We start from the raw sequence: 41,812 nt of genomic DNA, 5'->3' as shown, positions 1-41,812 counted from the left end.
GGCCTTCAACACAGCCAGCATCGCCACCACCACATCAACCGACCGCTCCAACAGCAGCCCCACCCTGGACTCCGACGACACACCCCCCTCGACCAACACCCGCGCCAACCGATCCGAAGCCGCATCCAACTCCGCATACGTCAGCACGACATCACCACACCGCACCGCCACCGCACCCGGACCGGAGACCACCCGCTCACCGAACGCGCCCACGACCGACGTCATCGACTGCTCGTGCTCGAACATCGTTGTTTTCCCCTGGTGTCTGATGGGCGTGCAGTGGTGGTGGGAGTCCCGGGAACGGCCGGGCGTGGAGGTGACGCCGCTGTCAGAGCCGCTGGAGCGCGCGCCCGCCGTACTGGAGAAGGACGATCGGGCCGCCGGACCGCTCGCGGACGAAGCGGCCGACGATCGGCAGGCCGTCGTGCTCGTTGTCCTGGGCCACGAAGCGGTCGTCGGTGTGGATCGTGAGGCGGTAGTCGGCGTAGTCGGCGCGCGTGAGGTAGAGGCCGCCGTCCGGCCCGGGCATGACGACGAGGTGCAGGTCTCCGTTGGCGTACGTGCCGAGGTAGGCGTCCGGCTCCGTGACCTGCGGGGCGTCCGGCTCGGGGAGCCGGTAGTGGCCGAGGTCCAGGCCCGCGGCGCGGAGTTCGGTGACGAGGGCTTCCCACAGGCGGGGTCCCGCGGTGGAGTTGGCGGTGAGCGCGAGCGCGGTGTTGTCGGCGGGGTGGAGGCGCACGTTGCAGCTGGCGCCGCCGACCGCGCCGTCGTGGCCGAACCAGACACCCCCTGCGCTGCGGTGGCTCATGAGGCCGAGGCCCCAGGCATCGGCGAGGCCGAACGGCTCGGCGGCGGGGACCGGTTCGTGCATGATTCGGACCGCGTCCTCGGGGAGCAGGTGTTCGTGCGCGAAGCGGGCACGGTCGTCGAGGTGGAGGCGGGCGGCGGTGACGAGGTCGACCGCGCTGCCGACGAGGCCGCCGGCCGCGGCGAGCGACAGATCGGTCATGTGGTCGACGATTTCCGCGTTGTCGCTGTCGGCGCGGACGGCGTGGCCGTCGGCGATGCTGCGGGCGGCGGGCGCGCTGCCGGGGCGGGGATCGTGCAGGAAGGCGGGTTCGATGCCGAGGGGCCGCAGGAGGCAACTGTCCATTGCCGTCCACCAGTCCATGCCGGCCGCTGCCTCGACGACCGCGCCCAGCAGGCAGTAGCCGGTGTTGGAGTAGGAGAAGGCGAGGCCGGGCGCGTGGAGCGCGGGTGCCTGGGCGCAGGCGGTGGCGAAGCGCCGGTAGGAGGGGCCGCGCATGTCGGCGTACTCGATGCTGTCCGGGAGTCCGGCGGTGTGGCTGAGGAGTTGGCGCACGGTGGCGGCGCCCAGGCCGGTTCCCGAGCCGCCGGGTGTCCTCAGTTCGGGAAGGAGGCCGGCGAGGGGCTCGTCGAGGTCGATGTCGCCGTCGGACACGAACTGCATGACGAGGGCCGCGGTGAAGAACTTGGTGACCGAGCCGAAGGGGAAGGCGGTCTCCTGGGTCACGGGGCGTCCGGTGCGGACGGATTCCGTTCCGTAGGAGTGCGCGTGGAGGGTGCCGTCGTGGTAGAGGGCGATCTGGGCGCCGGTGACCCGGTGCTCGCGGGCGAGCTCCTCGAAGATCCCGGGCAGGGACCTCGCCAGACCGTCGGGCAGACCGCTCGCCGATTCCCGAGAAGTCTCCGGAGCCGTTTCCGGGAGTGTTTCCACGACCGTTTCCGGGATCGTCTCCGGGACCGTCACCACGACCACTCTCCTGTTCGGGTTCTCTCCGCCGCCGGCGGCAACCGGTCACCACCGGGAGCGGAGGGCGCGACGATGCGTCGCGTGAGCGTGGTGTCGGCGAAGGCGGCGGACGGCACGGCGATGCGGACGTGCCGTGCTTTCGGTCCTCAGGCTCTCCCGCCGCCACGGTCGTTCGCAATCTTCTTCGAGTGCGGTGAAAACGCGCAGCACGAAGGGCCGGCTCCGTGCGTCCGGAGACGGCCCTTCGTGGAGGTGGTGGGTTGTGTGCGGCGCGTGTTTCACACGGTGACGGCCACGACGACACCGACCCCCACGGCCACCGCCACCAGGACCGCGGTGACGACGAGGAAGCGGAGGTTGCCGAGGTTGACGGTCCAGCCGAATCCGACGCGGCGGGGGACGGTGATCGCGGGATCGTCGGTGTTGACGTAGATCATTCCGGCGCCGTGCCAGAAGCGGTCGTCGTCGCGGGGCACGAGACCGCTGTCGGGTTCGGTGATGTCGGCGGGGAGCCGACTGCCGCCGGGGCCGACGCGGAGGACGAGGTGGGCGGTGATGCCGAGGACGGCCAGGACGGGGACGCCGACGACGAGCGCCATGAGGCCCTGGGAGCGGTTGTCGCTCCACAGCATTCCCGACAGCCCGAGCAGCATCAGGTTCAGTACGGCGGCCATGCCGAGCACGGAACGGGACATGCTGGTGAGGTAGTGGCGGTACCGGGCGGCGCTGGTCCTGGGGCGGCTGACGTCCAGGTCGGCACGGGCGCGCAGGATTCCGGCGACGGTGCCGGCCATGGAGGCGGTGACGAGGATCTGCGCGAGAACCAGCGCGAATGCGGTCCAGAAGGTGGTCGGGTACGTCTGGTAGACGGTTCCGGAGAACGACTTCTGGGGCAGTGCGATCTCGGCGGGCAGGTCCGGGTAGACGACGGCGCCGACGAGGGCGGAGACGGCCACGATCGCGAGCGAGGGGATCGCCCACGGCCAGGGGAAGCGGACGGGGTCGGTGCGCAGGGAGGTGTCGGTGACGGTGCCCTGCCGGGTCTGCTCGTACCAGCCGCCCTGTTCCTTGGCGTCGGCGACGGCCCGGTGCGCGCGGCTCCACAGGGCGACGCCGACGACGGTGAGCAGGAGGCTGCCGCCGACGGCGCCGACGACAAGGCTGTCGAGCGCCGCGCAGGCGACGAGCGCGAGGACCGCCACGGTCGCGGTCGCGGCGAGCAGCAGGGAGCGGTATCGCCGCCGCTGCGCGGCGACTTCGGGTGCGTCCGCCTTGTCCGGGGGCACGCGGACGCCGAAGGGTACGGACGGGGAATTGAGGAGCGGGCTGGGGGCGAGGGCCAGCGCGCCCCAGACGGCCGCGAGAATGCCGAGGTTGAAAAGTGCGTTGTACAGCACGGTGTTCACTCATTTCGTGTTCAGGATTTCCCGGTGGGGCGGGATGTCGTCGTGTCGGCACACTGCACGACATTCCAGGCTCCCGCGCGGATCGTCTACCCGGCAACCACATTCGGGCGTTGATGAAACTCGCAGGTGGCGACTGCTTCGGCGACCTGCGCGGCGGACGTTTTCGGGGAGTACCCGGATCCTCTTCCGGCATGATGTGCCGCATGCGCGAGGAGGATCACGGAAGTACCGCGAAAGGGAATCCGGCGCGGCGGACGGGGAGCGGACTCACCATTCATTTCACGTTCGACGACGTGATGAACGTCCGGCTGTTGAAGACCGTCGGTCCGGCGGCGGAGTCCCTTTTCGCTCTTGCGTCGTTGGGTGCCGGCCGGGGCCCGGGCGGCCGGGGAGGCGACGGGGTCGAGGACGTGTTCGCCCAGTGGCGCAGGACGGTGGTGTTCCGGCCGGGCGGTCGGCACAGCAGACACCTTCCGCTCTTGTCGCGGATGGCGGAGGCGCTTGTCGAGTCGCCGGAGCTGATGTCGGTGGTCCGCTCCCCCACGGGCCGGATCTCGGCGTGGATGGAGCATCCCGCCGGCGGGCCGGGCGTGGCGGTGGGACGCGGGCTGCTGGCGAACCACCGGCTGGCGGTGGCGCTCAGGGTGTTCGCGCAGTCCGCGGTGCAGCCCTACTGGCCGCGGATCCGCAGCCGTCTGGAGCGGGAGTGCGAGGCGAACGGGCGGGCGATGACGGCCGGCGGCGTGGAGGAGTTGTTCGCCACGGCCGGGCCGGCGGGCCTGCGCTGGCGTCCGCCGGTGCTGAGCGTGCCGGCCGAACGGCCCCGCGAGGTACGGCTGTCGGGCAGCGGGCTGCTGCTGGCGCCGTCGTTGTTCCTGACGGGGCCGCCGCGTCTGTTCCTCGACGAGCGGACGCCGGGCAACGCCCCGATCCTGGTCCATCCGGCGCGGTCCGCGGCGGCGACGGCCGCTTCCCTCTGGGGGGACGCCGGCCGGGGCTCCGGGCGGTACGGGGAGTGGGCGGCGGGCGACGCGCCGCAGACCGACGGCGTGGGCGAGCGGCAGCCGCTGGGGCTGCTGGTGGGCAGCACGCGGGCGGCCGTCCTCCAGGCGCTCACCGTGAGCCTGACGACGAGCGAGCTCGCCCGGCGGGTGGGGGTGACGCCGGGTTCGGCGAGTCAGCACGCGAGCGTGCTGCGCCGGGCGGGGCTGGTGTCCACGACGCGTACGCACACCTCGGCCATCCACACCCTCACTCCGCTCGGCGCTGCCCTGCTGCGGGCCCCCTGGCTGCCGCCCGGTCCGGACGACGGCCCCCGGGCCACCCCCTGAGCTCACCACCCGTAACGCCCCGCCGGGCCCTCTCGTCGAAGCGTCGCCCGCCGTTCTAACCGCCGTCGTCCTCCCTGTCCGGGAAGCCGTCGAGGGTCGCCTCGACATACGCCATCACCTCCCCCTTCGGGATGCCGCGCACGTCCAGCTCCGCGAGGAGCGTGCGCATGCGCCGGTCCCAGTCGACTCCGGTGCGCAGGTCGTCCGCGGACTGCTGCTTGACGTCCGGTCGGACCGCCGCGCCGCTCTTGCGGTTGATGCGGATGATCCCCTCGCGCCGGAGCAGGTCGTAGGCCTTGTTCACGGTGTGGAAGTTGATCGCCAGGTCGACGGCCAACTGCCTGGTGGACGGGAGACCGGCACCGGGCGCCAGCGCGCCTTCCGCGATGGCTTCCACCACCCGGTCCCGGATCTGTTGGTAGATCGGTACCTCACTGTCGAGGTCGAGTACGAGATGCACATGCCCACTCTATCTGATATACATCTACTAGAACAGACGCTCATGGCAGCGGAACCGCGCTCCGACCCGGGCGGACGGGTGCGGCCGCGAGGGAGGGATGGACCCCATGGCACTGATGAAGATCTCCGGCACCGAGCTCGTGGTCGAGTTCAGCGGACGTGAGCAGACCTGGCTGCGCCGCGGCACACTGAGCGTCCCGCTGGCCGCCGTCCGCCGGGTCGTCCCGGTCGACAACCCCCTGCGCGAGGCGCACGGCGCCCGCAAGGGCCTCCAGGTCTCCGGGGTCGCCAAGATCGGCACCTGGGGCCTGATGCTCGGACCGCGCCAGCTCGTGGCGGCGTACCGGGGCAAGCCCGGCCTGCGGGTCCAGCTCGACCGCGCCGCCTCCGGCGAGCAGTACGACGAGCTGGTCCTCTCCCTCGACGACGCCGGCGAGCTGGCCCGTCTCATCGGCCGCCACCAGGAGCAGAACTGATGACACATCAGCACGGGGCGAACGGCCCGCGCATCGAAGTCACCGGCCTCACCAAGCGGTTCGGTGCCGTCACCGCGGTCGACGACCTGAGCTTCCGGGTCGAGCCCGGCGTGGTGACCGGCTTCCTCGGACCCAACGGGGCCGGGAAGTCAACGACCATGCGGATGATCCTCGGCCTGGTCGCACCGACCTCCGGCACGGCGACCATCGGCGGCCTGCGGTACGGGGAACTGACCCGGCCGTCCGAGGTCGTCGGCGCCGCCCTGGACGCGTCCGCGTTCCACCCCAACCACACGGCCCGCGACCATCTGCGCATCTACTGCACGATGGGCGGTCACCCGGCCTCGCGCGTGGACCGGCTCATCGAGGAGCTGGGGCTCGCGCAGGTGGCCGACCGCCGCACGCGCACCTTCTCCACCGGGCAGCGGCAGCGCCTCAGCCTGGCCACGGCCCTGCTGGGCGACCCGCGCGTGCTCCTCCTCGACGAGCCCAGCAACGGCCTGGACCCGGAGGGAATCGCTTGGCTCCGCCGGTTCCTGCGCGGCCTGGCGGCCGAGGGGCGCACGGTCCTCGTCTCCAGTCATGTCCTGAGCGAGGTCCAGCAGATCGTCGACGACGTCGTGATGATCAGCCGGGGCCGACTGGTCGCGGCGGGGCCGCTGGCGGAGATGGAGCGCTTCGTTCCGCGGTCCGTCCTCGTACGGTCCCCGGACGCCGCGGCGCTGCGCGACGCACTGCTCCGGGAGTCCTCCGGCGGACGGATACGGGTGGAGAGCGCCCAGGACGGCTGGCTGCGGGTGTACGGGGCGACCGACACCGTCGTCGCCGACCTGGCGGCGGCGGCCGGACTGCGGGTGCACGGCCTGGTCACCGAGGAGGCGAGCCTGGAGCAGCTGTTCTTCCGGCTGACCGGGGACGGGGCCCGTGAACCGGCGGCGGCCGGCGCGGCGGCCTCGCACACGAACGACGAGGGGAACGAGCGATGAGCACACTGATCAGGGCCGAGTTCCGCAAGCTGCTGGCCACCCGGATGTGGATGTGGGCGCTGCTGGTGGCCGTGATCCTCGGCGGCGGGATGGTGGGGCTGCTCACCCTGGTCGGCCCGGAGAACTTCGACCCGCCGATGCCCGGTCTGGACACCGAGGACGGCGTGCGCTCGGTGCTGGGGATGCTCGGCTTCACGGTGATCGTCCCGGCGGCGCTCGGCACCCTGGCGATGACCTCCGAGTACCGGCACCGCACGGCCACGTACACCTTCCTGTTCGCGCCGAAGCGCTGGCAGGTGCTGACCGCGAAGATCGTCGTCTTCGGGGTCGCGGGGCTGGTCTACGGGGCGGTGCTCACCGGCACCGCGGGGGCCGGTTTCTTCGGCGGGGCGGCGGCCCGCGGGGTGACGCCGGGCATGGAGTCCGCGGAGGTCCTGGCGCTGCTCGGGCGACTGGCTGTCACCATGGCCGTCTACACCCTGCTCGGGGTCGCCGCGGGGGCACTGATCCGCAATCAGATCGCCGCGCTCGCGGTCGTGGTGGGCTACCTGTACATGGGCGAGCTGACACTGATGATGATCCCGGGCGTCAAGCTTCTCTACCCGTTGCTCCCCGGCGGCGCCACCGCCTCGCTGACCGGCTTCACCTACATCGCCGACACCCTCGCCGACCAGTTGGCGACCAGTCCGGTGTCGCTGCTCTCGCCCGTGGGCGGTGCGCTCCTGCTCACCGGCTACGCCCTGCTCGCGGCGGTCGCCGCGGTGCTCGTCCCGATGCGCCGGGACGTGCACTGAGACCCGGTGCCGTGACCGGCACCGGAACGGAGCGGGTGCCCCGGACCGACTTCCGGGACACCCGCGGGATGTTGCTGCGAAGGGACGCGCGTCAGGCGGCGGCGCCGGCCGGGCTGGCCGGCTCCGCCTCCAGGCCCTCCATCTCCCGTATGAGGCTGGCGGGCCTCATGTCCGTCCAGTTCTTCTCGACGTACGCGAGGCACGCCTGGCGGGTGTCTTCGCCGAACACGACGGACCAGCCCTTGGGAACCTCCGCGAAGGTGGGCCACAGCGAGTGCTGGTTCTCATCGTTCACGAGTACGTAGAAAGAACCGTCCTCGTTGTCGAACGGGTTCTCCATGATGATTTCCTCCTCAAGAGCGGGATCCGGATGCGCCCGGCCCCGCGGAATCGTCCATCGCCCGCTTCCGGACCGACAAGTTGTTTCGTCCGGCACCGAAACGCGGGTGTCGTGCATCGCCCGGCCGGTGTCAGCCGTTCTGTCGGAAGAATGCGAGCAGAACGGAATTCACCTGGTCGGGACGTTCCAGATAGCCGTAGTGCCCCGCGTCCCGGATCTCGGTGTACCGGGCCCCGGGGACCGCGTCGGCGACCTCCCGGCTCAGATGCGGAGGCAGCACCAGGTCGTCGGCGAAACCGATCACCTGGCACGGCGTGCGGATCGCGCGGTACGCGTCGAGCCGGCTCTCCTCGACGTCGACATCGAGCTGGGCCCGGTAGCCGGCCGCGTCGGTGAGCGGGGACAGCTCGAAGATGTCGAGCCAGTCCCGGATCTCCTTGTCCTCCCGCAGCGTCGCGGGCGACAGGTTCTGCAGCGCCCGAAGCGTCGCCCCGTACAGCGGCGTCAGCCGGCCGCCGCTGTCGTAGAACTCCCGCTCCGCCCGGACATGTGCCCGGCGCATCGCGTCGCTGCGGCCCCGTGTCGCCATCAGGACCGCCTGGCTGACCAGGTCGGGCCGGGCCAGGCACAGCTCCTGCACCACGTGGGCGCCGAGCGAGGTGCCGACGAGCCGGCAGGGGCCCGCGTCGAGATGCTCGATCAGCGCCGCGGTGTCCGCGACGAGATCGTCGATCGTGAAGCCCTCGGAACAGGCATCGGTGGGCGGGATGCCCCGGTTGTTGAAGGTGATCACCCGGTAGCCCGCCTGCACCAGCGCCGGCACCTGGTGCAGGTGCCAGGCCCTGCCTCCGGCGCCGGATCCCATGACCAGCACGACCGGGTCGCCCTGTCCGGTCACCTCGTAGCTCAGGCTGATGCCGTTGACTGTCGCGGTCGGCACTGGCCGCCCTCCCTTCCCCGCCCGGTACGGGCGCACTGTCGAATCGTTGACCACGAAACCGCACGGGCGGCGTCAGGCCGCCTTCGGCTCCTCGGTCGTCCGCGCCGCCGCCCGGTCCCAGTACGGGCCGAACAGCGCGGCCTCGTCCGGAACACGTTCCGGAACGGGACGGGAGATCGTGGTGTAGTTCAGGAAATGCCGCCAGGTGACGTTCCCCGACACCCCGGAACCGCCCCAGCTCCCGCTGGACAGAGTGGTGGTGAAAGGCACGCCGCTGCTGAAGGATCCGGTGTTCGTCATCGTCGACTGGTTCACCACGACCCGGCAGTGCGTGACGCTCTCCGCGAGCCGCATGACCCGGTCCGGCCGGTTCGTGTGGATCGCGCAGCTGTGCCCGATGCCGCAGCGTTCCGAGATCCGCTGCACGAGCCGCACGGCCTCGTCGAAGTCGGTGTACTCCGACAGGGAGAGCACGGGAGAGATCTTCTCCCGCAGCAGCGGGCCGTCCTGCCCGGCGTCGGGCTGGTCCGCGACGAGCACGGAGACCTTGTCCGGCACCGTCAGCCCGGCCGCCGCCGCGATCTGTGCGGCCGGCCGGCCGATCAGGTCCCGGTCGAGGGTACGGCCGTCCGGCCACAGCGCCTCGACCAGCGCCGCGGTCTCCGCCGCGTCGCACAGATGGGCCCCGGCACGCACCAGACCGTCGCGGAAGTCGTCGGCGACGGAGCGGTGCACGAGCACATTGCTCTCGGACGAGCAGGACGTGCCGTGGTTGAAACCGGCGCCGGTGTGGATGTGGTTCAGGGCCTCGTCGAGGTCCGCGGTCTCGTCCACGAGGACCGTGGGGTTGCCCACCCCTGCGCCGATCGCGGGCGTGCCGCTGCGGTAGGCGCGGCGCACGGTGTTGGAGCCGCCGATGGCGACGACGAAGTCGGCGGCGGACATGAGGCGTTCACCGGCGTCGCGGCCGGTCACCGGCAGGCACTGGACGAGGTCCTGCGGGGCCCCGACCTCGGCCAGCGCGGCACGCATGACCTCGGTCGTGGCGAGCGCCGTCCGGTGGGCGCGCGGATTGGGACTGAAGACGACGGCGTTGCGGGTCTTCAGCATGGGCAGGGCGTTGCAGATGATGCCCGGGGCGGGTGCGGTCGCGGGGCTGGCGACGGCGATCACACCGAGTGGTTTGGCGAGGGTGACGAGTCCCCGTTCGGGCTGCTCCTCGACGACGCCGACCGTACGGACCCCGTGCAGGTCGTACAGGATGCCGAGCACCCGTCTGCGCTGGAGTGCGTACATCGCCTCGGCGTCACCGAGCCCGGTCTCCTCCTCACTGAGCCGCGCCAGAGCGCGCGCGTTCTCCTCCCGGTAGCAGTGCCAGCCGACGGCCGCCACGGCCTCGTCGATTCCGGCCTGCGACCATGACGCCACTTCCGCCTCCGCCACGCGGGCGCGGCGTACCGCTTCGTCCACGGATTCGCTGATCACAGCAACTCCCCTACGGCGATCGCTGGGGCGCGTCCCTCCGGGTGAGCCCGCTGCGGGACCTCGCCACCGGGCGTGCGCGCCGTGCTTTCCGGCAGGTCACGGGCCGTACCCAACCTCCGGCAGGGGGCTGCGGCCCCCTGCTGGCGCAAGGTAGCCACAATCGGCTCCCGTTCACCACAGTTTCTGTCGACGGCAAATGCCCTGCGGCGAGCGGTCGTTCGGGCCGCATGGTGAAGGCGTGCGAATTCGGCCAATCACGGCCGTCGCACTGGCGCACCTGAAAAATTCATGATCCACGCGCTGAGACGGTCATGGGTGTTCAGGGAGCGTCGCACTGTCGGCCGCCGCCCGCCGCATGACACGGTCACTCGTGTTCCGACTTCCCCCGGACGACGGCAGACGACGCCCCGCGGCGCGATCCGCCGACCTCGGCCGCCGATCCAACCCCATTTCCCCGGTCCGCCCGTCCGACGCCCGTGGAGCGTCGTGCGGTACGGACCGGGGCGGCGGCCGGACGAGGCGCCGTCTCCGTGCCCGGGCGGGGAGTCGGCCGCCGGGCCCGGGCAGCCGGGTCCCACAACACATGGGGGCCGTTCGATGCAGAGAATCCACTTCACCGCCGCAGATCTCGCGCGCACCCGAATGCAGAGCACCCTCGGCCCGGTGGCCGAGGGCGTGTTCGCTCTGGGCGCGCTCACGAGGTCCCGCAGTGCCGATCTCACCGGCTGGCGCGCCGAGGTCACCGCCCGGCTACGGGAGAGTTCTTCTCTGAGCCAGCCGCTCGGCCCCCTGCTGCAGTCGTTGAACGCCCCCGACGACCTGCTGTTCCTGCTGGATTCCTCGCCGGACGCGGACGCCTCCGCACTGGCCGCGCTCTCGCTGACCCGGACGGAGGCGGTCCGGCTGGCCGTCGGCGTCTGGCGGGCCGGGGTCGCCCCGCTGTGGGACTCGGTGCAGCAGCGGCTGGACACCGAGTGCGACGCCCACGGGCGGATCGCGATGACGGGCGGGGTCGAGCGGCTGCTGTCGACGCTGCACCCGAGGATCGTGTGGAACCCGCCGGTCCTGGAGATCCACGACCGCGCCGACCGGGACGTCCATCTGTGCGGGCGGGGCCTGTTGCTGGTGCCGTCGGCGTTCCTGACGGGTGTCGCGGGCCGGGTCATCGGGACGGAGCGGGACAGCGGGCAGGCCGCTCTCGTCTTCGGCATGCCGTCGGACGTGACCTCGCTGTTCTCGCTGCTGCCCGAAGAGGAGGAGGTCGGCGGCGAACAGGCGCTCAGCGCGCTGGTGGGCCAGACCCGGGCGGCCGCGCTGCGGCAGCTGACGGACACCTGCACGACGAGTCAACTCGCGGCCCGGCTCGGCATCTCCCCCGGAACCGCCAGCCAACACGCCTCGGTGTTGCGGGAGTCGGGGCTGATCACCACCCGTCGGGTGCGCAACTGCGCCCTGCACACCGTCACTCCGCTCGGCATGGCGCTGCTCGGCGGCCGGCTGCGTACGCGCCCGGCGCCGTCACGGACCGGGCCAGGCCCGCACGCTCCGGGGGCGAAGTCCCGCGGCCCGCTGCCCGTTCCGTGAGGCGCGCCCCGTCCTCGTACGACCATCCGTTCAACTCCGCACCAAGAAGTCACCGACGAACAACAGGGAAGGAACACCCGATGAACTTCTCCGATGTCTCCGCACTCCGCCCCGACGCCGCGACCGGACCGGTCCGCGGCGCGCTCGGCGCCCTGGTGATCGAGGACCTGGACGGCGCGTCGGACGACGCCGTCGCGTTGTTCACCATCTGCATCCGCAGCACGCCCGCCGGCTCGTCGGCCGCCGTGCGATAGTCCACCGGACGTCCGACCGGCGGTGATCCGGGAACGGCCGGCGCGACCCCGTGCTCCGGGAGCGGGACGTCACGCCGGCCTGACCGCCCGTCGGGTCCGGGCGGTCAGGGCCCTTCGTCGAACTGCCGTCGTCCGGGCGGAGGCCGGGCCGTACGGCATACGGTGCGGCGTCCGGTGCATGCGGCCTCGGTGCGGAGGATCGTCCTGGTGCTGGAAGACTGTCCCCGGGCCCTCCTGACGGCGGATCACCCCCCACGCCCGCCGCGGCCCGGCCTCACGGCCGGGAATTCCCGTCGTCGCCGCACCACTTATGATCTTCGCATGTGCACTGGAGTTCGACGACTTCGCGGGAAGCGCCACCGAAGATCGCAGACCGCGCATGAACGGGACGGTCGCATGAAGCAGGGGGTCGGTCGCTCGTCCGGCACGAACGGGGCGGACAACGGGGAAGTAGCCGAAGGAGAGACGACCGCGGGGCCAGGGGCCGGAACCGGACCCGGCGCCAGAAAGTCCTCGCCGCTGCCGGATCTGCCGGCACCGCGGCTGGCCGGAACGATCCTCAAAGTGGCCTTGCTCGGCTATCTGAGCATCACTCTGATCAACCTCGTGAGCGCGGCGCACACGACTCTGTCGCTCGGCGCGTGCGCGGTGGCGTTGTTCCTCGTCTTCCTGCTCCAGATGCGCCACTCCAGTGCGCACGCCCATCTCGCGCCGACCTGGCAGAAGGCGCTCACGCTCTCCGTCCAGGCGCTGCTGACCTATTTGCCGCTCGCGCTGTTCCACTCCCAGTGGGGCGCGATGGCCGGGTTCCTCGCCGGTTCCCTGCTGCTGCTCCTGCCGCCGAGGGTGGCCTGGCCCGCGTACGGCGCGGTCGGACTGTCGATGTCGCTGCCGCCTCTCGTCGACGGCTATCCGCTGCGGGAAATGTTCTACCTCTCCCTGTCCACGCTGCTGACCGGTCTGGTGGTGTTCGGGCTGTCCCGGCTGTCGGCACTGGTCCACGCCCTGCACGACACCCGTCTCGAACTGAGCCGGATGGCAGTGACGCAGGAGCGGCTGCGGTTCGCCCGCGACCTGCACGATCTGCTGGGCTACAGCCTCTCCGCGATCACGCTCAAGAGCGAGCTGATCCACCGTCTGGTGCCCACGCATCCGCGGCGCGCGATGGACGAGGTCAGCGAACTCCTGGAGATCTCACGGCAGTCGCTGGCCGATGTGCGGGCAGTGGCCAGTGGACTGCGGGCGATGTCCCTGAAGCAGGAGCTGGGGTCGGCGCAGTCGCTGCTGGAGGCGGCCGACGTCCGGGTGGAGACGGACATCCGCTTCGGCACGATCGACCAGCAGGTGGACACCGTGCTGGCGGCGGTGCTGCGCGAGGCGGTGACCAATCTGCTGCGGCACACCCGGGCGACGACGTGCCGGGTGGAGGCCGTGCAGGAGGGCGACCGGGTACGGCTGTCGATGACCAATGACGGGGTGGATCCCGCCTATCGCGACGTCTCCCCGCACAGCGGCAGCGGGCTGGGGAACCTGGCGGCGCGGCTGCGGGCCATCTCCGGCAGGCTGAGCGCCGAACGCCTGCCGGACAGGTCGTTCCATCTGGTGGCGGAGGCCCCCACCCGGCTGCTGCGGCCGCTCCCGGACCTGGACGACGACCCGTACGCCGAGGACTCGGTGGCCTGACGCACAGGGCCCCGGCATGTGAAGAGTTCACTCTCGGCAGATGATCCGTGCACTGTATGTTCTCGGTCATGCCTCGCAGAATCGGTTGGGTGAAGGCCGGTCCGCTCCTCACCCGGAAGCGGTCCGGCCTCCCGAGCTCTCGACGCCGTGCGATCCACGAAGGGACAAGAACACCATGAAGGAAACCTTCACCTCCCGTGCCAGGCTCGCCGAGAAGCCGGCTCCGCACCTGGTGATCGAGGATCTCGATGCCGCGTGCGCCCAGGCCCAGGCATTGTTCACCATCTGCATCCGCAGCGGGCCGGCCGCCGCCGACGCGACGGGCGAGCCCGCGCCGTCGGCACGGCTCGGGGCATGACCGTCGGCGAGGGACAGGACCTCTGGGCCGCCTCGGGGGACGACCGGATCCGGGTGGGCTTCGCCGGCCACCTCGAATCCACGGTCGTCCCCGGTGAGGCGGTCTATCTGGTGTCCCAGCGCGGTGTGACCGCACTCCGCGGCGAGCATGCGGAGGTGCTCGCACCGTTGCTGGACGGCAGCCGCACGGCAGCGGACGTCCTGCGGGAGGCGGCGGCGCGGCTCGGGGCCGCCGGGGCCCGTGACTCGCTCACCGCTCTCGAACGGGCGGGCCTGCTGCGCCGGTTCGCCCCCGACGGCGCGCGGCCCCCCGCCCCACGCGGCGCCGTGGCCTACTGGGACCTCGCCGGCCTGGACGGGGCGCGCGCCGCGGCGGCGGCCGGGCGGGCACGGGTGCGGATCGTGGACCTGACCGGCACGGCGGACCACGGCCGTCTGCGGGCTGCGTGCGAGGAGTCGGGGCTCACCGTCGCCGAGGTGAGCGACGCGAGCGGGGTGCCGTACGCCCTCCCGGAGACGGGCTCCGACTTCGCGATCGTGCTGTGCGACGACTATCTGGCCCCTCGTCTGCGGGATGTCGACGCCGCTCACCGGGTGCGGGGCCTGCCCTGGCTGCTGGCCCGTCCGGGCGGCGCGGAGCCGTGGGTCGGCCCGGTGTTCCGGCCGGGCGAGGGCGGCGCCTGCTGGTCGTGCCTGGCGGTACGGCTGCGCGGGCATCGGCGTTCCGAACGGCCGCTCCAACTGGCCCTGGGCATCGACGGACCGCCGCCGCGGCCACTCGGCGCCCTTGCCGCCTGCTACGCCCTCGGGCTGCATCTGGCGGTGCTGGAGTCCGCCAAATGGCTGGCCGGGGTGCGCGATCCGGCGCAGGACGCGGTCACCACGCTCGGCACGCTCCGGTCGGGGTCGGCTCAGCACCCGGTCACCCGGCTTCCGCAGTGCGCGGGGTGCGGCGACCCGGGGATCGTCGCCCGGCGCGCGTCCACCCCCTTCGTCCCCGTCTCCCGGCCGAAGGCGGAGCGGGACCTGGGCGGCCACCGGGCGCTGACGCCTGATCAGATGCTGGCGGCGTACGGCGGTCTGGTCGACCCGGTCACCGGGATCGTCAAGGAGATCCGCCGGGCGCCGAACAGCCCCGGCTTCGTCCACCCCTATCTCTCCGGGCACAACCTGGCCATGGGCTCGTCGACGCTGGCCGGACTGCGGGCCGGACTGCGCGCGCTCAGCGGCGGCAAGGGCGTCACGGAGACCGAGGCCCGGGTGAGCGCGCTGTGCGAGGCGGTGGAACGGTACAGCGGCACACGGCACGGCGACGAGGCGGTGGTCCGTGACACCTTCCGCGCGCTGGGCGACGCGGCGGTGCATCCCAACGCCTGCCAGCTGTACGACGAGCGGCAGTTCCGCGACCGGGACCGCTGGAACAGCGCCGGGTCGCGGCTCAGTCACGTGCCCGAGCGGTTCGACGTGGACCGGCCCACCGAGTGGACCCCCGTGTGGTCGCTCACCTCCGGGCGGCAGCGGCTGCTGCCGACGTCGATGCTGTACTACGGCGACGGGTGGGGCACGGACGGGCTGTCCGCCGACTCCAACGGCAACGCGGCCGGCAGCAGTCCGGAGGACGCGCTGGTCCAGGGGTTCCTGGAGCTGGTGGAGCGGGATGCGGTGGCCCTGTGGTGGTACAACCGCACCCGGCAGCCGGCCATCGACCTGGACGCCTGGGACGAGCCGTACGTGGACCGGATCCGCGAGGGCTGTGCCGGGCTGAACCGTGAGGTCTGGGCGCTCGATCTCACCTCGGACCTCGGCATCCCGGTGGTGGCGGCGCTGTCCCGGCGCGTCGACAAGCCCGCCGAGGACGTGATCTTCGGTTTCGGCGCGCACTTCGATCCCCGGCTGGCGGCGCGCCGGGCCCTGACGGAGATGGGGCAACTGCTCCCGGCCGTGTGCGACGCGCGGCCGGACCACACCGGCTACCGGATCACCGACCCGGAGCCGCTGGAGTGGTGGCGGCGGGCGACGAAGGCCGGTGAGCCGTACCTGGCCCCCGACCCGGCCGCACCGGCCCGCACCCCGGCGCACTGGAGCTACGCACCGCGCGGCGATCTGCTCGACGACATCGCCGCGATCACCGGCCTGGTGCGTGCCCGCGGCATGGAGCTGCTGGTCCTGGACCAGACCCGGCCGGACCTCGGGCTCCCGGTGGTGAAGGTGATCGTGCCGGGCCTGCGGCCGTTCTGGGCGCGGTTCGCGCCGGGCCGGCTGTACGACGTGCCGGTGGCGCTGGGGCGGCGGTCGGAGGCCGTCGCCTACGAGGACCTCAACCCCGTTCCGGTCTTCGTCTGACGCCGGACTCGGCCGGAACACGACGGTGACGAGGGACGTTCGGACGGCGCCGCCGGAGCGACGCGGCGGCGGCCGACGGACGGACGCCGCAGTTGAGGAGTGCGTCGTTCACTTCACGTGCTTCACATCATTCACATAAAATCGACGGCAGTCACAAGAATCCGTGGCTGTCCGGAATCGCTCCTCGTCGCCGTCGAGGCCGCGACTCGCCCCCGCCGCTCCGCTCAGCGGTACCCGGCCCCGGGGGCATCCCCCGGAAACAGCGAGGGATCATGTGCAGTGAACACGGGGGGAGCGGAGAACATGGCGATACGCGTACTGCTCGCGGAGGATATGAACATGGTGCGCGGGGCGCTGGTCGCCCTGCTGAACCTGGAGGACGACCTCCGGGTGGTGTGCGAACTGGAGCGTGGCGACGAGATCGTGCCCGCGGCGCACAAGTACGGCCCGGACGTGGCGGTCATCGACATCGATCTGCCGGGCATGGACGGGCTGACGGCCGCGTCACGGCTGCACGAGGAACTGCCGGGCTGCCGGACGTTGATCCTCACCAGCATGGGACGCCCGGGTACGCTGCGTCGGGCCCTGACGACCAAGGTCGACGGCTATTTGCTCAAAGACGCCCCGCCCGGCGAACTCGCCGACGCGGTGCGGCGGGTGGCCGCGGGCAGGCGGGTGATCGACCCTCAGTTGGCGCTGGCCGCCTGGGGCGGCGCGGAGACGCCGCTGACGGAGCGGGAGACCGAGGTCCTGCGACTGACCGCGGACGGCGCCGAGGCGAAGGAGATCGCGCGGCAGCTGCACCTGTCGGCGGGGACGGTGCGGAACTATCTGACGAACATCGTGACCAAGCTGAACGCGCGCAACCGGGTGGACGCCATCCGTATCGCCCGCGACGCGGGCTGGCTGATGTAGAGGCCGGTCCTCCGCTGCGGCCCGGTCCGGGGCAGGCCGGGTCAGGCCGGGTCGGGGAACGGGAGGGCGGACGTGTCGGCCGGCGCCGCCATGGAGGCCGCGGCCAGGTAGTCGAGGATGTCCTCGGTGACCGACGGCGGAAGCGGCAGCGCCGCCGAGATGTCGTCCGGGGTGGCCGGCCAGGCCAGCATCCCCACCACCCACACGGCCTCGGGGCGGTGCAGCACCACTCGGTGCGCGGAGCTGGGCGACTCCAGGATGAAGCAGCCGGGCCGCAGGGTGAGCGTGATGTCGCGCGGCAGCCAGATGAGCCGTCCGCCCGGGAGCCGCAGCAGCGCGAAGGACGCCTGACGGGACACCGGCGTCACCGAGAGCAGGGGCCCGCGGAGGTCGTCCAGGCCCAGAGTGCGCACGACGAGGTGGCTGAGCCGTTCGAGAACCGGCAGCAGCACCAGGACGCCGCTCCCGTCGGTGGTCCCGTCGCCCGGTGGTCCGTGCGGCTCGGTCGGTCCGGCCCGCAGACCGGCATCGGCCCGGTCCGGACCGGGGACGACATTGGCGAGCAGGATCGGTCCGAGCTCCATCCGGCGCAGCGCCGCCTGCACGACGGGGTCGGCGCCGTCGACCCACTCCTTGCCCCAACGGCCGGTGAGCACGAGCTGGTCCTCGGTTTCACCTGACTCGACGGTGACGTCCTCGGCCAACGACCAGAGGTGCACCGTCCGGTGCTCAGCCATCTCCGCCATGGCACTCCCCCTCGACTCTCCGGTCGCCCGGGGCGACTCGGTGGACAGATTATGCAACTGGCCAGTAGCCCCCGGACAGCTACGGGCTCACGCCCCCGATGTGAAGACTTCACATACCGGAAAGGGCACCGATACGCCTGTGGGAACGTCGCCCGGGCCAACGTGTGCCGGGGCCGACGCGACCGGACGTACGGTCCGCCACCCGGTGCGGCCGTTCCCCGCCGTCCGGTGGTGGCGGCGGGGAACGGCCTTCGGGTCGGGGCTCCCGTCGGTCGTGGCGTCAGCGCGCCCGACGGTCGTGGCCGAAGGTGGACAGCCATCGGTGAACCGCGAGCGCGGTCGCCCCTGCGTGCTCTTCGAGCATGGAGAAGTGATCCCCCGTCACCTCCAGCAGCTCGTGGTCCACGGGCCATCCGGCACGTGTGCCGTCGCCGAGCAGGGCCGTGCCGTCCGCGGCCCGTACCAGCACGGTCGGGGTGGCGACCGGTCCGGGCCGCCAGCCGTCGAGCAGTTCCGCATAGCACGCCATCGCGGTGAACTGCTCCTCGATCGCGGGGAGTTGGGGGAGCTTTTCGAGGAGCCGCCGGGTCAGTACGCACATTCCGCGTGCCATGGCGGTGCCGGTCGACCGGGGGGTGTCGAGCAGCACCAGCGCGGCGGGAGGGGCGCCGGCCTTCTCCAGCCGCCGGACGACCTCGTGGGCGAGCCAGCCCCCGGAGGAGTACGCGGCGAGCGCGAACGGCCGCTCCCCCAGGCGCCGGAGCAGTGTCGTCGCCAGTGTGTCCGCGGCCGCTTCCAGCGTCGCGGGGAGCGGCTCGCCGACGGCGTATCCGGGAATGGCGGCGGTCCACACCTGGCGCCGGTTGTGGAGTGCGGTGGCGAACTTCACGTACTGGTGGGCCCCGGTCGGGGCGACGAGGGAGGGCAGGCAGACCAGGGCCTGTTCCCCCGCGCCGTCCGACAGCCGCAGCATGGCCGGTTCGGGCCCGTCCCCGGCCGCGAAGACGGGCCGGATCCGGGCGGCGGCCGACAGGAGGTCCGCCGCCTGTTCCGGGCTGCCCGTCTCCACGGCCGTGCGGAGGAGACCGGCGGCGGGGCGCGCCGCTGACGCTGCCCGGGGCGCGCCCGCGCCGGGGAGTCGGGCGGGGGGCGGTTCGGGCGCGTCGGAGGTTCGGACGGAAGGCGCTTCGGGTGCGTCGGGACGCAGGCGTGCGATGAGGCCGTCGACGCGGGAGCCGCCGTTCTCCATGAAGTGGGCGGTGAGTCCCTCGACCGATTCGGCGTCGAAGAGGAGGGTGGACGAGATGTCGCCGAGGTCCTCGCGCAGGGCGTTGGTCAGCTGAAGGACGAGGATGGAGTCCAGGCCGTAGTCGCTGAGCGGTGCCGAGGGGGCGATCCGGTCCGCGGGGACGTCGAGGGTCCGTGCCGCCTGTTCGCGGAGATACCGCGCCATCGTCTCCGCCCGCTCCTCCGGGGCGGGGTCGGTCGGGGCCCCCGCGGTCCTGGCGGACTCCGTCGTCCCCATGGTCGCCTCGGTCCCGGCCGGGCTTCCGGAGCGCCGTCGAACGGGCGGGGCCGGATCCGGCGCTCCGGAGGCCGGTTCACGCGCCGGTTCGAGGGCCCGTTCAGGTGCGGGAACCGCATGCCGGGCCGACGGCGCGACGATCCCGGGCCGCGTCCCCGTGCCCGTGACCGTCCCCGTCCCGGTTCCGGGACGCGCTCGCCGGGGCGCGGGCGTCGCGCGCTCCGGCGCGGACACCGCCTGCCGTACGATCCCGTCGCTCTCGGCCGCGATGATCTGCTGCCCGAGCTCGTGCGCCTGGGGCAGGACGAAGACGGTCGAACGGAATCCCTCGCTCTCCAGTACCCGTCGCCAGTTGTCGGGCGACAGCGCCGGCGAGCCCGGGATGCGCAGCGCGTGGTCCTCGAAGAGCCACCAGCCCTCCAGCAGCCCGAAGGTGAGGTGGCTGAAGACGTCGAACGCCGCGAGTTCGTTCAGCAGCAGCCAGCCCCCGTCGCGCAGCGCCGCCTTCGCGTTGCGGATGGTGTTGCGGGTGTCGCGCGTGGCGTGCAGCACGTTGGCGGCGATGACGAGGTCGTGGCCCCCGGCCTCCACGCCCTGCCCGGCGAGGGGCCGTTCGGCGTCGAAGCGGGTGTACGCGAGGTAGGGGACCTGTGGTCCGTACGCGGTGCGGGCGTGGTTGAGGAACGCCTTGGAGAGATCGGTGTACAGGTAGGTCTCGATGTGTTCCTGGAAGGGGCGCAGCGCGGCGAACATGCCGACGCTGGTGCCGCCCGTACCGGCGCCGATCTCCAGGATGCGCAGACGCGCGCCGGGGTCCAGGCGCAGCCGTTCGGCCACGACGGCCGCGGCGGCGTCGGCCATGGCGCGGTTGTACAGGTCGGCGATCCGGTTGTTGCGGTAGGTGCCCTCGACGAGTGCGACGGAGCCCTGCGGGAACAGGATGTCGGTGGGCCGGGTCCTGCCGGTGAGGATGTCGGGCAGGGCTTGGAGGGTGGCGTCGAGGAGGGCGGCCTCGGCCTTCTTGTCGGGGTCCGCGGACCACCGCTCCCGGTACCGTTCCCACTCGCGCCGGGCCTCGGCCGGTGACGGGCCGGACGAGGGCACGACGCGGAGCGCGTGATCGAGCCAGGTGTCGTACCCGGGCAGGATTCCGGCGCGTTCGCGGAGTTCCGCGACACGGGTGGCGCGTTCGCGGGGGTCGGTGGTTGCGGGACCGGGCAGCACGCCGAGCGTTCCGAGGTGTGCGCGGAGCATGCGGGCGAGCAGCGGATCGCGTTCGGTCCTGCGCCAGTCGGCGACCGCGCGCAGTGCCTCGGGGTCGGCGGGCGCCCCGACACCGGCCCGGACCGCGTCGGAGGTGACACGGGTCCGCGCCCGCTCGTGGACGGTGATGCGTGAGCCCGGGTCGATGCCGGTGAGGGCGTCGGGCCGCCTGGACCTGACGAAGGCCACTTGTCGCTGCGGGCCGCCCAGGAGCGTGTCGAGGGCCCGCATCGCCTCGGGGGGCTCGATCGAGACGAGTCCCCAGCGCGCCATGCTCTCCCGGTGGAGCTGCGACGAGGCGCTGCCGGTGCTCCCCCACCAGCCCCAGTTCATGACCTTGACGGGGTACGGCCGGTGGCGGGAGAGGTGTTGGGCGTAGGCATCGGTGAAGGTGGATCCCGCCGCGTAGTTGCTCTGTCCGGCGGCCGTCGTGAACGACTGGACCGACGAGAAGAACAGCATGAAGTCGAGTGTGTCGTCCGCGAAGACCTCGGCGGTGGCGACGGTGGCGTCGACCTTCGCGGTGAGGGCCGCACGGAGGGTCGGCTCGTCCATCCGGGCCAGGCTCTGGTCCCGCAGCACCAGCGCCGCGTGGACCACTCCGTGGATCCGCGGATGGTCGGCCTCGATCCGGGCGCGGGCGCGGCGCAGGGCGGCGGGGTCCGCGGCGTCGGCGGACACGTAGCGCACGTCGCCGCCGCAGGCACGCAGTTTCGCTTCGATCTCGTCGTCGTGGGGGCGCCGTCCGATCCAGACGACGTGCGCGCCGTACCGTTCCACGACGTGCCGGGTCCAGACCGCGCCGAGTCCGCCCGCGCCTCCGATCACGACGTACACGCCGCCCTGCCGGTACACCTGTTCCCGCGTGCCGGCCGGTTCGTCGGGCGCCCATCGCCGGACCAGCCACTGGCCCGCGCGGTGGGCGAGGGGGCCGTCCGAGGCCGGGACGGGGAGCGTGAGGAGGTCGGCGGGCAGGGTGGTCGTGTCGAGGTCGGTCCGGTGGACGGACCAGTGCGTGTATTCGTGTCCGAGCGATCCGAAGAGGCCGTGCAGCCCGGCGTGGGCGGGTGCCGTCGGCTCCGTGTCGTACGTGGCCAGCGCGCGCCGGGTGACCAGGGTGATGTCGAGCGGGCGGGCGTCGTGTCCGGTGCGCAGGAGCGCCTTGATCAGACGGAAGGCGGCGACGACACCGCTCTCCCGGGCCTCGACGAAGCCGGCGGTGTCCGTCGGCGGGAGGGCCGGCGGGCCGTCCGGCGCGGTGTCCCCGGTCCCGGGGGCGATCCAGAGGAGGTGGTCGACCGGGCCGGCGGTCCGCAGCCGCTCGGCCGTCTCGTCGACCGACGTCCCGGGAGCGAGGTCCCATGTCGTGACGCGCGGGTACCGGCCGGTGAGCGCGGCCCGTTGTTCGTCCGTACCGCCCACGACGAGGACGTGGCCGGGGGCCGGGGCGCCGCCGTCCGTGTGCCCGTTCCTCTTCGCGGGTTCCCATACCGGGGCGAAGAGTTCGGGCACCGGGTCCTTCGCCCGTCGCGAGGTGTAGCCGGTCATCCGGACGCACACCTGGCCGTTCTCGTCGACGAGGTCCACGTCGAGTCTGCTGAGCGGCGTGGTCTCCCCCGCCGGGTCCGCGACCCGGATCACAGCCCGCATCGACGCCCGGCACGGGGCCAGGATCTCCAGCCGGTCGAGCGCGAACGGCACGGCCGTGTCCGGTGGTTGGGCGCCGCCGGTGATGTGGAGCGCGGTCGACGCCTGGATGGCGGAGTCCATGAGGGCCGGGTGCAGGACATAGGGTGCGCCGGCCGGGTCGGCCTCGGTGGGCAGGTCGAGGGCGGCGAGGACGGTTCCCTCACCGACGTGCGCCTCGCGGACGGCGCGCAGCGACGGACCGTGGACGATTCCCATCGAGGCCAGCGCCTCGCGGATGCGTTCGGCGGACACGGTGCGCGTGCCGTCGGCGCGCGGCGGCGCGATGTCGACGCGTTCGGGACGGGAGGTGTCCAGGACCGCTACCCGCCCCGTGGAGCAGACGACGGACGCGGTGGCGTCCTCGGCCCGCGAGCTGATCTCGAAGGTGAGGTCGCCGCCCGAACGCGCCGGTTTCACCAGGATGTCGACGGTCACGGGCTCCTGGTCCTGGACGAGGGGCCGTATCCAGGTGATGTCGCGCATCCGCAGGGGCGTCCCCGCGTCGACGCCGAGCGCCCGGGCAGCGGTTTCGCGCGCCATTTCGAGGTGGACGACACCCGGCAGGACACGCTGCCCGCGCACGGTGTGGTCGCGCAGCACGGGTTCGTCGCCCTTGAAGACGGTGGTGGCGCGCAGTGTGCCCGGCTCGTCCCCGGTGTCCCCGGCCGGGGACGTCTCGTGGATCAGCGGATGGGTCGCCGTCGGGCGGTGTGCCGTGGCGGGGGACGGTGTGGGCGGGTCCGCCGGGGGGACCGGTCCGGCCCAGTGGCTCTCCCTGGCGAAGGGATACGTCGGCAGTGGCACCCGCAGATGGGCTCCGGGGGCGAAGACCTTCCCGTAGTCGAGTGCTGTTCCCCGGGTGAAGTGCCCGGCGAGGGCGGTGAGATCCGCGTGGTGGAGGTCTGCGGACGCGGCCCGTGCCGGGTCCGCGCAGCGGCGCAGTCGGTCGGCGCCGGCGTCGGCCTCCGGATCCGCGCCGGTGGTGCGCGTCCGCGTCGCGTGCCCGGTGTACGCGTCGGGTCCGTCGAGTCCTTGGTCGAGGATCCTCAGCAGCTCGGTGCGGTCGCGCGCCACGCAGGCGAACCGGTGGGCGAGCCCGGCCCTGCCGACGGTGAGCGTGTAGGCGAGGTCGCCCAGGTCGAGGGACGTCTCACGGCGGCAGTGCGCCGCCAGAAGGGTGACCTGCCGGGCGAGTTGCTCTCGTGAGTGGGCGGAGAGGAGGACGAGATGGGCGGGGCGCGTCGTAGGGCGAGTGCGGGTGGCGGGCGGTGCCTCCTCGATGACCAGGTGCGCGTTCGTCCCCCCGGCGCCGAAGGAACTGACGGCGCCGCGGCGGGGACCGCCCCCGGAGGGGGCCTCCCAGTGGTGGTCGCGCGTGCTCATGTAGAACGGGCTGTCGTCCAGGCGGATGGCGGCGTTGGCTGTCTCGAAGTGGAGCGAGGCGGGGATGCGTCGGTGCCGCAGGGCGAGGAGGACCTTGAACACACCGGCGACACCCGCGGCGAACTGGGTGTGTCCGATGTTCGTCTTGACCGAACCCAGCGCACAGTAGGCGGACTTCGTGGTGGATGCCCTGAACGCCCGGTCGAGCGCGGAGAATTCGATGGGATCGCCGAGGGGGGTACCGGTGCCGTGGGCCTCGACGAGCCCGATGGTGCCCGCGTCGACGCCGAAGGAGGCATGGGTGTCACGGAGCAGGCGCTCCTGCGAGACGGAGCTGGGCGCGGTGATCCCGTTGGTGGCGCCGTCCTGGTTGGTGCCCGAGGCGCGGATCACTCCGTGGATGTGGTCCCCGTCGGCCAGGGCGTCGTCGAGGCGCTTGAGCACGACCACGCCGACCCCCTCCCCGGGAACGAAACCGTCGGCGCGCCGGTCGAAGGTGTGGCACCGTCCGGTCGCCGAGAGCATCCCGGCGCGTCCGGCCAGTTCGTAGAGGCGCGGGGTCGACTGGACGAACACCCCGCCCGCCAGGGCCAGGTCCGTCTCGCCGGACCAGAGCCCGCGGCACGCCAGGTCGATCGCGACGAGCGAACTGGAGCAGGCGGTGTCGACGGCCAGCGCGGGCCCCTTGAGGTTCAGGTAGTAGGAGACGCGGGCCGGGGTGAAGGACGCCATGTTGCCCGTGAACGCCTGCGCGGGCCCGTGGTCCCCGACGATGTCCTGGTAGTCCCCGCTCCAGCAGCCCACGTACACGCCGCAACGGGCTTCGTCGAGCTGCCCGCCGGCGTGCCCGGCGTCCTCCAGGGCCTTCCACGACTCCTGGAGGAGCAGGCGCTGCTGCGGGTCCATGGCCGCGGCCTCGACTCCCGAGATCCGGAAGAACAGCGGGTCGAACTCGTCGATGCCGCGCAGGAATCCGCCGCGCGTGCAGCGGGGTGATCCGTCGGGCCCGGTAGCCGGGAGGTCCCAACGGGTCGCCTCGGTGACGAGGTCGTCGCCGTCGACGAGATGGGTCCAGAGTTCGTCCAGGGTGTCGGAGCCGGGGAACCTTCCGCTCATGCCGACGACGGCGACCGGTGGACGGGCGGAGGCGGGCCGGGAGGACGTGGGAGCGGGCGCGAAGGCCGGTGCGGGGACCGGTTCCCGGACGGCGTCCGGGAGTACGGGGGAGGCCGCGTTCCGAGGGACGGCCGGGGACGCGGCCGTTGCCGGAGGTGTGGAGAGGACCTGGGGTGTGGTCGGGACGGGCGGTGTGGTCGGAGCCGGGTTCGGAGTCACGGCCCCGATGTCCTCGTACTCCGCGAGCAGATGGGCGACGAGACGGTCCGGGGAACTGTGGTCGAAGACCACACCGGTCGGCAGGTCCAGTCCGAACGTCTCGTTGAGCAGGTGCACGAGCCGGACCGCGAGGATCGAGTCGAGCCCGTGGTCGGCGAACGCGAGCGCGCCGTCGAGCTCGTCCTGCGGCATCGCGAGTACGTCCGCGACCTTCGCGCGTACGGTGGCTGCGACGCGCCCCTCACGCGTGAGTCCATCGGCGGTCGCGCCCCCGGTGTCGGGGGCGCCGGTCAGCGGGCCGCCGGTTTCCGGAGCGGCTGTGAGCGGGCCGCCGGTGGGTGGGGCGTCGGTGTTCGGGGGCTGCGCGGACGCAGCGTCGGAGTGCGGGGCGGCGTCGTCCCGGGGGCGCGGCGCGCTGATCGGCGCGGCTGCGCCGGGGCCGGCTTCCCCGGCCGGCTCCAGGTCACCGATCCAGTACCGGTCCTTCGCGAACGGGTACGTCGGCAGGGACACCCGGCGGGGCCGCACCGGGTGGAGACCGTGCCAGTCCAGCTCCACGCCGTCGACCCAGAGAGCGGCCAGCTTGTCGAGCTTCCCCGCCGCCGCCCACCGTTCGACCAGGAGTTCCCGCAGCTCCTCGTCGGCGGCGATCTCGGCGACGGCGCCCCGTGCGCTCCCCGCGCTCCCCCGGTGGAGGCCCGGCGCCCGTGTCCCGTCCCCGGCCGTGGCGTAGCCGTGCAGCGCGTGCCGCAGTTCGGCGAGCGAGGAGACGGTCAGCGCGAGGCGTTCACGCATGGCCCTGCGTCCGGTCCGCAGCGTGTGGGCGAGGTCCGTCAGGCCGATGTCCCGCCGCTCCGAGGCGTCGCGTTCACCGCGTTCCAGGTACGCCGCCAGGCGTGCGGCGGCCTCGCGGAGCCGTTCCGGCGTCCGTGCCGAGAGCACGACCAGCTGCTCGCCCCCTTCGGGCACCGGCTCCGGCACGGTCTCGTCGGCCACGTACTCCTCGATCACGACGTGCGCGTTCGACCCGCCCGCCCCGAAGGACGAGACGGCCGCGATCCGCGGACCCTCGGACTCCCAGGGTTCCAGGGTCCGCTGGACGAAGAACGGCGTCTCCTCGAACCGGATGCCCGGGTTCGGCTCCTCGCAGTGCAGGCTCGGGACGAGCGTGCGGTGCCGGAGCTGGAGCACGGTCTTGGTGAGGCCCGCGATGCCCGCCGCGGCCTCCAGGTGGCCGATCATCGACTTCACGGACCCGAGGGCGCAGAACTGCTTGTCCCGGGTGGACCGCCCGAAGGCCAGCGAGAGCCCCTGCACCTCGATCGGGTCACCGAGTTCCGTCCCGGTCCCGTGCGCCTCGACGTAGCTCAGCCGTCGCGCCGGTATCCCGGCCCTGGTCAGCGCGTCGTCGATCAGCTCCGCCTGCGCGGTCGGGCTGGGCACCGTGTAACCGTGGGTGCGTCCGCCGTGGTTGACGCTGGTCCCGCGGACCACGGCGAGGATCCGGTCCCCGTCCGCGAGGGCGCGCCCGAGCGGTTTGAGGAGCACCGCCCCGACGCCCTCGCCGGGCACGAATCCGTCGCCGCCCTCGCCGAAGCTCCGCAGCCGCGGCCGGGTCGACAGCATGGTGGAACGGCACAGCTCGACGTAGTCGGACGGGTGCAGATACAGGTTCACCCCTCCGGCGACGGCGAGTTCGCACGCCCCCCTGCGCAGGTGCTCGCACGCCTCGTGGATCGCCGTGAGCGAGGACGAGCACATCGTGTCGATCGTGAGGCTCGGCCCGCACAGGTCCAGTGCGTACGAGGTCCGCGCGCTGAGCGAGGCGAAGGAGAGCGACGGCACGACCGTCTCGCCCGACGGCAGGAGCGCGGCTCCGTGCCGGGCGTGACCGGACTTGGTGACCCCGGCGAAGACGCCGACCCTGCGCCGGTGACGGCGTGCCAGTTCCTCGGGGGTGTAGCCCGCGTCCTCGATCACCTCCCAGGCGGCCTGGAGGAACAGGCGCTCCTGCGGATCCATCGCGTAGGCGTCGCGCGGGGCGATCCGGAAGAAGGCCGGATCGAACGCGTCGAAGTCCTCCAGGAACCCGCCCCACTTGTGGTAGCTGCGGCCCGTGGCGATGGCCTTGGCACGGTCCGGTTCGTAGAAGCCGTCGAGCGGCCACCGGCCGGGCGGGATCTCCGTGACGCAGTCGCGTCCGGCCTTGAGGTTCTCCCAGAACTCCTCGATGTTCCCGGCGTGCGGGTAGCGCCCGCTCATGCCGATGATCGCGATCGCCTCGTCGGGGCCGGGCCGTTCGGGGCGGGCGGACTCGTCCGGTGCGTCCGCCGCGGGCCGCGGCACCGTCACCACGGCGGCCGGCCCGGACGGGCCGTCACCGGCGGCGGGTGCGGACGCGGGTACGGGAACGGCTGCCGGACCGGCGAGGCGACCGGCGACGGCGCGCAGCGTCGGGAATTCGTAGAAGAGGGTGGTCGGGACCTCGCCGTACCGTGCGGACAGTTCCCGGTTGAGCTGAATGACCATGACCGAGTCGAGGGCCAGGTCGGCGAGCGGCCGGTCGGCGTCGACGTCCTCGGCGGGAAGCCCGGTGACCCGGGCGAAGGTCTCGACGACGGAGCGGAGCGTCTCCCGCTCCCGGCCGACGGCGACCGCCCCGAGCGCGGACGCGGGGACGGGTGCGGACTCGGGCAGGGGTGCGGACGCCGGTACGGGCTCCGGTACGGCTGCTGTCGGGCGGGCCGGGCCCGGCGCGGGTACGGCCTTCGCGGTCTCGCCGTGATGCACCCAGATCCGGTCCTCGCCCGCCTCGCCGAGCCGCCAGGCCCGCAGCAGGGTCTCGATCCCCTCGTCCGACTCCATGGGGACCAGACCCCGTTCCCGTCGCAGGCGGGCGCGTGTCGCGTCGTCCACCGTCATACCGCCGTCCTTCCAGAGCGGCCAGGCGATCGCGAGGGTGCGCCCCGGTCGTTCACCCGCCGCCACGCGCGCGTTGCGCACGGCCGCGTACGCGTCGAGGTAGGCGTTCGCGGTCGCGTAGTCGGCCTGGCCGGGGTTGCCGGTGACGGCGGCACCGGAGGAGAAGGCGAGGAAGAAGTCGAGCGCCAGCCGCGCCGTCGCCCGGTCGAGATGCACCATGCCGTCGACCTTGGGCGCGAGCACCGCCTCCCACTGTTCCGCGGTCTTGTTCGGGAGCCGGCCGTCCCGGATCACGCCCGCCGCGTGGACGATTCCGTGGATCCCGCCGTTCTCCTCGACGGTGCGGGCGACGAGGTGTCGCACCTCTTCCCAGCGGGAGACGTCCGCGACGGCGTACCGGGCCGTGGCACCGGCCTCGCGCAGTTCGGCGAGCAGCCGGTCCACGCGCGCGTCCTGTGGCGACCTGCCGGCCAGCACGAGCACCGGGGCGTCGACGTCCCGGGCGATCCGACGCGCGACCAGCGCGCCGATGCCGCCCGCCCCGCCGGTGACCAGGTACACGCCCCCGGCTCGCCAGGGGGTGCGGGTGCCGTCCGGTTTCCTCGGCTCCCAGGTGCGGACATGGCGTTCGGCGCCCCGGTGACGAACCAGTTCGTCCTCCGGGTGCCGTGCGTCGGCCGCGACGAGGTCCGCGACGGCGTCCGCGTCGCGTTCCCCTTCGAGTCCGACGACCTGACCGGCGACCGCGTGTTCGAGAGAGGCGGTGCGCAGCAGTCCGGCGAGGGCCAGGCCGACGGCCTGATCGCCCTGGGCCGGGGTCACCACTTGTACGAGGGCGCCACCGTCGGGAGCCTCCCGGACCACTTCACGGACGATTTCGAACACCTGCCGCGAGAGGTCGGTGAAGCGGCTCTCCGGTCGGGTCTTCGTCGTCCTGACGGCGTGGCAGCGGGCGTCGGGCAGGCGGCGCTCGACGGCGGTGCGCGCGTGCGCCGCGGTGTCGCACAGGATGACGGCGTGGTGCCGGTACGGCTTCCTGCCGGGTGCGACGGCCCCGGGCAGGCCGGGCACGGCGGGCTTCGGTGTCCAGCGCGGCACGAGCAGTGTCGTGCCGATCGGCGCACCGGCTCCCCGGGCCGCGCCGTCGTCCCGGGCCCCGGCAGGCGTACCACCGGCTGCCGTATCACCGGGCAATGCTCCGGCGGGCGTCCTGCCACGGGCCGCAGCGCCACCGGCCGGGATCCAGTACCTGTCGCGTGCGAACGGGTACGTGGGCAGGTGGGTACGCGGCGGCAGGGCGGGACCGGACGGGCCGCCGTACAGCACCTGCCAGTCGGCATCGGCACCATCCGTCCAGCGGGCGAGCAGCCCGGCGGCGTCCGAGCCGCCGCCGTGCTCCATGCCCGGGGCCGTGCCGTGCTCCGGGGCGGGCACCGTGCCGCCGTCGAGGAACGCCCGGAGCCGTTCAGCCAGTTCCGCGTGCGAGGCGACGACCCAGCCGGCCCGTTGGGCCATGGGCTCGCGCCCGAACTGGAGCGTCCTGCCGATGGAGCCGAGTGGGGCGGGGCGGGGCGTCTCCTCCAGGTACGCGAGCAGGGCCCGCGCCCGTTCGCGGAGTTGGTCGCGGGTGCGCGCGGAGAGCGGGACGACCACCCGGTTCCCGACGGCCATGTCCTGCGCGCCGCCGGTGTACGGGACGTGCCCGGTGTCCAGGCCGTGTCCCGTGTTCCGGCCGGGTCCCGTGTCCAGGGCGTCGGGCGCGACGTACTCCTCGACGACGACATGGCAGTTGGCACCACCGAAGCCGAAGCTGCTCACACCCGCCCGACGCGGCGCGGGCAGGCCGTGGCGGTCGCGGGGCCGCTCCCACGCCTCCCGTTCCCGCACGATGCGGAACGGACTGCCGTCGAGCTGTATGAACGGGTTGATCTCGTCGCAGTTCCGGGTCGCGGGCAGGGTGCCGTGCTCCATGGCGAGCAGCACCTTGAGCAGGCCGGCGATGCCCGCCGCGGCCTCCAGGTGGCCAATGTTCGTCTTCACCGATCCCAGGCCGCAGGTGCCCCGGCCGGTTCCGCCCAGGCGTCGGAAGGCGGTTCGGAGCGCACGCACCTCGACCGGGTCGCCCAGAGCCGTGCCGGTGCCGTGGGCCTCCACGTACCCGATCGTGGCGGGGTCGGTGTCCCCCATCGCCCGTACGACGAGGTCGGCCTGTGCGGCGCCGTTCGGCGCGGTGAGCGAGTTCGCCCGCCCGCCGTGGTTCTCGGCGCTGCCGACGATGACGCCCAGGATCGCGTCGCCGTCCCGTTCGGCCTCGGCCAGGGGTTTCAGCACGACGGCGCCGACGCCCTCGCCCCGGACGTATCCGTCGGCGTCGCTCGCGAAGGTCTTGCACCGCCCCTCCGGGCTCAGCATGCCCGCCCGTGCCGCGCTGACGAACGTGTCGACGCCGAGCAGCAGGTTGACCCCGCCCGCGATGGCCGCGTCGCACGCCCCGGAGCGGATCGCCTCGACCGCCCGGTGGACCGCGACGAGCGAACTGGAGCAGGCCGTGTCGACCGGCTCGCTCGGCCCGTGGATGTCGAGCACGTAGGAGATGCGGTTGGCGAGCATGGAGTGCGCGTTCCCCGTGGAGGTGAACGCGTCGGGCGGGGTGCCGTGGACGGAGAGCAGGGTCGCGTAGTCGGTGCCCGAGACGCCGAAGAAGAGACCGGTGCTCTCCGGCAGACCGGCGGGGGTGTATCCGCTGTGTTCGAGGGCGTTCCAGACCGTTTCGAGGGCCAACCGGTGCTGCGGGTCCATCAGTTCGGCCTCGCGCGGCAGGATCCGGAAGAACGCGGCGTCGAAGGCGTCCACGTCGTCGAGCACGCCCGCGTGGTGCGGGAAGTCGGACGATTCCACGATCCGTGCGTAGGCGGCGTCGTAGCGGTGGAGGGGGAACTCCGTGACGCTGTCCCTCCCCGCCACCAGGTTCGTCCAGTACGCGCGCAGATCGGGGGCGTCGGGGAAGCGCCCCGCGGCGCCGATCACCGCGATCGGCAGGGGCGGCGCGCCGGGCGCCGGGCGTGCGGACGCCGTGCGTACGGGCGCCGGGCGCGCGGACGCCGCCTCCAACCGCTCCTCGGCCTCGGACCGATCGCCCGCCTGGGCCCCGTCGCCGACTCCGGCGTCGGGTGCGGCGTCGGGTGCGGCGTCGGGTGCCGTCTCCGCGGCCGGGCCGGTCGGGCGGGACCGCTCGTAGGCCGGGCCCAGGGACTCCCCGTACTCCGCGACGAGGTGCCTGCCCAGCGACTCGAATGTGTTCAGGTCGAAGAAGGCCGCGGGTGTCAGGTCGACGCCGAGCCGGTCGCGCACCTGCCCGGCCAGGGCGACGAGCGAGATCGAGTCGAAGCCGAACGCGTCGAAGCCGGTCCGCGCGTCGAGCTCGGCCGCCTCGTACTTGAGGATGTCGCTCGCCATGTCCCGCAGTTCGTCCACGGCGAAGGAGACGAGGTCGTCCCGGACCTCCCCGGCCGGTTCCTCCCCCGCTCCCCGGCCGGTGTCCTCCTCGCCGGCCACGACCCGCGCCGTTTCCGCGGCCGGGCCTGTTCGCGGCGCCTCGCCCTCGCCGCACCACAGATCGGACAGCACCGCGACCACCTCGCCCTTCCCGTCGAGCAGCGCGACGCGCCCGCCGAGACCGTCCGGTCCGCCCGTCACGTCGAGGACGACGTACCTCACCGTGTCCGGGATGTCGTTCCCCGGCGCGAAGAGCCGGATCTCGTCGATCCGACGGGGAGTCGTGCGTGCCCAGTCCGGTGCGCCGAGGCGCTTCGCCTCGAACTGGAGGCCCTGCGCGACCGCGGCGAGAACATGCGGCGGGAGGGTGACGTTCGGCCGGACGTGATCCCGCAGCAGTTCGGGCGGGAGGACGTCGAGCACCAGCCGTCCGTCCGGCATCCGGTACGCGCTCTCGATGCCGTTGCGCTCCGGCGCGTAGCCGAGTGCGCCCTCGGCGAGTTCCGCGAGGAACGCGGTGCGGGAGAGCGTGGCCACGGCGTCGGCCGCCAGGTCGTCGACACGGAATCCCCTGTACGGTCCGGCGCCGGAGGCCCCTGCCCCGAGTACCCCGGTCGCGGCTGTGCGTGCGGGGTCACCGGTCCGTACGTCGAACTCCGCCACGGCCACCCGCGCTCCCCGCGCCTCCTCCACGAACACCGTGCCGGAGGCCGCCTTCCGGTCGGCTGCGCCGAGGACCGTCACCAGCCGGGCGGCGGCCCTCCAGTCGACCGGGGCGAGGAGGCGCAGCCGGCGTACGACGGCGCCTTCGGCGAATCCGGAGACCCGGGTGACGGCGAGCGCCAGTTCCACGGCGAACGTCGGCACGATCCCCGGCGTGCTGTTCCGCCGCTCCCCCGACGTGTACCCGTAGTCGAGGAGGTCGTCGAGGTGCACGTCGAGCACGTAGCGCGGCCCGTCGACGTCCGACGCGTTCGCGCCGAGCAGTGGATGCAGTTTCTCGCGCAGGGCGAGCGGGGCGGTCACGGTCGGCGCGCCCCGCTCCGGGTCCACCCAGCAGCGCACGCGCTCGAAGGGGTACGGGGGAAGCGGGACCCGCCGCAACGCGCGGGGCCCACCCTCGGCCTCCCGCCAGTCGACGCTCCTGCCGCCGACCCACGCCCGTGCCAGTGCGCGCGGGCCCTCGGACACGGGGTCGGTGCTCGCGAGTGCCGGGCCGAGGTCGCGGTCGCCCGCGAGACGGCGGTCGAGCGCGGCCACGGCCTCGTCCGCGGTCCTCGCGAAGAAGGCCCAGCGGCACGGGAGTTCGTTGCGGCCCACGCGGAGTGTGAACGCGATCGAGGCGAGATCCGCGGGCTCGTGCGAACCGGCCGCGAGATGGTCCCGGAAGCGGGCGAGCCATGTCTCCAGGACGGCGTCGTTCATCGCGGAGAAGACGAACAGTTCCTCGCGCCCGTCGCTTCCGCCGCGCGCGGCGGTGTCCGCGCGCGTGTACTCCTCCACGATGATGTGCGAGTTCATCCCGCCCGCGCCGATCGAGGTGATCCCCGCGCGCCGGGGATGGCTGACGCGTCGGCCGTCGACCCTCGTCACCACGGGCTCCCAGTCGGTGAGCCGTCGCTGCAGACGGAACGGCGTGCGGGAGAAGTCGATGTCAGGGTTGATCACATCGCTGTGCAGCGAGGGCGCGATCCTGCCCTTCTGGAGCTGGAGGAGCACCTTGGTGATGCCGATCATTCCGGCGGCGTGCAGAAGGTGTCCCATGTTCGACTTGACCGAGCCGATCGCGCAGAACCCGGTGTCCTGCGTGTACGTGCGAAAGGCCGTGGTCAGCGCCTTGACCTCGATCGGGTCGCCCAGGGACGTGCCCGATCCGTGCGCTTCGACGTAGCCGATCGTCCGTGGGTCGATGCCCGCGTCGTCGATCGCCTTCTGGATCGCGCGCGCCTGCATGCGCGGGCTGGGGACGGTGAACCCGTTGCGCACGCCCGCGTTGGCGAGGGCGGTTCCCTTGATGACCCCGTACACGTGGTCGCCGTCGCGCTCGGCCTCGACGAGCGGTTTGAGGACGAGGGCGCCGACGCCTTCCCCGAGGATCGTCCCGTCCGCCCCCACGCCGAAGCTGCGGATCACCTCCGAGGTCGTCGTAGTGAAGTGCTCGTGCGACGAGGTGATGAGGTTGTACGGGTGCAGCAGGAGGTTCACCCCGCCCGCCACGGCCATCCGGCACTCGCCCGCCCGCAGCATCTGCACGGCCTGGTGCACGCAGGTCGAGGACCCGGAGCACATGGTGTCCACGAAGATGGAGGGACCGGTGAACCCGTAGAAGTACGACACCATGTTGGGGAGCGTCGCCGTGTAGCTGCCGGTCGCCGCGGAACCGCGGACGAGGCTGTTCTGGAAGCCGTACAGGCCGTAGTGGTTGCTCATCGAGCCGGCGAGGACACCGACGTCGCCGTCGTACCGCCGGTGGATCGTCTCGCGCGAGTAGCCCGCGTCCTCCAGGGCGTGGACCACCGTCTGGAGGAACAGGCGCACCTCGGGCGACATGGCCTCCGCGTCACGTTTCGAGATGCGGAAGTAACGGGGGTCGAACATGTCGATGTCCCGCAGGAACGTGCCGGTCCGGATGGAGCTCCTGCCGAGGACGCTCCGGTCGCGGCTGTAGATCGCGTCGTGGTCCCAGCGTTCGCGCGGCACCTCGCGGAACTCGTGGCGGCCCTGTTCGAGGATCGGCCACAGCTCGCCCAGTGTCTCCGCGCCGGGGTAGGTTCCCGCGACGCCGATGACCGCGATGTCGTGCCGGGCGTCGCGGTCCCGGGCGTCGTGCCGGACGCGCGGGGCGTCGACGGCCGGCACCGGAACGGTGCGGGCGTCGGGGACGGTCGGCGGTTCGGCGGTCACTCGGGCCTCCGGTGCGTCCGGGACGGGGGCGGCGGGAACCGGTGCGCCGTCCCGTGCGTGCGCCACGTCCCGCGTCTCCGGTGTGTCTTCTCGTACCTCGGGTGCGTCTCGTTCGTCCGGCACGTCGCGTACGTCGTGTGCGGAGGCGGCGGGGTGTGCCGGGTCCTCGGTGTCGAGGACCGAGGGAAGCCGGTCGGCATGCTCCTCGACGAAGTAACCGGCGACGCCCGCCAGCGTGGTGTGTTCGAAGAAGATGGTCTTGGGCAGCGGGCCGAAGAACACTTCGAGCGACGCCGTGGTCTCCAGGATGCTGAGCGAGTCGATCCCGTAGGCGATGAGGTCGACCGTCTCGTCGATGGTCCCGGGATCACGGTGCAGCACCTCGCCCACGACCCGCCGCAGCAGATCGGTCGTACGTCGCGTCAGCTCCTCCCCCGAGGCGGCGGCGGGGGCGGGAGCGGCCGCCGCCACGGGGGCGGGCGGCTCCGTCGGTACGGCGGCGGGAGCGGTGGTGAGCCGTGCGGAGGCGCCGTACGCCACCACGAGGTGCGCGGGGCCGTCGTCGAGCACGCGGCCGAGGAGACGGAGCCCGGCCTCGGTCGGGAGCGGTTCCCAGCCCCGTTCCCGGCGCATCGCGTCCCTCGTCACGTGGTCGACGCTCATGCCGCCGTCGGCCCACAGCGGCCAGCTGACGGCGACGGTCCTGCCGCTCCGTTCCCCGGCGTCGGCCAGCGCCCGGCGGTGGTGGGCGAAGGCGTCCAGGAAGGCGTTGGCCGCCGCGTAGTCCGACTGCGCCGGATTGCCGAACACCCCCGCCACCGAGGAGAAGACGACGAAGAAGTCGAGCGCGGTGTCGCGCGAGGCGGCGTCGAGGTTGAGCACCCCGTCGACCTTGGGCGCCAGCACGGCACGGAGGTCGGCCGCGTCCTTGGTGTAGACGTACGCGTCCCGGAGGACGCCCGCCGCGTGGACGATGCCGTCGAGCCGCCCGTGTTCCCGCTCGATGGTGCGCACGGCGCGCTCCACCTCGTCCTTCACCGTGACGTCGACGGGGAGGTGGTGGGCGTCGACGCCCGAGGCACGCAGCTCCCGCACGGCCGCCTCGCTCGCGGCGCCGGGCGCCGACCGGCCGCTCAGGACGACGGTCGCTCCGGCGCGCCGCCCGAAGTAGCGCGCGGTGTGCAGCCCGAGGCCGCCCAGACCGCCCGTGATCCAGTACACCCCGCCCTCCTTGAGCGGCGGGATCGCGGGGCCCTCGGCCAGGTCGACCGCGACGGTGCGTGCCACGCGGCGTGTTCCGTCCGGGGCATGGCGGATCTCGCAGTCGGCGCTCTCGTCCGCCACCTCCGTGCGCAGGATCTCCGCGATGCGTTCCGGCGGCGCGGCGTCGAGTTCCGCGACGCGGACGACCCGGCCAAAGACGCGCGGGTTCTCCAGGACGACGGTTCTGAAGAGTCCGACGAGCGGTGCGTGCACCTGCCTCGGCACCCGGTCGTCCACCAGCACCACGAAGCGGTGCGGGGTCCGGGGGCTCGACCTGATCACCTCCGCCACCTGCTCGAAGACCTGGCCGGTCGTCGCGGCGACGGTGTCGGCGACGCGGCCCGGTACGAGGTCGGGCAGTCGCGCGGCGGTGAAGCCGGTGATGTCCGTGAGGGTGTCCAGATGGGCGGCGGCCCTCCCGCAGAGGCGGACGTGGACGTACGGGGCCTGTGCCGCGTCCCGGCCGTCGGGGCCGGACGGTGCCGGTGTCCACTCCGTGGTGGCCGTGACGACGCCCGTGCCCGCAGCGGTGTCCCGCCTCGCGGACGGGGTGCGCTGCACCAGACCGCGCAGCCGGGCGGTGACGGCTCCCCCGGCGTCGCACAGATCGATGTCGAACACGTCGAGCGTGCTGTGCCGCGCGCGGCGCCGTACCCGGGCCCAGGTCTCGGACGGGCAGGGGCCGTGGACCGTCAGGTCCTCGAACGCGAACGGCATCGGCGGACCGTCGGCCCGTCCGTCACCGGTCTTGGCCAGGAGCAGGAGCGAGGACTGGAAGGCCGCGTCGAGCACGCTCGGGGGCAGCACGAATCCCGCCTCCGTGCCCTGGCCGTCCGCAGGTGCGCCGATGCGGGCGAGGAGTTCCCCCTCGCCCAGGCGGATCTCCCGCAGTCCGCGCATGGCCGGTCCGTACTCCAGCCCCCGGTCCCGGAAGGCGGCGTACACGTCCCGCGGGGCGCGTTGCGTCGGGCACGCGGCCCGTATCCGGTCGAGATCGAGCCGTTCCGGTTTCCCGTGGTCACCGGTCTCGGCGGTGCCCGAGCAGTGCACCGCGGCCGTTCCGGCGCCGGTGGAGATCTCGAAGGCGAGCGCGCCGCCGTCCTGGGGCGCGAGTCCCACGACGGCCTCGACCGGTGCGTCCCGCACGACGATCGGGCGCCGCCAGACGACGTCGCGCAGCCGGACGGCGAACGGCCCTCGCTCGTCGCGCCCGGAGGCGCGCGCCACCGCGGCGTGGACCAGTTCCACCTGGGCGGCGGCGGGCAGTACCCGCTCGCCGCGCACGACGTGCGAGGCCAGGAAGGGCTCCTGCCCGTCGAAGACCGCTCCGAGGCTCCCGCCCTCGGGGCCGGCCCCGCCGTCGCGCAGGAGCGGGTGGGCAGCGGCGGCGACGGGCGGAGGCGCGGCCGCCGCCCCGGCGTCCCGGCCCGGGGCCCTGAACCAGTGGCGCTCCCGGGCGAAGGGGTACGCGGGCAGGGGCACGCGCCGGGGCGCCGTCCGTGCGGTGCCCCGGTGGCCGGCCGGCTCCGCCCAGTCGGCGGTGGCGCCGTCGGCCCACCGCTCCGCAGCTTCCACCGTCCCGTCCGGGTCCCCGTCCGCGCCGCGCACCGAATCGCCCACGAGGATCCGGCCGGTCTCGTCCGCACCGTCGATGAACTCCCCGAGGAGGGTGACGAGTTCGTCCCGTCCGGTCACCACGAAGGCCACCCGGGCGGGCATCTGTTCCCGGCCGGCGCGCAGGGTGTGGGCGACGTCCGCGAGCGTCGGCGCGGCCGGCCCCCGCAGATGGGCACGCAGCCGGCGGGCGACGGCCCGCAGGCGTTCCGGGGTCCTGGCCGAGAGGGGCACGAGCTCCGGGCCCCTCCCGGACGCCGCGACCGTCGGTCCGTCGTCCGTGAGGTGTTCCTCCAGCACCAGGTGGGCGTTGGTGCCGCCGAACCCGAAGGAGCTGACCCCGGCGCGGCGCGGCGGAACGGTGCCGTCCGCTCTCGCGGGCGGCGCGTCCCAGGGTCGGGTGTCCCGGACGATGTGGAACGGGGTGCCGTCGAGTCGTATCAGTTTGTTCTGCTTCTCGAAGTTGACGGTCGCGGGCAGCACGCGGCGGGCGAAGGCGCTGATCACCTTGGCGATGCCCGCGACGCCCGCGGCCCCTTCGAGGTGTCCGATGTTGGTCTTGACCGAGCCGATCCCGCAGGCGTCCGGGCGGGCGACCGTGCCCTGGGCCGCGTGCAGGTTCCCGAAGGCGCGTTTGAGGGCCATGATCTCGATCGGGTCGCCCACCGGTGTCCCCGGGCCGTGGGCCTCGATGTAGCCGATGGTCTCGGGGCGGATGCCGGCCCTGGTGTAGAGCCGCTCGATGAGCCTGGACTGTGCGGCCGGGTTGGTGACGGTGAGGGAGTTCGTCCGGCCGCCGTGGTTGGTCGCGACGCCCTTGATGACGGCGTGCACGGTATCGCCGTCCTCGACCGCCCGTGCAAGGGGTTTGAGGAGGAGCACGGCTCCTCCTTCGCCCCGGACGTAGCCGTCGGCGCTCTCGTCGAAGGCCCTGGCGCGGCCGGTGCGGGACAGCATGCTCGCCTGGCTGAAGGCGACGAAGTGCTTGGGCGACCAGATCAGGTTGACGCCTCCGGCCAGGGCCAGGGCGCAGTCGCCGTTGCGCAGCGCGCGGACCGCCTCGTACACGGACACCAGTGAACTGGAGCAGGCCGTGTCGTTGGTGATGCTGGGGCCCTGGAAGTCGAAGTGGTAGGAGATGCGGTTGGCGATGATCGAGTAGGCCGTGCCGGTGGGGAAGTAGACGTCCGTCCGCACCCCTTCGCGTTCCATCAGCTCCGCGTAGTCGGCGTGGCAGACCCCCATGAAGACGCCGGTCTCCGTCCCGGCCAGCGCGCTCGCCGCGTACCCGGCGTTCTCCACGGCCTGCCAGGCGAGTTCGAGGGCGATGCGCTGCTGGGGGTCCATGCTCTCGGCCTCGCGCGGCGAGATGCTGAAGAAGTCGGCGTCGAAGCGGTCCGCGTGCTCGATGAAGCCGCCCCAGACGCTGTTGGTCTTCTGGGCGCCTCGCCTCGGGTCCCCGAAGTGTTCCTCCTTGGACCAGCGTTCGGCGGGCACCTCCGAGATGAGCGAGCGTCCGGCGACGAGGTGTTCGCCGAATTCCTCCAGGGTGTCGGCACCGGGGAACCGCAGGGCGAGTCCGATGATCGCGACGTCGTCGGGCGCCGGGGCCGCGTCGTCGCGGCCGGGGACCGCGTCCTCGTGCGCGAGGGTCCTGTCCTCGGAGGCCAGGGCCTCGTCCTCGTGCGCGGGGGGAACTTCCTGGTGTGCGGAGGTCGGTTCGACCGTGCTCATCGGACTCCTTCTGCGCGGGGGAGGACGGGACGGGAGGGCTCCGGCCCCCGGTTCTTCCGGTGGTCGTGGACTGTCCGGATGTGCATGCCGCCCCCGGCGGGGGCGCTCCGGTGCCCTTCCCGCCCTCTCACGAACCGGTGGTCGAGGACGGCGGTGGAGAGTAGGTAGAGGAACGCCTGGTCCTCCTTGGTGCTGATCTGCCGGTCGGGCGTGGTCATGATCTTCGTCACGAGTCTGCGCGCGAACACGGGATCGACGCAGTCGATCTTCGCCAGTTCCGCGTCCGAGAGGATCAGGTCCAGGTAGTCCGGCCGCTGCTCCTTGAAGACGCTCGCGCCCGGTGCGCGGTACGGCTGCTTCCGCCGCATCAGGCTCGACTCCGGCAGCTCCCCGTGAAACGCCCGCTTGAGGATCGCCTTCTCCTCGAACCCGTCGTCGAACCGCAGGTTCACGGACGCCGCCGCCCGCACCACGGCGGGGTCGAGGAAGGGGCAGCGGTTCTCGACCCCGTGCGCCAGGCTCATGCGCTCGCCCTGCGTCGACAGCAGATAGCCGGGCAGCAGGGTCTTGTACTCCAGCCACTGCGCCTTCTGGACGGCGCTCAGCGCGGCGTAGCCCGGTGTCGTCCCCGTGAGCGCGAGCAGATCCGCGAAGGGGTCCTCGCGGCGCTTCAGCAGGCGTGCCGCGAACCGCCCGTTCTGGTAGCGCAGTTCGTGCGAGAAGAGGCCGGGCAGGCGTTCCACCGAGAACTGCTCGAAGAGGCCCGCCAGTCGTGCCCGGTTCGCGGGGCCGAAGTGGCTCAGCTCCGGGTGCAGGTTGCCGATCCTCTTCATCCGCTCGGCGTCCGACAGTTCGTTCCACTCCGCGCGCACCAGCGTCTCGCGGAACAGCGAATAGCCGAGGAACGCCTCGTCGGCGCCCTCGCCGGTGAGGACCACCCGTATGCCGGCGTCCCGGACGTGCCGCGCCAGCAGGTACATCGGGACGAACGCGGTGCGGAACGCGGGCACTTCGGCGTGGTACACGGCCGACGGGAAGGTCCGCGCGATGTCGGCGCCGGACACGGTGATCGACGAGTGGAGCGTCCGCAGGTGCGAGGCCACCACCTGCTGACTGCCCGACTCGTCGAAGGCGGCCTCCTCGAACTGCACCGAGAAGGTGCGCACCTCGCGGGAGGAGAGGTCGGTGGTCAGTTTCGTCACGATCGAGGAGTCGAGCCCGCCGCTCAGGTAGACCCCGACCTCGACGTCGCTGCGCAGCCTCATCTCCACGCTCTGCCGCAGGGTTTCGCGCACGAAGTGTTCCGCGTCGCGCGCACTTCCCGTGAACGGTGGCTTTTCCAGGGCGAGTTCCTCGTAGTGGTGCAGTGAGGTCCGGCCGCCGCCGACGACCATCCAGCTGCCCATGGGGAGCTGGCGGATGCCCTGGAACGGGGACCGGTCGGGCAGCGGCGTCCAGGCCGCGAAGGTGGAGGCGAGTTCGGCGGGGTCGAGTTCGAACCGGAAGTCCGGGAACGCCTGGAACGCCTTCATCTCGGAGGCGAAGAGGAACGCACCGTCCCGGTCGCCCCCGCCGCGCCTGCGGTCGGCGTAGAACAGCGGGCGCTTGCCGAACCTGTCGCGTGCCAGGAAGAGGTCCCCCGACACCGCGTCCCGGATCGCCACGGCGAAGGCGCCGTTGCACCGGGGCAGGCATCCCGGGCCCCACTGCATCCAGGCCCGCAGGAAGACCTCGGTGTCGGAGCGGGTGCGGAACCGGTGGCCGAGTCCGCGCAGTTCCTGGCGGAGTTCGACGTAGTTGTACAGCTCGCCGTTGAAGCAGATCCAGTAGCGTTCCTCGGGATCCGCCATGGGCTGCGCACCGTGGGAGATGTCGATGATCGCCAGCCGGACCGTGCCCATGGCCATGCCGTCGCCCAGATAGTAGCCCGCCTCGTCCGGTCCTCTGTGGCGGATGAGCGACAGCATGGAGGTGATGACCTCGGGCGCGGCCCCGGCGTCGAGCGACGGCGAGACGAACCCAGCGATTCCGCACATGCGGGGTCTCCTTGCTTCAGTGGTCGTCGCGCTCGGCGATCTTCTTGGCCACGAAGGCGTCGATGGCTTCGAGCGAGGTGAAGACGTTCGCGATGAAATCCTCGTCCGTCATGTCGAGCGAGAAGTCCTTTTCGAGGGCGCTCAGGAGCTGGACGTACCCGAAGGAATCCATCACCCCGGCCTTGAAGAGATCGCTCGCGGCCGTCAGCTCGTCGTCGAACTCAACGAGGAACTGGTCCTCGACGAGCTTCTTTATGTGCCCCGCTCGGTCCATCTCTCACACCGCGCTTTCGACTGGTTGGCTGTGGGTATCGGACTTCATCAGGCTCCGCACCATGCGGGTGAGGGAACGGCCGCCCATCTCCTCGTACTCCAGCCCTGTCCCCAGGGAGAGGAGATGACGGATGCTGTCGGCCCACCTGACCGGCTCGACGAGCTGTCTGCTGAGCATGGCGGGGATCGTGTCGCGTTCGTGTGGGCGCGCGCTCGCATTGGAGATCACGGCGGTCCGGGGTTCCGCGAACGTGAACTCCCCGAGGAATTTCTCGAATTCGGCGCGGACGGGCTCCATGTGCCGGGAGTGGAAGGCCGCGCCGACCCGCAGCGGGGCGTGGCGGATGCCGCGCTGCTTCAGTGCGGCGTGGGCCGCGCGCAGCGCCTGGTCGCTGCCGGCGATCACGACCTGGGCATCGGTGTTGAAGGCCGCCAGGTCGATTCCCTCGACGCCGTCCTCGGCCAGGGCGTCGAGCAGGCGCGCGGGCGGGACGTCCATGACG

At 72.5% G+C, this 41,812-nt stretch carries 22 protein-coding genes (1 of these 22 running past the window's edge); 10 read left to right on the top strand and 12 right to left on the bottom strand.

What is annotated here, in order from left to right; translation table 11 throughout:
• The 3 genes from AB0E67_RS26240 to AB0E67_RS26230 all read right to left on the bottom strand — a co-directional run.
• Positions 1-246, bottom strand: a 246-nt coding sequence (locus tag AB0E67_RS26240) for an AMP-binding protein (RefSeq protein ID WP_362031072.1), incomplete at its 3' end; no start/stop codon positions are given.
• An 82-nt stretch (positions 247-328) separates the two neighbouring features.
• Positions 329-1,774: a serine hydrolase domain-containing protein gene (locus tag AB0E67_RS26235; RefSeq protein ID WP_362031070.1), complete on the bottom strand. Its 1,446-nt coding sequence runs from the start codon at positions 1,772-1,774 to the stop codon at positions 329-331.
• A 278-nt stretch (positions 1,775-2,052) separates the two neighbouring features.
• Positions 2,053-3,171 carry a DUF5808 domain-containing protein gene (locus AB0E67_RS26230; RefSeq protein WP_362031068.1) on the bottom strand — a complete coding sequence of 373 codons (1,119 nt, stop codon included), beginning with the start codon at positions 3,169-3,171 and terminating at the stop codon, positions 2,053-2,055.
• A gap of 212 nt (positions 3,172-3,383) precedes the next feature.
• On the opposite strand from AB0E67_RS26230, the gene AB0E67_RS26225 reads away from it, so the two are divergent.
• Positions 3,384-4,511 carry a winged helix-turn-helix domain-containing protein gene (locus tag AB0E67_RS26225; protein WP_362031066.1) on the top strand — a complete coding sequence of 376 codons (1,128 nt, stop codon included), beginning with the start codon at positions 3,384-3,386 and terminating at the stop codon, positions 4,509-4,511.
• Positions 4,512-4,566: 55 nt separating this feature from the next.
• On the opposite strand, the gene AB0E67_RS26220 is transcribed toward AB0E67_RS26225, so the two are convergent.
• On the bottom strand, positions 4,567-4,971 hold the full coding sequence (locus tag AB0E67_RS26220) for a GntR family transcriptional regulator (protein ID WP_360115378.1): 405 nt from the start codon (positions 4,969-4,971) through the stop codon (positions 4,567-4,569).
• Positions 4,972-5,077: 106 nt separating this feature from the next.
• Between AB0E67_RS26220 and AB0E67_RS26215 the strand changes: the two genes are divergently transcribed.
• The 3 genes from AB0E67_RS26215 to AB0E67_RS26205 are packed head-to-tail and all read left to right on the top strand — an operon-like array spanning position 5,078 to position 7,226.
• Entirely contained in the window at positions 5,078-5,446 is a 369-nt protein-coding gene (locus tag AB0E67_RS26215; RefSeq protein ID WP_073781504.1) for a hypothetical protein, read from the top strand.
• The gene (locus tag AB0E67_RS26210; protein ID WP_362031064.1) at positions 5,446-6,432 is read left to right on the top strand and encodes an ABC transporter ATP-binding protein; all 987 of its coding nucleotides are present in this window, start codon (positions 5,446-5,448) and stop codon (positions 6,430-6,432) included. The genes AB0E67_RS26215 and AB0E67_RS26210 overlap by 1 nt, the downstream gene beginning before the upstream one ends.
• Complete coding sequence (locus tag AB0E67_RS26205) at positions 6,429-7,226, top strand: ABC transporter permease (protein ID WP_362031062.1); 798 nt, start codon at positions 6,429-6,431, stop codon at positions 7,224-7,226. The genes AB0E67_RS26210 and AB0E67_RS26205 overlap by 4 nt, the downstream gene beginning before the upstream one ends.
• Before the next feature lie 91 nt (positions 7,227-7,317).
• Here AB0E67_RS26205 and AB0E67_RS26200 read toward each other — a convergent pair whose 3' ends face one another.
• The 3 genes from AB0E67_RS26200 to AB0E67_RS26190 all read right to left on the bottom strand — a co-directional run bounded on the left by AB0E67_RS26200 (position 7,318) and on the right by AB0E67_RS26190 (position 9,991).
• Positions 7,318-7,566, bottom strand: a complete 249-nt coding sequence (locus AB0E67_RS26200; RefSeq protein ID WP_073781114.1) for an MbtH family protein — start codon at positions 7,564-7,566, stop codon at positions 7,318-7,320.
• Positions 7,567-7,696: 130 nt separating this feature from the next.
• Positions 7,697-8,506, bottom strand: coding sequence for an alpha/beta fold hydrolase (locus AB0E67_RS26195; protein ID WP_362031060.1), 810 nt, complete (start codon positions 8,504-8,506; stop codon positions 7,697-7,699).
• Between the two features lie 72 nt (positions 8,507-8,578).
• Entirely contained in the window at positions 8,579-9,991 is a 1,413-nt protein-coding gene (locus AB0E67_RS26190) for an aldehyde dehydrogenase family protein (protein ID WP_362031058.1), read from the bottom strand.
• A 597-nt stretch (positions 9,992-10,588) separates the two neighbouring features.
• On the opposite strand from AB0E67_RS26190, the gene AB0E67_RS26185 reads away from it, so the two are divergent.
• The 6 genes from AB0E67_RS26185 (at position 10,589) to AB0E67_RS26160 (ending at position 17,127) form a co-directional block, all read left to right on the top strand.
• Positions 10,589-11,575 carry a winged helix-turn-helix domain-containing protein gene (locus AB0E67_RS26185; RefSeq protein ID WP_362031056.1) on the top strand — a complete coding sequence of 329 codons (987 nt, stop codon included), beginning with the start codon at positions 10,589-10,591 and terminating at the stop codon, positions 11,573-11,575.
• Between the two features lie 80 nt (positions 11,576-11,655).
• Entirely contained in the window at positions 11,656-11,829 is a 174-nt protein-coding gene (locus AB0E67_RS26180; protein WP_158072017.1) for a hypothetical protein, read from the top strand.
• A 396-nt stretch (positions 11,830-12,225) separates the two neighbouring features.
• Positions 12,226-13,512, top strand: a complete 1,287-nt coding sequence (locus tag AB0E67_RS26175; protein WP_362031054.1) for a histidine kinase — start codon at positions 12,226-12,228, stop codon at positions 13,510-13,512.
• Positions 13,513-13,552: 40 nt separating this feature from the next.
• The gene (locus tag AB0E67_RS26170; protein ID WP_362031052.1) at positions 13,553-13,870 is read left to right on the top strand and encodes a hypothetical protein; all 318 of its coding nucleotides are present in this window, start codon (positions 13,553-13,555) and stop codon (positions 13,868-13,870) included.
• Positions 13,867-16,212 (top strand): TOMM precursor leader peptide-binding protein, encoded by a 2,346-nt coding sequence (locus AB0E67_RS26165; protein WP_362031050.1) that lies wholly within the window; start codon positions 13,867-13,869, stop codon positions 16,210-16,212. Before AB0E67_RS26170 ends, AB0E67_RS26165 begins: the two co-directional genes overlap by 4 nt.
• Before the next feature lie 303 nt (positions 16,213-16,515).
• Complete coding sequence (locus tag AB0E67_RS26160) at positions 16,516-17,127, top strand: response regulator transcription factor (protein ID WP_351518210.1); 612 nt, start codon at positions 16,516-16,518, stop codon at positions 17,125-17,127.
• A gap of 41 nt (positions 17,128-17,168) precedes the next feature.
• Here AB0E67_RS26160 and AB0E67_RS26155 read toward each other — a convergent pair whose 3' ends face one another.
• From AB0E67_RS26155 to AB0E67_RS26135, 5 genes are all read right to left on the bottom strand, one after another.
• Positions 17,169-17,864 carry an NADH oxidase gene (locus AB0E67_RS26155; protein ID WP_362031048.1) on the bottom strand — a complete coding sequence of 232 codons (696 nt, stop codon included), beginning with the start codon at positions 17,862-17,864 and terminating at the stop codon, positions 17,169-17,171.
• Positions 17,865-18,153: 289 nt separating this feature from the next.
• Positions 18,154-39,000, bottom strand: coding sequence for an SDR family NAD(P)-dependent oxidoreductase (locus AB0E67_RS26150; RefSeq protein ID WP_362031046.1), 20,847 nt, complete (start codon positions 38,998-39,000; stop codon positions 18,154-18,156).
• Entirely contained in the window at positions 38,997-41,036 is a 2,040-nt protein-coding gene (gene asnB, locus AB0E67_RS26145) for an asparagine synthase (glutamine-hydrolyzing) (protein WP_362031044.1), read from the bottom strand. The genes AB0E67_RS26150 and asnB overlap by 4 nt, the downstream gene beginning before the upstream one ends.
• Before the next feature lie 16 nt (positions 41,037-41,052).
• Positions 41,053-41,310 carry a phosphopantetheine-binding protein gene (locus tag AB0E67_RS26140; RefSeq protein WP_351518206.1) on the bottom strand — a complete coding sequence of 86 codons (258 nt, stop codon included), beginning with the start codon at positions 41,308-41,310 and terminating at the stop codon, positions 41,053-41,055.
• Positions 41,311-41,313: 3 nt separating this feature from the next.
• Positions 41,314-41,812, bottom strand: partial view of an acyltransferase domain-containing protein gene (locus AB0E67_RS26135; protein ID WP_362031042.1) — the 3' portion only. The gene runs 377 nt beyond the window's last position; only the last 499 of its 876 coding nucleotides appear in the window; its start codon lies off the right edge, out of view; the stop codon is at positions 41,314-41,316.

Origin of the sequence: Streptomyces sp. NPDC032161, assembly GCF_040636995.1 — a bacterium.
In the GTDB taxonomy this organism is placed as follows: domain Bacteria; phylum Actinomycetota; class Actinomycetes; order Streptomycetales; family Streptomycetaceae; genus Streptomyces.
Note: the sequence above shows the minus strand (reverse complement) of the source record. Positions and strands in the feature narration are given on the sequence as shown.

Coding starts and splice junctions, on each gene's coding strand:
- AB0E67_RS26150 (WP_362031046.1), bottom strand. CDS start 39,000: ATGAGCACGGTCGAACCGACCTCCGCACACCAGGAAGTTCCCCCCGCG.
- asnB (WP_362031044.1), bottom strand. CDS start 41,036: ATGTGCGGAATCGCTGGGTTCGTCTCGCCGTCGCTCGACGCCGGGGCC.
- AB0E67_RS26180 (WP_158072017.1), top strand. CDS start 11,656: ATGAACTTCTCCGATGTCTCCGCACTCCGCCCCGACGCCGCGACCGGA.
- AB0E67_RS26170 (WP_362031052.1), top strand. CDS start 13,553: ATGATCCGTGCACTGTATGTTCTCGGTCATGCCTCGCAGAATCGGTTG.
- AB0E67_RS26205 (WP_362031062.1), top strand. CDS start 6,429: ATGAGCACACTGATCAGGGCCGAGTTCCGCAAGCTGCTGGCCACCCGG.
- AB0E67_RS26160 (WP_351518210.1), top strand. CDS start 16,516: ATGGCGATACGCGTACTGCTCGCGGAGGATATGAACATGGTGCGCGGG.
- AB0E67_RS26175 (WP_362031054.1), top strand. CDS start 12,226: ATGAAGCAGGGGGTCGGTCGCTCGTCCGGCACGAACGGGGCGGACAAC.
- AB0E67_RS26200 (WP_073781114.1), bottom strand. CDS start 7,566: ATGGAGAACCCGTTCGACAACGAGGACGGTTCTTTCTACGTACTCGTG.
- AB0E67_RS26155 (WP_362031048.1), bottom strand. CDS start 17,864: ATGGCTGAGCACCGGACGGTGCACCTCTGGTCGTTGGCCGAGGACGTC.
- AB0E67_RS26210 (WP_362031064.1), top strand. CDS start 5,446: ATGACACATCAGCACGGGGCGAACGGCCCGCGCATCGAAGTCACCGGC.
- AB0E67_RS26185 (WP_362031056.1), top strand. CDS start 10,589: ATGCAGAGAATCCACTTCACCGCCGCAGATCTCGCGCGCACCCGAATG.
- AB0E67_RS26140 (WP_351518206.1), bottom strand. CDS start 41,310: ATGGACCGAGCGGGGCACATAAAGAAGCTCGTCGAGGACCAGTTCCTC.
- AB0E67_RS26165 (WP_362031050.1), top strand. CDS start 13,867: ATGACCGTCGGCGAGGGACAGGACCTCTGGGCCGCCTCGGGGGACGAC.
- AB0E67_RS26225 (WP_362031066.1), top strand. CDS start 3,384: ATGCGCGAGGAGGATCACGGAAGTACCGCGAAAGGGAATCCGGCGCGG.
- AB0E67_RS26215 (WP_073781504.1), top strand. CDS start 5,078: ATGGCACTGATGAAGATCTCCGGCACCGAGCTCGTGGTCGAGTTCAGC.